General features: G+C 38.8%; 59 protein-coding genes and 3 pseudogenes (1 of these 62 cut by a window edge). 10 read left to right on the plus strand and 52 right to left on the minus strand.

Going from position 1 to position 57,226, the window contains the following annotated elements; all coding sequences use genetic code 11:
* Positions 1-155: 155 nt before the first annotated feature.
* From ezrA to HT709_RS04225, 7 genes are all read right to left on the minus strand, one after another.
* A complete protein-coding gene (gene ezrA, locus HT709_RS04195; protein WP_172925547.1) occupies positions 156-1,883 on the minus strand; it encodes a septation ring formation regulator EzrA in 1,728 nt (575 codons plus the stop codon).
* A gap of 81 nt (positions 1,884-1,964) precedes the next feature.
* Positions 1,965-3,911: a DNA topoisomerase (ATP-hydrolyzing) subunit B gene (gyrB, locus tag HT709_RS04200; RefSeq protein ID WP_000134037.1), complete on the minus strand. Its 1,947-nt coding sequence runs from the start codon at positions 3,909-3,911 to the stop codon at positions 1,965-1,967.
* Positions 3,912-3,925: 14 nt separating this feature from the next.
* Complete coding sequence (locus tag HT709_RS04205) at positions 3,926-4,489, minus strand: HAD family hydrolase (RefSeq protein WP_014017229.1); 564 nt, start codon at positions 4,487-4,489, stop codon at positions 3,926-3,928.
* A gap of 84 nt (positions 4,490-4,573) precedes the next feature.
* A complete protein-coding gene (locus HT709_RS04210) occupies positions 4,574-5,128 on the minus strand; it encodes a DJ-1 family glyoxalase III (protein ID WP_000241411.1) in 555 nt (184 codons plus the stop codon).
* A gap of 10 nt (positions 5,129-5,138) precedes the next feature.
* Positions 5,139-6,362 (minus strand): FtsW/RodA/SpoVE family cell cycle protein, encoded by a 1,224-nt coding sequence (locus tag HT709_RS04215; protein ID WP_000830665.1) that lies wholly within the window; start codon positions 6,360-6,362, stop codon positions 5,139-5,141.
* A gap of 36 nt (positions 6,363-6,398) precedes the next feature.
* Positions 6,399-8,849 carry a bifunctional DnaQ family exonuclease/ATP-dependent helicase gene (locus HT709_RS04220; RefSeq protein WP_000848728.1) on the minus strand — a complete coding sequence of 817 codons (2,451 nt, stop codon included), beginning with the start codon at positions 8,847-8,849 and terminating at the stop codon, positions 6,399-6,401.
* 198 nt (positions 8,850-9,047) lie between these two features.
* The gene (locus HT709_RS04225) at positions 9,048-9,977 is read right to left on the minus strand and encodes a peptidase U32 family protein (RefSeq protein WP_014017228.1); all 930 of its coding nucleotides are present in this window, start codon (positions 9,975-9,977) and stop codon (positions 9,048-9,050) included.
* 139 nt (positions 9,978-10,116) lie between these two features.
* Between HT709_RS04225 and HT709_RS04230 the strand changes: the two genes are divergently transcribed.
* Positions 10,117-10,404 (plus strand): DUF3270 domain-containing protein, encoded by a 288-nt coding sequence (locus HT709_RS04230; RefSeq protein WP_001111516.1) that lies wholly within the window; start codon positions 10,117-10,119, stop codon positions 10,402-10,404.
* Between the two features lie 169 nt (positions 10,405-10,573).
* Here the strand turns inward: HT709_RS04230 and ciaH are convergent, their stop codons facing one another.
* The 17 genes from ciaH to HT709_RS04315 form a co-directional block, all read right to left on the minus strand.
* Positions 10,574-11,908, minus strand: coding sequence for a two-component system sensor histidine kinase CiaH (gene ciaH, locus HT709_RS04235; protein ID WP_000491804.1), 1,335 nt, complete (start codon positions 11,906-11,908; stop codon positions 10,574-10,576).
* Complete coding sequence (gene ciaR / locus HT709_RS04240; RefSeq protein WP_000590626.1) at positions 11,898-12,572, minus strand: two-component system response regulator CiaR; 675 nt, start codon at positions 12,570-12,572, stop codon at positions 11,898-11,900. The genes ciaH and ciaR overlap by 11 nt, the downstream gene beginning before the upstream one ends.
* Positions 12,573-12,680: 108 nt before the next feature.
* Positions 12,681-15,227 (minus strand): M1 family metallopeptidase, encoded by a 2,547-nt coding sequence (locus tag HT709_RS04245; RefSeq protein WP_166735844.1) that lies wholly within the window; start codon positions 15,225-15,227, stop codon positions 12,681-12,683.
* Positions 15,228-15,349: 122 nt separating this feature from the next.
* The gene (locus tag HT709_RS04250; protein WP_016397589.1) at positions 15,350-15,790 is read right to left on the minus strand and encodes an ASCH domain-containing protein; all 441 of its coding nucleotides are present in this window, start codon (positions 15,788-15,790) and stop codon (positions 15,350-15,352) included.
* The gene (locus tag HT709_RS04255) at positions 15,765-16,634 is read right to left on the minus strand and encodes a putative PEP-binding protein (RefSeq protein WP_166735843.1); all 870 of its coding nucleotides are present in this window, start codon (positions 16,632-16,634) and stop codon (positions 15,765-15,767) included. Before HT709_RS04255 ends, HT709_RS04250 begins: the two co-directional genes overlap by 26 nt.
* Positions 16,635-16,675: 41 nt before the next feature.
* Positions 16,676-17,404, minus strand: a complete 729-nt coding sequence (locus tag HT709_RS04260) for a GNAT family N-acetyltransferase (RefSeq protein ID WP_023935842.1) — start codon at positions 17,402-17,404, stop codon at positions 16,676-16,678.
* Positions 17,405-17,411: 7 nt separating this feature from the next.
* A complete protein-coding gene (locus tag HT709_RS04265) occupies positions 17,412-17,891 on the minus strand; it encodes an NUDIX hydrolase (RefSeq protein ID WP_000453250.1) in 480 nt (159 codons plus the stop codon).
* Between the two features lie 9 nt (positions 17,892-17,900).
* Complete coding sequence (locus HT709_RS04270; RefSeq protein ID WP_000198454.1) at positions 17,901-18,599, minus strand: 3-oxoacyl-ACP reductase; 699 nt, start codon at positions 18,597-18,599, stop codon at positions 17,901-17,903.
* Entirely contained in the window at positions 18,592-18,828 is a 237-nt protein-coding gene (locus HT709_RS04275) for a DUF2829 domain-containing protein (protein WP_000141913.1), read from the minus strand. The genes HT709_RS04270 and HT709_RS04275 overlap by 8 nt, the downstream gene beginning before the upstream one ends.
* Positions 18,829-18,927: 99 nt before the next feature.
* On the minus strand, positions 18,928-19,854 hold the full coding sequence (locus HT709_RS04280) for an aldo/keto reductase family oxidoreductase (RefSeq protein ID WP_001269443.1): 927 nt from the start codon (positions 19,852-19,854) through the stop codon (positions 18,928-18,930).
* A gap of 72 nt (positions 19,855-19,926) precedes the next feature.
* Entirely contained in the window at positions 19,927-20,742 is an 816-nt protein-coding gene (locus HT709_RS04285; RefSeq protein WP_023935839.1) for a hypothetical protein, read from the minus strand.
* 3 nt (positions 20,743-20,745) lie between these two features.
* Complete coding sequence (locus tag HT709_RS04290) at positions 20,746-21,066, minus strand: PadR family transcriptional regulator (RefSeq protein ID WP_000665417.1); 321 nt, start codon at positions 21,064-21,066, stop codon at positions 20,746-20,748.
* Between the two features lie 121 nt (positions 21,067-21,187).
* Complete coding sequence (locus HT709_RS11740) at positions 21,188-21,391, minus strand: hypothetical protein (protein WP_240147744.1); 204 nt, start codon at positions 21,389-21,391, stop codon at positions 21,188-21,190.
* Positions 21,392-21,440: 49 nt separating this feature from the next.
* Positions 21,441-23,438, minus strand: coding sequence for a methionine--tRNA ligase (gene metG / locus HT709_RS04300; protein ID WP_001291352.1), 1,998 nt, complete (start codon positions 23,436-23,438; stop codon positions 21,441-21,443).
* A 123-nt stretch (positions 23,439-23,561) separates the two neighbouring features.
* Positions 23,562-24,821, minus strand: coding sequence for an ABC transporter permease (locus tag HT709_RS04305; RefSeq protein ID WP_001180416.1), 1,260 nt, complete (start codon positions 24,819-24,821; stop codon positions 23,562-23,564).
* Between the two features lies 1 nt (position 24,822).
* Complete coding sequence (locus tag HT709_RS04310) at positions 24,823-25,524, minus strand: ABC transporter ATP-binding protein (RefSeq protein ID WP_000811473.1); 702 nt, start codon at positions 25,522-25,524, stop codon at positions 24,823-24,825.
* Positions 25,508-26,701, minus strand: coding sequence for an efflux RND transporter periplasmic adaptor subunit (locus HT709_RS04315; protein WP_023935835.1), 1,194 nt, complete (start codon positions 26,699-26,701; stop codon positions 25,508-25,510). The genes HT709_RS04310 and HT709_RS04315 overlap by 17 nt, the downstream gene beginning before the upstream one ends.
* A 287-nt stretch (positions 26,702-26,988) precedes the next feature.
* On the opposite strand from HT709_RS04315, the gene gor reads away from it, so the two are divergent.
* Positions 26,989-28,335 (plus strand): glutathione-disulfide reductase, encoded by a 1,347-nt coding sequence (gene gor / locus HT709_RS04320; protein WP_172925548.1) that lies wholly within the window; start codon positions 26,989-26,991, stop codon positions 28,333-28,335.
* A gap of 165 nt (positions 28,336-28,500) precedes the next feature.
* Here the strand turns inward: gor and HT709_RS04325 are convergent, their stop codons facing one another.
* The 4 genes from HT709_RS04325 to HT709_RS12155 all read right to left on the minus strand — a co-directional run bounded on the left by HT709_RS04325 (position 28,501) and on the right by HT709_RS12155 (position 31,992).
* Positions 28,501-29,001 (minus strand): hypothetical protein, encoded by a 501-nt coding sequence (locus HT709_RS04325; protein ID WP_000727305.1) that lies wholly within the window; start codon positions 28,999-29,001, stop codon positions 28,501-28,503.
* Positions 28,998-29,621, minus strand: coding sequence for an ATP-binding cassette domain-containing protein (locus HT709_RS04330; RefSeq protein WP_000151031.1), 624 nt, complete (start codon positions 29,619-29,621; stop codon positions 28,998-29,000). The genes HT709_RS04325 and HT709_RS04330 overlap by 4 nt, the downstream gene beginning before the upstream one ends.
* Positions 29,618-31,600 carry a hypothetical protein gene (locus HT709_RS04335; protein WP_023940507.1) on the minus strand — a complete coding sequence of 661 codons (1,983 nt, stop codon included), beginning with the start codon at positions 31,598-31,600 and terminating at the stop codon, positions 29,618-29,620. The genes HT709_RS04330 and HT709_RS04335 overlap by 4 nt, the downstream gene beginning before the upstream one ends.
* A gap of 65 nt (positions 31,601-31,665) precedes the next feature.
* On the minus strand, positions 31,666-31,992 hold the full coding sequence (locus HT709_RS12155) for a hypothetical protein (RefSeq protein ID WP_078929959.1): 327 nt from the start codon (positions 31,990-31,992) through the stop codon (positions 31,666-31,668).
* Positions 31,993-32,430: 438 nt separating this feature from the next.
* Here HT709_RS12155 and HT709_RS04340 point away from each other — a divergent pair, with 438 nt between their 5' ends.
* Complete coding sequence (locus HT709_RS04340; protein ID WP_138702664.1) at positions 32,431-32,967, plus strand: biotin transporter BioY; 537 nt, start codon at positions 32,431-32,433, stop codon at positions 32,965-32,967.
* A gap of 53 nt (positions 32,968-33,020) precedes the next feature.
* Here HT709_RS04340 and HT709_RS04345 read toward each other — a convergent pair whose 3' ends face one another.
* Positions 33,021-33,236, minus strand: coding sequence for a YdbC family protein (locus HT709_RS04345; RefSeq protein ID WP_000807422.1), 216 nt, complete (start codon positions 33,234-33,236; stop codon positions 33,021-33,023).
* A 98-nt stretch (positions 33,237-33,334) separates the two neighbouring features.
* Between HT709_RS04345 and HT709_RS04350 the strand changes: the two genes are divergently transcribed.
* Positions 33,335-33,655: a hypothetical protein gene (locus HT709_RS04350; protein ID WP_054388178.1), complete on the plus strand. Its 321-nt coding sequence runs from the start codon at positions 33,335-33,337 to the stop codon at positions 33,653-33,655.
* 30 nt (positions 33,656-33,685) lie between these two features.
* Here HT709_RS04350 and HT709_RS04355 read toward each other — a convergent pair whose 3' ends face one another.
* From HT709_RS04355 to rpsP, 7 genes and pseudogenes are all read right to left on the minus strand, one after another.
* Positions 33,686-34,024, minus strand: coding sequence for an ATP cone domain-containing protein (locus tag HT709_RS04355; RefSeq protein ID WP_001196040.1), 339 nt, complete (start codon positions 34,022-34,024; stop codon positions 33,686-33,688).
* An 11-nt stretch (positions 34,025-34,035) separates the two neighbouring features.
* Positions 34,036-34,755 carry a tRNA (guanosine(37)-N1)-methyltransferase TrmD gene (gene trmD / locus HT709_RS04360; protein WP_023935827.1) on the minus strand — a complete coding sequence of 240 codons (720 nt, stop codon included), beginning with the start codon at positions 34,753-34,755 and terminating at the stop codon, positions 34,036-34,038.
* Positions 34,745-35,263: a ribosome maturation factor RimM gene (rimM, locus tag HT709_RS04365; protein WP_001105891.1), complete on the minus strand. Its 519-nt coding sequence runs from the start codon at positions 35,261-35,263 to the stop codon at positions 34,745-34,747. The genes trmD and rimM overlap by 11 nt, the downstream gene beginning before the upstream one ends.
* A 30-nt stretch (positions 35,264-35,293) precedes the next feature.
* Complete coding sequence (locus HT709_RS04370) at positions 35,294-36,082, minus strand: alpha/beta hydrolase (RefSeq protein WP_061761946.1); 789 nt, start codon at positions 36,080-36,082, stop codon at positions 35,294-35,296.
* Between the two features lie 142 nt (positions 36,083-36,224).
* A pseudogene (locus tag HT709_RS11745) lies at positions 36,225-36,474 on the minus strand (MazG nucleotide pyrophosphohydrolase domain-containing protein); the annotation flags it as partial.
* A gap of 184 nt (positions 36,475-36,658) precedes the next feature.
* Positions 36,659-36,898 (minus strand): RNA-binding protein KphA, encoded by a 240-nt coding sequence (gene kphA, locus HT709_RS04380; protein WP_000379620.1) that lies wholly within the window; start codon positions 36,896-36,898, stop codon positions 36,659-36,661.
* 19 nt (positions 36,899-36,917) lie between these two features.
* The gene (gene rpsP / locus HT709_RS04385; RefSeq protein ID WP_000268760.1) at positions 36,918-37,190 is read right to left on the minus strand and encodes a 30S ribosomal protein S16; all 273 of its coding nucleotides are present in this window, start codon (positions 37,188-37,190) and stop codon (positions 36,918-36,920) included.
* A 177-nt stretch (positions 37,191-37,367) separates the two neighbouring features.
* Here rpsP and HT709_RS04390 point away from each other — a divergent pair, with 177 nt between their 5' ends.
* Positions 37,368-37,568: a hypothetical protein gene (locus HT709_RS04390; RefSeq protein WP_001084631.1), complete on the plus strand. Its 201-nt coding sequence runs from the start codon at positions 37,368-37,370 to the stop codon at positions 37,566-37,568.
* Positions 37,569-38,314: 746 nt separating this feature from the next.
* On the opposite strand, the pseudogene HT709_RS04395 reads toward HT709_RS04390, so the two are convergent.
* From HT709_RS04395 to HT709_RS04405, 3 genes and pseudogenes are all read right to left on the minus strand, one after another.
* Positions 38,315-38,722: pseudogene (locus tag HT709_RS04395) on the minus strand (helix-turn-helix transcriptional regulator); the annotation flags it as partial.
* Positions 38,723-38,765: 43 nt separating this feature from the next.
* Complete coding sequence (gene cadX, locus HT709_RS04400; protein ID WP_000711082.1) at positions 38,766-39,104, minus strand: Cd(II)/Zn(II)-sensing metalloregulatory transcriptional regulator CadX; 339 nt, start codon at positions 39,102-39,104, stop codon at positions 38,766-38,768.
* 11 nt (positions 39,105-39,115) lie between these two features.
* Entirely contained in the window at positions 39,116-39,730 is a 615-nt protein-coding gene (locus HT709_RS04405) for a CadD family cadmium resistance transporter (protein ID WP_000615747.1), read from the minus strand.
* A gap of 28 nt (positions 39,731-39,758) precedes the next feature.
* Between HT709_RS04405 and HT709_RS11750 the strand changes: the two genes are divergently transcribed.
* The 5 genes from HT709_RS11750 to HT709_RS04425 all read left to right on the plus strand — a co-directional run bounded on the left by HT709_RS11750 (position 39,759) and on the right by HT709_RS04425 (position 42,553).
* Positions 39,759-39,932, plus strand: coding sequence for a FanG protein (locus HT709_RS11750; protein ID WP_078374329.1), 174 nt, complete (start codon positions 39,759-39,761; stop codon positions 39,930-39,932).
* Between the two features lie 414 nt (positions 39,933-40,346).
* Positions 40,347-40,925: a DUF3796 domain-containing protein gene (locus tag HT709_RS04410; RefSeq protein WP_166736508.1), complete on the plus strand. Its 579-nt coding sequence runs from the start codon at positions 40,347-40,349 to the stop codon at positions 40,923-40,925.
* A 2-nt stretch (positions 40,926-40,927) separates the two neighbouring features.
* Positions 40,928-41,152 carry a helix-turn-helix transcriptional regulator gene (locus tag HT709_RS04415; protein WP_023940487.1) on the plus strand — a complete coding sequence of 75 codons (225 nt, stop codon included), beginning with the start codon at positions 40,928-40,930 and terminating at the stop codon, positions 41,150-41,152.
* Between the two features lie 328 nt (positions 41,153-41,480).
* Positions 41,481-41,642, plus strand: a complete 162-nt coding sequence (locus HT709_RS04420) for a hypothetical protein (RefSeq protein ID WP_007284845.1) — start codon at positions 41,481-41,483, stop codon at positions 41,640-41,642.
* Between the two features lie 107 nt (positions 41,643-41,749).
* Positions 41,750-42,553: a peptidylprolyl isomerase gene (locus HT709_RS04425; protein ID WP_000731911.1), complete on the plus strand. Its 804-nt coding sequence runs from the start codon at positions 41,750-41,752 to the stop codon at positions 42,551-42,553.
* A gap of 54 nt (positions 42,554-42,607) precedes the next feature.
* Here the strand turns inward: HT709_RS04425 and HT709_RS04430 are convergent, their stop codons facing one another.
* From HT709_RS04430 to ftsX, 13 genes and pseudogenes are all read right to left on the minus strand, one after another.
* On the minus strand, positions 42,608-44,149 hold the full coding sequence (locus HT709_RS04430; protein WP_172925549.1) for an ABC-F family ATP-binding cassette domain-containing protein: 1,542 nt from the start codon (positions 44,147-44,149) through the stop codon (positions 42,608-42,610).
* Position 44,150: 1 nt separating this feature from the next.
* The gene (locus tag HT709_RS04435; RefSeq protein WP_000976713.1) at positions 44,151-44,633 is read right to left on the minus strand and encodes a VanZ family protein; all 483 of its coding nucleotides are present in this window, start codon (positions 44,631-44,633) and stop codon (positions 44,151-44,153) included.
* Positions 44,633-45,698: pseudogene (gene rlmN, locus HT709_RS04440) on the minus strand (23S rRNA (adenine(2503)-C(2))-methyltransferase RlmN). Before rlmN ends, HT709_RS04435 begins: the two are co-directional and overlap by 1 nt.
* 20 nt (positions 45,699-45,718) lie before the next feature.
* Positions 45,719-46,249 carry a YutD family protein gene (locus HT709_RS04445; RefSeq protein ID WP_023935811.1) on the minus strand — a complete coding sequence of 177 codons (531 nt, stop codon included), beginning with the start codon at positions 46,247-46,249 and terminating at the stop codon, positions 45,719-45,721.
* A gap of 156 nt (positions 46,250-46,405) precedes the next feature.
* Positions 46,406-47,011: a superoxide dismutase SodA gene (sodA, locus tag HT709_RS04450; protein WP_000974743.1), complete on the minus strand. Its 606-nt coding sequence runs from the start codon at positions 47,009-47,011 to the stop codon at positions 46,406-46,408.
* 124 nt (positions 47,012-47,135) lie between these two features.
* Positions 47,136-47,396, minus strand: coding sequence for a hypothetical protein (locus tag HT709_RS11755; protein ID WP_240156669.1), 261 nt, complete (start codon positions 47,394-47,396; stop codon positions 47,136-47,138).
* 75 nt (positions 47,397-47,471) lie between these two features.
* Positions 47,472-48,509: a DNA polymerase III subunit delta gene (gene holA, locus HT709_RS04460; RefSeq protein WP_101514407.1), complete on the minus strand. Its 1,038-nt coding sequence runs from the start codon at positions 48,507-48,509 to the stop codon at positions 47,472-47,474.
* 33 nt (positions 48,510-48,542) lie between these two features.
* On the minus strand, positions 48,543-49,478 hold the full coding sequence (locus tag HT709_RS04465) for a dihydroorotate oxidase (protein ID WP_172925550.1): 936 nt from the start codon (positions 49,476-49,478) through the stop codon (positions 48,543-48,545).
* Positions 49,479-49,925: 447 nt separating this feature from the next.
* Complete coding sequence (gene metK / locus HT709_RS04470; protein ID WP_138707778.1) at positions 49,926-51,116, minus strand: methionine adenosyltransferase; 1,191 nt, start codon at positions 51,114-51,116, stop codon at positions 49,926-49,928.
* A 213-nt stretch (positions 51,117-51,329) separates the two neighbouring features.
* Positions 51,330-52,673 (minus strand): DEAD/DEAH box helicase, encoded by a 1,344-nt coding sequence (locus HT709_RS04475; protein WP_050208023.1) that lies wholly within the window; start codon positions 52,671-52,673, stop codon positions 51,330-51,332.
* 246 nt (positions 52,674-52,919) lie between these two features.
* A complete protein-coding gene (locus tag HT709_RS04480) occupies positions 52,920-53,735 on the minus strand; it encodes an endonuclease/exonuclease/phosphatase family protein (RefSeq protein WP_000670821.1) in 816 nt (271 codons plus the stop codon).
* Positions 53,736-53,786: 51 nt separating this feature from the next.
* Entirely contained in the window at positions 53,787-55,967 is a 2,181-nt protein-coding gene (locus tag HT709_RS04485) for a PTS transporter subunit IIBC (RefSeq protein WP_000974058.1), read from the minus strand.
* A 406-nt stretch (positions 55,968-56,373) separates the two neighbouring features.
* Positions 56,374-57,226 carry the 3' portion of a permease-like cell division protein FtsX gene (gene ftsX, locus HT709_RS04490; protein WP_000625541.1) on the minus strand. Its footprint extends 74 nt past the window's final position, so the window shows 853 of its 927 coding nt (coding positions 75-927); its start codon lies off the right edge, out of view; the stop codon is at positions 56,374-56,376.

Raw genomic sequence — 57,226 nt, forward strand, 5'->3', positions numbered from 1 at the left:
CTCTTTTACTCCGTCCCATTTTAGCGTGACTACCACGCTTTGTTCTATCTTTCTTCATATTTAAATAATATCAAAACCAAGCATTAATTTCAATGATAAATAAGTAAACTCATGGCTTTTGAGTAAAGAAAAAAGCTTAGAATGAACTAAGCTTTTTAAAAACGAATCGTTTCACGTGTTTTCTCATATGAGGTAACAAAGCGATTGGTTACACCAGGCTCTGCCACTTCCAATGCTTGAGAAATCTTGTCAAATGAAGCGTGATAATCAAATTCTTTTTCAAAAATATCTAAAGCTTCGTTAAATACTTCTTGAATGCGTTCATCAAATGAGCGATAGCGGTTAGAATATTGCAAGAGTTGCTCTGTCAAAGTTGCATATTGTACAATATTATAAGTTTCCGTTTCTAAAGCTTCCATATCATTCGTTGCAATTTCAAGAACTCGGGTAACAGATTCAATGTTAATCATTTTTTGTTCTAACTCAACCATTAAATCCTCGGTATTATTGCTTGCCGTAAAGAATAACTTCAAGAAAGTTTGTGGAATACCTGGCAGATTGCGTTTTTCCATGTATCGCTTGATAGTATGGAGACGATTGACATAAACATTGGCCTTTTGACGTGCATTAATATCATCTTTCTCAATTTGTGTCAGGCGCTCACTAACTGAAATTTGCTCATCTTCAATATCTTTTAGTTGAGTTTGTAAATCCTCAAGATTTTCTTCAAGAACTGAATAAGCTTGGGTTGGCTCTTCTTGATTTGAAGTTACCTCAACAATAGCTGCCTCAAAATTCTCTAATTCTGTCTGAATACGACGAACATGGCTTGCAACTGTCTCAGGAAGTAAATAGGTCTTGTTCAAACGTGCAATATCTTCTCCCAATAAAGTATTATTCTCTTTCATATGTTGAAGGTAAGTTGGAAGAGTTGCAAGTAGATTTTCCACTACTTTCTGAGCAGCAATTTCTCGAGTAAAAATATTATACAAGGCATTGATTTCCTCTTGTGCCTGTCCATTCTCATATTCGGCATTATCCAATTCCAACTGACGAATATTCTCTTGGTTTTTCTTGAATGCTTCATAAAGCAAGTGGAAACGTGCTTCAATATCCGTTTCAACAAAATGATAATTAGCATCAATTAGTTTACGATAACCGGCTTCCAAATCCTGTAATTGATCTGGCAATTCTGTAGAAAGCGTCGTAACCAAGGCTGGAACACGATCCACAATATGACTTAAGGCCAAAATGTGATTTTCTGTATTATCCAAAATCACTGCGGCTTCCACAGGGTCACCCGATGAATTCAAGGTTACAAATTGTGAAAATTCAGATTGGATATTTTCTAATTGTTTTTCAATTTCATCCAAGGCTTGACCATACTGTTCTGAATTTTCAGCAACTCTATGCTGAAGTTCCTCAAATAAATCCAAAGCATGAAGAACACGACCACTATTTTTAGATTCTTGCTTCTCTAAGTCTGCCAAAGCATTGCGAATTTCAGCAATATCTTCTTCAATCAAAGTAATTTGACTCTCAATTTGGTCAATTTGATGACTGGCCTTGAGAAAACGAAATGAATGGTTATAGCCTTCTGCTTCAAAGAGATTATTTTCAATATCGGCAAAAGAGTTGAGAGATAAATCGACCCATTTTTGATTCCATTCACGGAAAGCCACTTGACTTTGTCCAATCAAGTGCATATTTTTTACAGCTTCTACTTCATCATTTACTGGAAGATTGTATAGTTCTTCTTTTCTTTCTTCTAGCGCCTCTAATCTCCCCTCGTTTCGCTTACGTAGAAAGATTGCCACTACATAAGCCAGAACTAAAATGACTGCAATTGCAACCATTAAATAAATTAGTTGTCCATTAGACATATCAAACTCCTTTTTTACTTGAAACAATCGTAACGATTATATCATATTTTTTAGACCAAGGGAACTACTTCTCCCTATTTTTTAGACATCAAGTGTACTATAGACAGCATTTTCTTCGATAAACTCACGACGAGGCTCTACTCGATCCCCCATCAACATATCAAAGATTTTATCTGCTTCTGCAGCATCATCTACAGAAACTCTAGCCATCAAGCGATGTTCGGGATCCATGGTTGTTTCCCACAGCTGATGATCGTCCATTTCACCTAGCCCCTTATAACGCTGAATAGTCGGTTTGGTACGACCTTCACTATAACGGGCTAAAGCTTCTTGGAGTTTGATTTCTTGATCTGCACCCGGCTGGATATATTCTTTAATCTCGCTTCCAACCTTGACACCATAGATTGGTGGTTGGGCGATATAAACATAACCAGCTTCTAGGATTGGTTTCATATAACGATAAATCAAGGTCAAAAGAAGGGTACGAATGTGGGCTCCATCGACATCGGCATCGGTCATCAAAACGAGTTTTTGGTAACGGGCTTTCGAAACATCAAATTCTGCGCCAAATCCTGTTCCCATCGCTGTAAATAGACTACGAATCTCTTCGTTAGCAAGAATCTTATCCATGCTAGCTTTTTCAACGTTCAAAATCTTACCGCGAATTGGAAGGATAGCCTGAAACTCACGGTTACGACCAGATTTGGCTGATCCACCAGCTGAGTCTCCTTCGACGATGAAGAGTTCTGTTTCAGCAGGATTGTTAGAAGAACAGTCTGCTAGTTTCCCTGGAAGGTTGGAAATTTCCAAACCAGATTTTTTACGAGTGACTTCACGCGCACGCTTGGCAGCCACACGAGCCTTGGCAGCCAAAATCCCTTTTTCCACGATACGCTTGGCAATCTGTGGATTTTCCATGAGGAAATCGGAGAAGGCTTCACTGAAGAGGCGATTGGTAATCTTGACCACTTCGCTATTTCCCAATTTGGTCTTGGTTTGTCCTTCAAACTGTGGATTTGGGTGTTTAACTGAGATAACTGCAGTTAATCCTTCGCGGACATCTTCCCCAGTTAAATTATCTTCATTGTCTTTCAGTAACTTATTCTTACGAGCATAATCGTTGATAACACGTGTCAAGGCTGTACGGAAACCTTGTTCATGCGTTCCACCTTCATGGGTATGAATATTATTGGCGAAACTCATGACATTTTCATGGTAACCAGTTGTGTACTGCATGGCTACCTCAACTGTGATATCATCCATCTCACCGTCTGTATAGATTGGTGTATCAAAGATTACATCCTTGTTCTCGTTGATATATTCAACGTAACTAGCAATCCCACCTTCATAATGATAATGCTTGGTTTGTTCCAAACCTTCACGCTTATCTGTAATTGAAATTTGAAGACCGCGATTTAGAAAGGCCAACTCTTGAATCCGTTTATTTAATTTATCAAAATCAAAGATTGTTGTTTCAGTGAAGATTTTTGGGTCCGGTGTGAAGTGAACAGTTGTTCCTGTTTTATCCGTATCTCCAACTATTTCAAGATCTGCGACAACATGACCACGACGGTATTCTTGGTAATGAATCTTACCGTTTTTGTGGACATGGACGTCTAATTGAGTGGAAAGAGCATTAACGACTGATGACCCTACTCCGTGAAGACCACCTGAAACCTTGTATCCGCCACCGCCGAACTTTCCTCCAGCGTGAAGGACTGTAAAGACGGTCTCAACAGCAGGACGGCCTGTTTTTTCCTGAATATCGACTGGGATACCACGCCCATCATCGACAACAGTAATCGAATCATCTGGCTCAATAAAAACTTGAATATGGCTGGCAAATCCTGCCAGGGCCTCATCAATTGAGTTATCAACAATTTCCCAGACTAGATGGTGAAGACCTTCTTTTGAAGTTGACCCGATATACATTCCTGGACGCATACGAACAGCCTCTAAGCCCTCTAAAACTTGAATTTGACTGGCATCATAATCCTGTGCCTGCAGATTTTTGATTTCTTCTGTCATCTTATTCCTTTTTCTTATATGTCTAATACTTGTCTTAAATTCACGATACTGGTAAACAAGTGGGTATCAAGTCCTGCAGCTTGACCTGCTTCGATATCAATCGGTCGATCACCAATGACAAGACCTGAGCTAATCTGATACTTTTTTCTTAAATAAAGCACGGACTCGGGATTTGGCTTTCTCTTAAAGCCTGAGCTAGAAGTCACCACTTCTGTAAAATAAGCTGCTATAGAGGTTTTTTCTAAAATTTCCAAAACCTGATTATTTCGATGAGAGACCAAAAAATGACGGCCACCTTGATTTGAAATGTCTTCCAATAGGTCAAAAACTCCTTCAAATAAAATCGGGTGTTCAAGCTCTCTGGCTTCATTTTCCTTGTACTTTTCTAAAAAATTCTCTAAATTGGGAGCGAATGTCTCAATCGCCAAATCAGTAGAAACCTTTAAAGCTTGATAGACACTGTCATGGTCTTGTATAATGCCATACAGTGCCAATGTTTCAACAAATGCAGCTGTTGAAATTTCATAATTATCCAGTAAAGTTCCACCTAAATCCCAGATATAATCGTGATATTTCATACCCTTCATTATAGCATTTTTTTATGAAAAAAGCGATGATTTCCCTGATTTTTCCACATAAAAAACGAGAGAATAACTCCCGTTTTACTGATTTTTACCAAAGACATCTCGATAGAGCATTCCTGTTCGTAAAGTCTCTGCGTCTCCTCCTAGTTGCTCTACCAACTCGTAGGCAAAGGCAAGGGCTGTCGAGGGACCTCGACTGGTTGTCAAGTGACCATCTACCACTACTGTTTCCTTGACGTAGTGACCATCAAGGATTTGCTCTTGAACACCATCATAACAAGTGTACTGCTTGTTTTTCAATAGCCCTGCTTGGTTGAGGGCAATTGGTGCCGCACAAATGGCTGCTAGTTTCTTCCCTTCTTGCTCGAATCTTTGCAACTCTTGAATCAAGGCCTGATTATCGCGCAAATGTGCAGAACCAGGCATACCGCCAGGAAGAACAATCATGTCATAGTCTGATAAATCTCCATCAAAGACATGATTTGCTCTTACTTGGATTGCATGCGAACCCGTTACTTGCTTTTCAAAACCAACCATATCACAAGTAATATTTGAACGACGCAAGACATCTACAACTGTCAAAGCTTCAATTTCTTCAAAGCCCTGAGCTAACATAACTGCTACTTTTACCATGATTTTCTCCTTATTTGATTTGTTTTAATACAACCTTTTTCCGCTTGAATCGGACTTTTCCACTCTTTTCTTCAGCTAGATTAGTCTGGTAACTCATCGATAAAAGCAAGCCAACACCAATTAAATTACTGATAATAGCTGATCCCCCTTGCGAAATGAAAGGCAGTGGAATCCCGGTCAAAGGAAGCAAGCCCGTTACAGCACCGATATTTTCAAAAATGTGGAAGAGCAACATCATAATCAAACCAGTGGAAATATAGGTGTAGAACTGGTTATTTGATTTGAGAGTAATCTTCAACATACGGTAAATCAACATGAGGTAAAGGACAATAACCAGGACAGAGCCAATAAAGCCAAAATCTTCTGCAATGACCGTGAAAATCATATCTGACTCACGAACTGGAATAAGCAGATTTGAAGTATTAAAACCTTGGCCGAATAAGCCACCACTCCCAATGGCAATCTGCCCTTGAGCCTGCTGATAAGTCGTTGTTTGGGCAAACTCAAAGGGATTGAGCCAAGCCAAAATCCGATTGATTTGGTAGGTCGGCATTCCAATCTGGTGAAGAAAAGCTCGTCCATCCTTGCTAAGAAAGATAACTAAGAAACCAGCAACTCCTGTTACAGCAGTCACAAATACTGGAATAATAATTTTCCAAGAAACCCCTGATAATAAAACGATTCCTGAGAAAATGGCTACAAAAACCAAAGCCGTCCCCAAGTCACTTTGAAGTGCCAAAAGAACTAGGACTGGAATGGTAAAGAGAATCATCCAGAAAATCAACAAGAAGTCCAGCGGAACTGTGCGTTTCCATTCCTTATGTTTTTTGGTAAACTGGACAATCACACGAGCCAACATGAGGATATAGGATATCTTCATAAATTCTGACGGCTGGAACAAGGTAACACCATTTACCGATACCCAGTTTTTGGCACCTGTTGATGCAACTAAGCTTGGATTATAAAAGACGATCGGTAAGACCATAAGTCCCAAGCCTAAAATATATAGAAAGGGGGTCACTTTCCAAAGAAATTCTGTATTAAAGAGCATGACCACAAAACCAATCACAAGCCCCAAGGCAATCCATGCGACCTGCTGCCCTAAAATGGGCAAAATATTATTTGGATAATCATGACTAACAGCTATATAGATAGCCACCACGCCAATAACCAGTAGAAAAAATACTGGCAATAGCAAACTATAATCGACTCTGGAGTCGAGAGAACGTTTCATATACACTAACCTTATACTTTCATACAATACTATTTATCAAAGTTCATTAAAAAATCTATCAATAGCCTCATCAACTTCGGATCGAGAGATGGTTTTAACAGTCGCTTCTTTTGCTAGAGATGCTACTATTTGTTTGCCATATCGCTTTCCGACAATTCTCCTATCCAAAATAAGAGTTAAGGAACGTTGGTGTTCGCGTCTCATACTTCTTCCCAAAGCCTGTTTTAAACGAATAATGGCCATTGGCAATTGATAATCATAAAAGGCATTTTTCCCTTCTTGAATTAGTTCCTGATTGATCTTTTTCGTCAAGGGCTCTTGGGGATTTTGGAAAGGAAGTCTTGGTACAACTTGAATCACAAAAGGATGACTTGAAAAATCAACTCCCTCCCAGAAACTTGCTGCACCAAGCAAGATTTGTTGTTCTCCTTTTTCAAAGCGCTTCTTTAGCTGATGAACATCTCCATTTTTATACTGGGCCAGATGGCTTACAGGAAGTATGTCTGAAACTGCTAGAAGCATATCTTTAGCGGTAAAGAGAACCAAAATCGGTTGCTGGAAAGCTTGAATTTCCACTAGTAAATCAGCTACCTCTTTGGCATAGACTTCTAAGGAAGTTTCTGTCACCAGAGGGAAATCTTTGACCAAGACCACTTCTTGGTCCTGTTTTCTACGAGCTTCAATCTTGACAAATTTGGCTTCAGGATAGCCTAAAAGGTCGGCCAAAGAAACTCTCTGACTAATCTCAAGAGTAGCCGATACTCCCAAGACTTGACAACTCTCAGGTATTAAAGAGGACAGAAGAATACGGCCAGATTTTGTAGAAGAAATTTGAATTTTCTTTTGACTCGTTTCAATTGCTTCAAGCCAGTAATCTCGGTCAGCTGTAAAATAGCGAACCAGTTCCTCAAAACCTTCTACTTCTAATTCTAAAAAATACTGATGGAGATTGGCTAGAGAATCTAAGATATTTTTCCTAGATTTACCAGACTGAAATTGTTCTATCAAGTAGAAGCACTCAAAGCGAATACTTTCTAGTATTCGTTGCTGGACCTTATTTTGCTCCTCCAGTAAGGCCTTATCAACTAAATCAATAATATACTGGATATCGTAGGTCTCTTGAAGCAGATTTTCTAAAGCCAACAAAACTTTTTGAACTTCATCGATAATCAGTAAACGGTCACTGACAAATTCAGGATTATCTTCAAGTCTGGTTACAAGATAGGCATGATTGGTCACTAAAAGCTTGCAGGTTTGTGCTCTTTCTTGACTACGTTTCCAAAAATCTTCCGTCACAAATAAGCTTTGAGATGATAAATTCCCGTCATGACGAAGATCTGTTAGAAAATGTTGGTAACGGTAGAGTTGACCAATTTCATCCAAATCTCCTGTCTCTGTCTCTGTCAGCCAGACCAAGACTTGCATTTTAAAGCGTCTAAATAAGCGATTTTCATCATTTTCCTGCAAGGAACGATAAAAGGCATCCAACTTCAAATAATTTTGAGGCCCCTTTAAACTATGAATATCTATATGGAACACTTCCTTGAGACGTTTACCTTCTTCTTCCATGATTTGATTTTGAAGAATCTTTGTCGGAACGCTAAGGACAATCTGATGCTCTTTGGCTTGAGATAAAGCGGGTAAGAGATAGCCATAAGTTTTCCCAATCCCAGTCGGCGCTTGAATTAATGATACAGGCTCATCTTTCAATAGCAAGCCAACCTCTTTAGCAAAATTTTCTTGCTCCTCCCTCACTTCAAGATTCAACAGAGAAATATTTTTAGAAAAATCTTGAGATAGTTTTCGTGACTCCATGGGATCTGCAGTTTTCTTGAAATACAGTCCTTGAACTTGGACCAAATCTGAAGAACTCAGAATAGATTGGCTGCGATAAATTTCTTCAATAACCAGGTAGGACTCATATAGGAGGGCGTCAGCCATTTCCAGCAAGCGTTCCAAGAGTCCTTTAGGAAGTTGTGCCATCTTTTCTCGTAAAAAAAGAAGTAATTCCGCTGTAGCTTGGGCATCTGAAAGGGCTGTGTGAGCGTGTTTTAGAGGAATTCCTAATTCCCGGCACAAAATAGGCAAGCTATATTTTTCCAGTTCAGGGAAAAAGACCTGGGACAATTCGACCGTATCAACACGAGGATTTCTTAGCTCATAACCTTCAAAAAATAAATTTTCCGCCAAAAGATTGGCATCAAACTGAACATTGTGGGCTACAAAAATCCCATCCTCCACCAAGTCAAAGATTTTTCTAGCAACTTGCGAAAAATCAGGTGCTTGCGCCAGACGTTGGTCTGTCAATCCTGTCAGTTCTTTGATATGAGCATCCAAGGGTTCATGTGGATTGATATCCGTCGTATAGTGATCGACGATTTTTCCGTCCTCAATCACGACAATTCCCACTTGAATAATTTTAGCCTTACTACCTGTGCTAGTTGCCTCTAAATCCACCACAACATAGCGATTACCAATCGTTTTCATTATAAAAAATTATACCAAAAAAAGGGCTATTTGGCACCTGCAAACATAGGATAATTTTCAAACTCAAAAAGGTTACTTGCCTGAAAAATCCCATCAAATAGAGCATCCTAGCCTGCTGATTTTTTTAAAATAGTGAAGAAATACAAAAAATTGAGAGAAGAAATTTTAAATCTTCCTTCTCTCAACGAATCATTTACTTTATTTAACCATGTCAGGATCGTAGTCATAAAATCCTGTATCAAGGAAACGGTTTTTAGGGTGAAGTTTACGCACTTCTTCATCCAGCAAGAAGGCTTGGTCATGGCTAAAGTTACCCTCTTGGATCAAGCTACGAGCTTGGATAAAGAGTTTTACAATCTCAACAAAGTTCTGACCAGGAGTGTAGAGCCCTTCTAGCTTCCAGTGAGTAAAACCATGCTCTACCAATTCTGTTAATTTGATCATCAAATCAAGGTCATTGTTGGCAAAGATGTGGGTCCTATGATTGTCTTCAAAAATGGAATAGTGACTCTCAGGATCACTTGGCTCAGACAAGAAAAAGTCACGCTTGCGAGTCTTTTCATCATCGATATGTGTAAAGTTATAGTAATTTTGCAAGAGCGGACGTTTAGAATGATGGATGACACTGGCACCGTAAACCAAAACTTCAGCAGGAATTTCCAAAATCTCTGGCATTTTGAAGAGTTCAGCCGATGGAATTTCACGCGCCAAAACAGCTTCAGATGCGCCAGCCTTTTGTCCCCAGAAGTTAATCTGACGACTGCTTGTCACCATAGTTGAAGCATCGTAGATAGTCTTAAAGGAGTAACCATCGCGGTTGACTACGTAAAAGACACCTGCATCCCCAATCGTAATGTAGTCTGTCTTAATTTCTTCCAAGAAATCAAGGAAAGGCTTGATACGGTCCATCATATCTTGGTGCATGAGAGCATTGACCGCAACGATCAATTCCTTACCAGCATCATGAACCAACTTAGCGATTTCACGTAATTGGTCATAACTAAAGGTCGTTGGCAGACGAAGGCCAAAATCTTTCTCACCGACATAGATACGGTCTACGCCAGCTTCGAGTAGTTGTTCGACTTGTTCAATACTTTCAGCAGTTGCTGTAATGACAATCTTTTCCATAAGAAAAATTATACCACATTTCTCCAAAATCAGCCATGCTTTGAAAATGAAAAGGGACTTTATTCTTTTTGTAACCTTTCTGTAATAATTCTCTGCTGAAAAAATGATAAAATAGGTATGTACTGTTAAGGAGAGAATCATGCCCGCAAGAAAATTACAATCCTATGAGGTAGACTATCAAGAAGAATTAAACCAACAACTTCCTCATTATCAAGCTTATACACCTGAAGCACAAGCTGATAGCAATCTCAAAGAAATTTTATTTTTTGTTAATATCGCTGTTTTTTGTATCTGTATTGCTATCTTTAGTTTTATCTTTTTAGCATTAAAATTATCAACTGCTCTTGCCTTTGCCGCAGCAATCGGATCCAGCTTACTTGTTTTAAAAGTTCAACGGTCTATTATCAAACGAAAACGTAGAAAATAAATCCAAAAGAGTCTGGGACAAAAGGATTTTGATTTTAGGAATTCTTTATTATAAGTTTTTAAAATCGATAGATTAGACAAAAAAGCGAACAAAACAGAATTCTGAGTGTCAGATAACTTGTTTTGTTCGCTTTTTATATTTAAGGTTAGACTTTTGCCCCAGACTCTTTTTATTTTTTCTTTTTCGATGGTGTGTGGATAGCAATCTTCACTTCAAAGATTGTTCCCTTGGGTTTATTATCTTTAACAGTAATGGTTCCTTTAAGCGCATCTACAATTTGCTTGGCCAGAGATAATCCTAAACCGAAACCACCTTTTTGACGAGTTCTAGCCTTGTCCACTCGATAAAAACGATCAAAAATTTTCTTTTTATCTTCTGTCGAAATACCGACTCCATTATCAGAAACCAGTAAATACAGATTACGATCGGTCGCCGAGATAAGAAAATCAATTTCACCATCCTCTTCAGTATACTTGACAGCATTATCAAATAGGATAGTCATCAACTGCTTCAAGAGAAGCTGGTCTGTGACAATCGGACGATGGATACGATTTTCAAAACGGAAGACACGATCATTTTCCGAAGCAATCATCTCATAGTTTGTGAAAGTCGTATTGAAAAAACTAGTTGGAACTTCTGCAAGCTCCGGCTTAATCCCATCATCTCTCCGAGCTAAGTTCAGCAAGTTTGTCGTCAAAAAACGCATATTTCGGACTTCTTCCAAACTCGATGCAATACTTTCGCTCACATCCATAATGGTAGCTTCTGGCTTACGGAAAAGGGTCTCTAAGCGATTTTGCAAAACTGCAAGTGGAGTCCGTAACTCATGACTGGCATTTTCCACAAAGGACTGCTGCTTCTGCATGCTCTCAAGCAGGGGTCGAACACTAACCCGAGCTAGATAAAGACTTGCAAGCAAAGACAAAATCCAGAAACTTACCATCACAACGACAATCAATTGCTCATGCTTTTGACTGGCCTGCTCCAACTGACTGGTATTTATCAAGACAGCAGCATACTTGATATTGGTTGAAACCGAACTGATATTGGTTTCCATCAAAATCATGCGATAGATTTCTTCCTGCCCATAGCTATTAAAAACCTGAATCTGGTAGATATGGCCTAGTTCTTTTTTCTCTAACCTAATCTTATCCAAGCCCAAAAATCGATTTCCAGAAAGAAGTTGAGTAAAGTCCTTATCAAAGAGAATGACTTCCGTATTGGAACTGACATTAGGTTTTATTTCTACTTTACTAGCGTCCGCCCTAGCATTTTCTAAATCTTTAATCTCTTCTGTTGCCCTATTCACTGCCAGTTGAATAACTGCTTGAGGATTTTCACTTAGTACGTGGAGCTTATCATCCACTGAAGTATAGAGACTCGAGTGCATGACCTGTAAAATAATCAGAGTCATGGTAGAGAAAATCAGAGTGAAGACACCAAAGTTGCGGATAAAATAACTAAAATCATCCGCATACCATGTTTTTTTTAGTTTACTGAACATCTTTTAAAATATACCCAACACTGCGCAAGGTTTGCAAATTATCTGCAAAAGTGGTTCCTTTTAATTTCTTACGGACTTTTGAAACATAAACTTCGACAACTGAAATCGTTGTGTCACTATCAAATCCCCATAGACGATCAAAAATCTGCGTCTTAGGCAAAATAACATTTTGATTTTGAAGGAAATAAACTAGTAAATCGAACTCTTTCCCCAGCAATTCGACTGGAGTATCTTCAACCTTAACGGTATTTGTTGATAAATTGATGAGAATATCTCCATAAGATAGCGTATTTTCATTAAACTTGCCTGAACGTTTGAGAAGGGCCTGAATCCGCATTTTGAGTTCTTCTAGGTAGAAAGGCTTGGTCAGATAATCATCCGCTCCCAGTTCAAATCCATGTCCCTTGTCATCCAAACTTTCCTTGGCGGTCATGATCAGAACTGGTGTCGTAATTCCCTTTTCACGCAATTCTTTTAAGACTTGGAAACCATTTTTTTCTGGCAACATCAAATCGAGCAAAATCAAGTCATAGACACCACTTTCAGCTTCGTAGAGACCTTCTTCACCATCAAATACCTGCATAACATCCGCAAAATCGTCTAAAAAGTCAAATACTGAATTTGACAGACCTAGGTCATCCTCAACCAATAAGATTTTTATCATGAGAAACTCCTCCTTATTAAAACCATTATACCAAATTTGCCTTAAAAAAAACTCAACTCTCTGCATTTTACATGAGATAGCTGAGTTTTCTTTTTATTTTAGGCTTATTTATGCATTTCCGTATTGAAGAACAACTGCTTCGACTGCAGCTTTTTCACGGTTAATCAAGTCAACACGCGCTGCAATTTCCTTGATTCCCATGCCGATGTTACGGCTAAGAGCAAGGTCAGAAAGTTGTGGCTCAAAGAATTCCTTGTACTCTGCCAAGCGTTGCTGAGTCTTAAATACATGAGCAGGAAGGATAACAAAGCTATCAAAGCTCATATCTCCACCAAGGGCTGCCTTAATCCAAGCCCAGTTTTCACGCGCCCAAGACCAAGCTGTTTTCTGAGTTGCTTGATGAGCTAGGAATTGGTAATACCAAGCAGACAAGTCCTGTGGTTTGACCACAAATTTGTCCTTCCAAGCAGCAATCAAGTTTTGGATATTATCCGCATCTGTACTGTATGCAAGAGCTGCTGCCAACTGGCGTTTAAAGACAGCATCTGTTGCGTGAGTATAAGTATCAAGATAAAGTGCTAACAAGTCTTTAGTCTCATGATGTTTCATCTCATTAATCAGAACTTGTGAGCGAATAGCTGCTGGGAGTCCTGCAAGATTCTCCTTGTGTGTTGCGAAGATTTGGCTAGCGACTTGACTAGCTTCTGCATCATTTGAGCGAATCATCATCGAAACAGCCAGCTGACGAACCAATTCATCCTCATCTGATTCTCCGTCTTTAGCTTCAAAACCAAGACGGTCATAGTTATGACGAGCCAATTTAGCAACCAGTCCTTTGAAGGCTGTTTCAGCATCCGTTCCTTCATCAATAAAGCGCTCAAGGGCTGAAATCACTTGAGAAACAGCTGAAACGACAAGGTAAGATTCTTCCTTAGCAAGTTTATCAAGAACTGGAAGCAAGTCTGCATAAGAAATGTGCCCTGCCTCAGCCAACAAACGACGTTCTTGAACAATTTGCAGTTTGCTTGTGTTATCAAGTGTCTCTAGCTCAGCAAGAACAGCTTCTAACAAGTCTCCTTGATAGTCGGTAATATAGTGGGCAGTATTTTCAGTGTTGAGACGAAGAGCTCCTTCATTTTCAGCAAGAAGAGCTGCGTAGCCAGGGATTTCGATACTTTCAGTTTCGAGTGTATCAGGCAAGCCTTTCCAGTTGCTATTGAGTGGCACCACCCAGAGACGGTTCTTGTCTTCGTTCTCACCGATGAAGAATTGTTTTTGTGAAATCTTCAAGACATCATTTTCAACTTTGACAGTAAGAACTGGGTAACCAGGCTGTTCCAACCAAGAATCCATGAAAGCTGCGACATCACGGCCAGATGCTTGACCAAGAGCATCCCAAAGGTCACGACCGATTGTATTGCTGTATTGATGTTTTTCAAAGTAGGCATGCAAACCTTTGGCAAAATCGGCATCACCTAGCCAACGACGAAGCATGTGCATGAGACGGCTTCCTTTGGCATAGACGATAGCGCCATCAAAGAGGGTATTGATTTCATCTGGGTGTTTGACTTCGACGTGAACAGACTGTACGCCATCAGTTGCGTCACGTTCAAGAGCGTGAGGCACTCCACCTGTTTGGAAATCTTCAAAGATATTCCAACTTGGCTCAATGGCATCCACACAGACGTACTCCATCATATTAGCAAAGCTTTCATTGAGCCAAAGGTCATCCCACCATTTCATAGTAACGAGGTTCCCAAACCATTGGTGAGCCAATTCATGGGCCACAACAAGGGCAACTTGTTGACGGCTGGCAAATGTTGAGTTCTCATCCACAACCAAGTAAACTTCACGGTAGGTCACAAGACCCCAGTTTTCCATGGCACCTGCTGAAAAGTCAGGAAGGGCAATATGGAGAGATTGAGGGATTGGGTACTTAACTCCGTAGTAATCTTCGTAAAACTCGATTGAGCGAACGGCAATGTCCAAAGAGAAATCAAGGTTAGAAAGTGGATGTGCTTTGGTCGAGTAGACACCTACAAGGGTACCGTTTTTAGTTTTAGCAGTCACACCTTGCAAATCACCCGCAACAAAGGCTAACAAGTAAGAAGACATGCGAGGTGTTGTCTCAAACTTCCAGATACCTGTTTCCTTACGGTTTTCAACATCGATTTCTGGCATGTTAGACAAGGCCAATTCACCTTCTACTTGGTCAAAACGTAGAGAGAGGTCAAAAGTTGCTTTGGCTTCTGGCTCATCCACACATGGAAAGGCTTCGCGCGCAAAATGGCTCTCAAATTGAGTAGACAATACTTCCTTCTTCACTCCATCAACTGTGTAATAAGAAGGGTAAATCCCTGTCATGTTGTCTGTAATTTTTCCTGAGAAAGCGATAGCCACTTCAACTTGACCAGCCTCAGCTAATTCAATATGAAGAGCTTCATTGTCATGGTCAACTGTAAATGGACGAGCTTGACCTGCAACTTCTACAGAAGCGATTTCCAAGTCTTTTTGATGAAGGGAAATGCGGTCACTCTGTGCTTGACCAGTGATGGTCACCTTCCCTGAAAACGTCTTGGTCTCACGACTCAAATCTAAAAATAAATCATAATGTTCAGGAACAAATTGCTTAATAAAATGTTCAACTGCTTGCATAGTTTTCTCCTATTCTAAGTTTAAGAGCTGCTGCTCTTCTTCAAACAAACTTATTATATCATATTTTGCTTGAGAAAAAAGGATTGGACAGCGATTTCCAAAACTTTCTTCCTTCTAATAGTCTACAGTGGGTAGACCTTGCGAAATTCTTCTAAAACAACCTTGCTTTCAGGTGTAAAAGTCAATCCTGCTTCACCCAAGCAGTCTCTGAAAAAATCCTCATGAACCTGGCGCCAATAGGCAAGTGATTTGTCTCCCTCACCTTCCTTAAAGGCATGTTGCGCAGAAACTTGATTGAAGAGTTCAACAGAAACCTTTGTAATTTCGACAATGCAGACAGACTGATTTTGACTATCTAAAATGATATCGAAGGTCCCTACTTGGGGAAGTGGTTCGTCTTCTAGTACATAGAGGTCATAGGCTGATGCTGTTGCTGTCTTTTCTCCTTTAAACACCAAATCCGCTAAAAGATCTGGTTCAACTCCAAAAGCCCAAGCATCGATTTCATCTCCGATCAAAGGATTGATTTGCTTGTATTTATTCCACATTTCTTGCGGTATCATGGGTACTCCTTTGTAATTTTTTACTTTCTTCTTTTATGTGTTTAAGATGATCTGGATGGTCAATCTCTAAATCAAAAATCTCTGGAATAGAACTGTAGTGGATAATGCACTTGATCCCCAACTGATTCATTTTTTGTATGAAAGAAGTATTCAGATAGCCTGCTACAGCAAAATCAATCTTGTTCTTTCTTGCTTTATCCTGCATATCTCTTAGCATATCTAACATTATTGGACTTTCCATATCATGCCATTGACTGTTTCTCATAGTCGCAAAAACAAAGGAAGTCAAATCATTCATTCCAACTACAATCTTTGAAATGCCCGTTTCCAGTATACTAGATAAGTCAAAATACGCTGACGGTAATTCAATCATCGTTCCGACTTTCCCAGTAAAGCCATACTGACGCAATACTGTAATAGCTTGTTTTAATTGGTCGGCATCATTGACAAAAGGAAAGATAAGAGATAGATTGGAGTTGGTTTGATAAACTTCTGTAACGACATGTGCTTCAGCCTGAAATTCATCCAAACACGCCAGTAAACGCCTAGTTCCTCTATAGCCAAACAAGGGATGCCCTTCGTCAAAAAACTCTTTAGTCCCCACTAAACAATTGGCTTCTGTATTCGTTAATTCAGTAAAACGATACCAAACTTCTTCATCTGAGTACAGGGAGCAGATAGTCTCTAGATAATCTTTTACAAATTGCTGACAATTTGCTAATAGGATGTTTTGATTAAGCTCTCTCAATAAGTATTCCCCACGAATCATGCCGACGTGGTGAAATAGTTGAGGATAAATTTTTTCAAGAATTTTTTCGCCACTAAGGGCAAGTTGATTTTTCATAGCCATTCACCTCGTCTTAAAAGATACAACATCATATATAATTATATCAAAATTTCCTCTAGTTCAAAAGCTTCATAAGGTTCAGCTAACTCATATCCTAAAAATTCTGCTACTTTTTTGGAAGCCTCATTATGAGCATCCCAAAGTGGAAACATATCCCTATTTAAACTCTCTAGAATCATTGCAGCACCAAGCTTTTTAGCAAATCCATTTCCTTGTTCGTTTGGTCTAGTTGCAACTTCCACTTCAACTGCTTCACGGTAAACTAACCCTGAGGAAATTCCAGCAATCAGTTCATTATTTTTAAGAATCACAAAGCCAAATCCACCTTTTAAAACAAAATCCTGATAGGACTCAAAATCCCCCTGTAAATCCTGTGACCATTCTTCCGTAGAAAAGCAGTTATAAATATGATTATCAATAGGCACAATATTGTAACCTTCCTCTAAATGAGTAACTAGATTATTTAAAAATTCAACTTGAAAATTTGCCTTATCTTTAAAAGAATAGCGAGTAAAAGAATTTAGCCCCACTTTTCGATGCAGAAAATCTTGCCAATTAGTATTTTCTGAAATAATAATCTTATAATCTAAACCATATTTTCTAACAAAATCTTCCCAAAATCTGGAATCCAACTCCCCTGCTAGGTATAGAAAATTCCCAACATCATAAAAGCTTGTTGTCCTATCATTGTTTCGGTAGACAGTTCCAATTTGAGATTTAAGACCATAGAGAACCATATTTTTCTTCCATGTTTTAAATAGTTCCATTATCCTCCTACTTCACCTTCCAATTCATGTAAGAAGTCTTGTCCAGTTCTGGAAGTCCTAATAATTCAGACTTAACCTTCAAGACTAATGGCGATACATTTTCTTCTGTAATCTCTTGAATATCCATCCAAATATATCCAAGTGAATCATTCGCACCATCAGACACAGCTTCCGAAGTCGTAACTTGAGGTGCACTCTCATTCATTTCTACATCATACAAGGCCATGACATGGTGAACCATAAAATTTGTTAACTCTTCTCTGACGAAAACATCGTAGATTCGAGGATTAGAGTAGCTTCTAACAGTAAATCCCGTCTCTTCCATAACTTCTCTAGTCAGCGTTTCCGTCAGTCCTTCACCAAGTTGCTGACTGCCTCCAGGTAGATCATACCGATTTTGATAAGGGCCTCTCGTTTTTTCAATGCAGAGTAACTTCCCATTTTCTAAGCAAACAGCGTAGACTCCAAAGTGTCTTTTGACTTCCATCAGATCCTCCTACTTCAAAGACCAGCCGCCATCTATTGTCAAGATTTGTCCTTGCATGGCGCTTGCTTTTCCACTAGCTAAGCAAAGGCTAAGCTCTGCTATTTCCTCTGGTTCAATCCAGCGCTTGATTGGTGTTTCACTAGCCACCCAGTCAGCTAAGCCTCCTGGCTCAAAATCCGCAGCGGTCATAGCCGTCTTGACTGCTCCTGGAGCGATACCAAAGACCTGAATCCCAGCTTCTGCATAATCTAGAGCCAACTGCTTGGTAAATCCAGCCAAGGCATGCTTAGAGGAAGTATAGGCGTGACCACCTCCACCTGCTAGGCTAGAAGCAATGGAGCACATATTGATAATGATTCCTTTTTTATTCTCTAGCATTTGTGTCAAATAATACCGAGTCAACTCTACTGGAGTAACGTAGTTGATTTCAAAAATCTCCTGAATTTCCTGCACTGATTGTTCCAACAGTGGTTTGTAATCATCCAAAACTCCAGCAGTATTGCACAAAACCTCAACCTGAGGACACCAGTCAAAAATAGGTTCCAAGTCCAAGGTCAAATCTCTCTGTAAAAAGTGAAAATCACCCTCTAAGAGTAGATTTTCACCTTGGTCAACTCCATAAACTTGATAGCCCTTCTCTAAAAAGAGTCGAGCCTGAGCCAGACCAATCCCTGAACTTACTCCCGTAATCAATACGCGTCTAGTCATGTACTTCTACCCAATCCGTCGCCAAAACATCACAAGGTGTCGGACTCCACATGGAAAAACCTTCTCCTTCGCCAGAAACGTTGATTAGGAAGTAGGGCGTCACTTCAAGTGCAACCCCATTTTGCTCGATAGTGTCAAAAAGTTGGACATAGTTTTCAGCACCTCCCCAACCAGTTCGTACATATTTTTTCTTAGCCTTTAACCCAGGCAGGATTTCTTCAAAAGTCATGTTATTCTCCTTTAAAATCAATAATTCTTCCCTTCATTATAACAAAAAAACCGCTTTGCAACGGCTTTTTGACTGTGATTTATTTACATCTGCTTCTACTTACGGCAAATTATTCCCTGCTGCAAGATAAATTTCATACCATTCTTTTCTTGTTAAGCTAAAGTTTGCCGCTTGGCTAACTTCTCTCAAGTGATTAGGATTTGTGGTACCTACGACTGCCTGCATTTTTGCTGGATAACGCAATATCCAAGAAATGGCAATAGTTGAAGGGGTTACTCCATATTTAATAGCTAAACGATCAAGTACTTGATTTAAAGCTTGAAATTTCTCATTTCCAACAAAATTCCCTTTAAAATACCCGAATTGTAAGACAGACCAGGCTTGAATGACCACATCGTGTAATTGGCAATATTCAAAAATACTGCCATCTCGCATAGCTGCTTGACTATCTTCCATATTAACATGAAAACCTGATTCAAATCCTGGAGTAAAAGCCGCACTCAATTGCAGCTGATTAACAGCTAACGGCTGCTTGACATCTTTTTTAAGTAACTCCATCATCATAGGATTTTGATTAGAAACTCCAAAATCTCGAACCTTACCTTGTTTATAAAGGAGATCAAAGGCTTCTGCTACTTGGTCAGATTCCATCAAAGCATCTGGTCGATGAAGAAGCAAGCTATCTAGATGATCAATCTTCAATCTTTGCAAAATACCGTCAACTGATTTTATAATATAGTCCTTAGAAAAATCAAAATAGGTAAATTCTTCAATGCGAATGCCACATTTGGACTGAATCCACATCTTTTCTCTTAAATCTGGACGATTTTTTAGGACAAGACCTAGCAGTTCTTCACAACGACCACGACCATAAATATCAGCCAAGTCGAAAGCATTGATTCCAACAGAAAGTGCTGTTTCTACAAGCTCTTCAACTTCTTTTACAGACTTATCTTCTATTCTCATCATTCCGAGAACAATTTCTGATAATTCTTTGTCATCTTGACCAAGAGTTATGTATCTCATCAAATTTTTCTCCTTTAATTCTACATTCTTCATTTAATTATAACAAAAAACCGCTTTGCAACGGCTTTTTGACTATATTTCACTCCATTTTATCTTCTTAAACCCACGGAACAAGACAAAGATTCCAATAAAGAGGACAGCTAAAGGAATAATCTTTGTGAGGAAAACATTTGAAATGCCCATCCACTCATAATAACGGAGCAGAGAACCCACCACAAGATGGGCAACAATCATACTGACAAAGGGACGAAAGACCGCTTCTTTCCAATTCCAAATACTGATGACTAGAGAAAGCGTAAAGACAAGGAAACTGTCCCAGGGAGCAGGAAGATAAAAGGCTCCTTCTTGTACAAAACTTCCTATTCCTACATATCCCAGAACAACTAGCAGAACAAGAATCCCAACGACAATATAGGTGCCAATTTTCATTTTAGAAGAATCTTGGACTAAGCTCCAACGTAAGATTGTAGCCACAAGCCCAAAGCCAACTAGAAAAAGAAGAAGTTGCCCTAAAAACGTGAGCAAATTGACTGTTAAGAGAGGACCTTTAGAAAAATCGCCTAGTAGTTGATAGTAATGTAATACCGCCAGGACAAGAATTGGTGTTAAAAAGGACTCTTTGACCGAACTACGTGGTGCTTCCTTGAGCATCTCTTTCATTAATTTTTTAGGATTCTTACCTAAATAATCCTCTGCACTCATGCCATCTCGTTCTGCTTCTGAAAAATCTAACATCATCAAATAAATCTGCTCTCTGAGATAGTCTTCATCATAGAGAAATCCAGCAAGATTAAAACTATCCCACAGTTCCTCAAAATACTGCTGATTGTCCTCAGAAAACTCATGCAACAAATTGTTTGTTTCTTCATAATACTTCATTTTCTTCATGGTTTAACCCCCATTCTTAATCCCTTCTACTTTTTGACTCAAATCGTCCCATTGTTGCCAAAAGACCGAGACACGCTCTTCTCCTTCTTTGGTTAACGAAAAATACTTCCGATCTGGACCATCTGGCGACGGGCGCATGTCGCCTCTTATCCATTGATTTTTTTCTAACTTTTGCAACAAAGGATAAATAGTTCCTGGAACGATAGTATCAAATTCAGCCTCTCGCAAAGTCTGAACCAACTCATAACCATACCGCTCTTTTTGACCAATCATATCCAAGACACAACCTTCAAGAACACCTTTTAACAGTTGAGTTTCTTTCATCCCTTCTCCCTTCTAATCTATTTTGTAATACCTACTAGTAGCTTCAGCTATAGTATACCACTTCCACACTAGTTTGTAAAGCATAATAGTTAATACTCTTCGAAAATCTCTTCAAACCACGTCAGCGTCGCCTTAGGGTATATATGTGACTGACTTCGTCAGTCTTATCTACAACCTCAAAACAGTGTTTTGAGCTGACTTCGTCAGTTCTATCTACAACCTCAAAGCAGTGTTTTGAGCTGACTTCGTCAGTTCTATCTACAACCTCAAAGCAGTGTTTTGAGCAACCTGCGGCTAGTTTCCTAGTTTGCTCTTTGATTTTCATTGAGTATAAATAAAAAAACAGAACTAGCCTGAACTAGTCCTGTCTATTGTTACCCAATCACACTTCCGTTTGGTACAGCTGGATCAACTGTAAGAAGGGTTAATTGTCCATCATGTTCAGCTGAGAGAATCATCCCTTGGCTGACATATTTTTTCATCATTTTACGTGGTTTGAGATTGGCAACAATTTGAACTTTCTTGCCGACCAATTCTTGTTCATTTGGATAGTATTTTGCAATTCCAGAAAGAATTTGACGATCTTCTCCATCACCAGCATCCAAGCGGAATTGAAGCAACTTATCAGAACTTTCCACTTTAGACACCTCTTTAACTTCGGCAACACGGATTTCGACCTTGTCAAAGTCTTCAAACTTGATTTCTTCCTTGTTGAGTTTGAGTTCGACTTCGTCTGGATTCCATTCTTTTTCGACAGCTGGCTTGTTACCTTCCATTTGTTCCTTGATATAGGCGATTTCTTCTTCCATATCCAAACGTGGGAAGATTGGTGTTCCTTTGGCAACTACAGTCTCATCTGCCGGGAAGTCAGCCAAGCTCAAGTTTTCAAGGCTCGCTACTTCTTCCAAGCCAAGTTGAGTCAAGACTGCACGACTGGTTTCCATCATAAATGGCTCAATCAAGTGAGCTACAACACGAAGGCTGGCTGCCAAGTGGCTCATAACACTTGCCAATTGATCGCGGAGTGCTTCATCCTTAGCCAAGACCCATGGAGCTGTCTCGTCGATGTATTTGTTAGTACGAGAGATAAGGATCCAGACTGCTTCAAGTGCACGTGGATAGTCAACTGCTTCCATGTGTGTATGGTAGTCGGCGATTGATTGCTCTGCAACCTCAGCAAGAGCATTGTCAAACTCTGTTACACCCTCTACATAGGCTGGAATTTGCCCATCAAAGTACTTGTTAATCATAGAGACCGTACGGTTAAGGAGGTTCCCAAGGTCATTGGCCAATTCATAGTTGATACGGCCGACATAGTCTTCAGGAGTGAAGGTTCCGTCTGAACCAACTGGAAGGCTACGCATGAGGTAGTAACGAAGTGGGTCAAGCCCATAACGCTCTACCAACATTTCAGGGTAAACGACATTTCCTTTAGACTTAGACATTTTTCCGTCTTTCATGACAAACCAACCATGGGCAATCAAACGATCAGGTAATTTAACATCCAACATCATAAGAAGGATTGGCCAGTAGATAGAGTGGAAGCGAAGGATGTCTTTTCCTACCATATGGAAGACTGTTCCATTCCAGAACTTGTCAAAGTTACCATGTTCGTCTTGACCGTAGCCAAGAGCTGTCGCATAGTTAAGAAGGGCATCAATCCAAACATAGACAACGTGCTTAGGATTTGATGGGACTGGGACACCCCAGGTAAAGGTTGTACGAGAAACTGCCAAATCCTCTAAACCTGGCTCGATGAAGTTGCGAAGCATTTCATTCAGACGACCATCTGGAGTGATAAATTCAGGATGGGACTTGAAAAATTCGACCAAACGATCTTGGTATTTGCTAAGGCGAAGGAAGTATGATTCTTCGGATACCCATTCAACCTCGTGACATGATGGAGCAATACCACCAGTCACATTTCCAGCTTCATCACGGAAAACTTCTGCCAGTTGGCTTTCTGTAAAGAATTCTTCGTCTGATACTGAATACCAACCAGAGTATTCACCCAAGTAGATATCATCTTGAGCAAGTAAGCGTTCAAAGACCTGTGCGACAACTTTTTCATGGTAGTCATCAGTTGTACGGATAAATTTATCGTATGAGATATCTAGTAATTTCCAGAGTTCTTTGACTCCAACTGCCATCCCATCAACATAGGCTTGTGGTGTAATGCCAGCTTCTTCAGCTTTCTGCTGGATCTTCTGACCATGTTCATCAAGACCTGTCAAATAAAAGACATCGTAGCCCATCAGGCGTTTGTAACGTGCTAGGACATCACAAGCAATGGTTGTGTAGGCAGAACCGATATGCAGTTTTCCAGATGGATAGTAAATCGGCGTTGTAATATAAAAATTCTTTTCAGACATAATTTTTCCTTTCCAGGCAAATGAAACCTGTTTTTCTAACACTTCATTATATCACATTTTTAAGGATTTTCGATAGGGAAATCCATACAAAAACAAGATAGACGAGTGTCCATCTTGTTGATCTTATTCATAACGAAGGGCTTCAATTGGATCAAGTTTCGATGCCTTGTTGGCTGGCAAGACCCCAAAAATCATACCCACACTAGCCGAAACTGCAAGACTAAATAGGGCAACTGGGATTGATACTCCAACTTCTATACCTTCTATTAAACCTTGCAATAATAAACCTGCTAAGGCAGTTAAACCACTTGCAATTGTCAAGCCAATTAAGCCACCTAACAAGGTCAAAATCATGGATTCAATCAAAAACTGAATTAAAATATTGGCACGTGTTGCGCCCAAAGCCTTACGAAGACCAATCTCACGAGTGCGCTCTGTCACCGAAACCAGCATGATGTTCATGACACCAGTTCCTCCAACAAAGAGAGAAATCCCTGCGATGGAACTAATAATCGTCGTCATAAAACTAAACGATTGTTGAATTTCTGCAAATACAACGGACTCATCTGCCACCTGGTATTCTCCCTGTTGTAAGCCTGCAAGCTCTGTCATTTTTCGTGCCAGTTCTGGACCCAGAGTTGGGGTTAAACTGGTATCATTCACTCGAAAAACAATACTAGCTATTTCATCTACATTAAAATTCGCAGCAAGGGAGATATTGGTAGTAATAGGCAAGCCACCAAACCCATATATTTTTGACTTTTTAGCCTCCGGACTAGTATAAACCCCAATGACCCGGTAACTAAATCCATTGACTTCTACAACCTTGTTAATAGCCTCTTGAGGAGATTCAAATAAACTAATGGACAATTCCTCATCTAGCAAAATGACACTTGCAAACTCTTTGAAATCTTGCTCTCTCAGACTACGACCTGCAATAATTTCATTCTTAACAGCGTCCATGTAAGTTCTGTTTCCACCTGTCAAATTAGCATTCTCAACCTTTTTATCTTGATAGGTCAAGATGGCATTCGTTGAATTGGTTACATAGTAACTATCCACTCCCTTGAGTTTGGCTGCCTCTTGGACCCAGGATTCTTGCGGTTTTGGCGGTTCAACAGGAATTTCCTCTTCCTTTCCAGAAACCGTAAAAGCTGATTGTTTCTGAGTAAAAGACCCATCTTTACTTTTTTTAGGAGAGAAGAAGACGCTAATATTTTTCTGAGATTTGGTCATATCTTTATTAACTTGACGAGATAGGGAATCTCCCAAAGCCATAATCACAACAACTGATGAAACACCGATAATAATCCCAATCATGGTAAGCAAAGAACGCATCTTGTGAGCCATGATAGATGAAAAGGCAAATTTCAGATTCTGCATCTTAGTTTTCCTCCTTTCCTAACTGAGCACTGTCAGATGAAATGACTCCATCTCGAATGATAATCTGACGTTTAGCATAGGCAGCAATCTCAGGCTCATGCGTTACCATGATAATGGTTTTTCCTTCTTTGTTCAAGTCAACCAATAGTTGCATAATTTGATTCCCTGTTTTGGTATCCAAGGCTCCTGTCGGTTCGTCCGCTAGGATAATAGAAGGATTGTTTACCAAGGCACGAGCAATAGCCACACGTTGCTTTTGACCACCAGATAATTCCGAAGGCAAATGGTGACTACGTTCTGTCAATTCAACCTTGTCTAAATACTCCTCAGCCAACTTGCGCCGTTTTGAAGACGAAACTCCTGCGTAAATCAAGGGCAATTCTACATTTTGCAGAGCATTGAGCTTCGATAGAAGAAAGAACTGCTGAAAGACAAAACCGATTTGTTGGTTACGAACCTTGGCTAATTGTTTTTCACCCAGTCCAGCCACTTCTTGGCCTTCAAGATAATACTCTCCACTGGTTGGTGTATCCAACATGCCAATCGTATTCATCAGAGTGGACTTCCCAGAACCAGATGGTCCCATGATGGCAACAAATTCACCCTCATTCACTTCTAGATTGATGTTTTTGAGAACCTGCAGTTCTTGGTCACCATTGCGATAGCTTCTGCAGATATTTTTTAGACTAATTAGTTGCTTCATCAGCCTTCACCTCTTTTCCTTCTTCCAAGGAAGATGTTGGATTACTGATGACCTTAGCGCCATTTGTCAAACCAGAAGTGATTTCTTGATTTTCTGCGTCAGCATTTCCCAATGAAACCTCAACTTTTTTAGCCTTTTGTTGTTCATCCACAATCCAGACATAATTTTTACTATCATCCATTACTAGACTGCTGACAGGAACAAGAATAGCCTTGGTTTTGCTTTTAACCTCAATGTTGACAGAAAAACCTTGTTTCAAATCACCAACTTCGCCTGTCACATCAATAGTATAAGGGTATTTAGAACCTGTATTAGCCCCAGCTGCTGGACTAGCTGCTTCACCATTGTTTTTAGGATAGTCAGAAATATAGCTTAATTTCCCAGTCCATTTTTTATCAGGATATACTTTAGAAGTAAAGCTTACTTCTTGACCTACAGAAAGGTTGGCTAGATTGTACTCAGACAATTCTCCCTTGACTTGTAAATTTTCATTGCTGACAATATGAACCATAACTTGACTCGCCCCTGTTGGAGATTTAGAAACATTGCTATTGACTTCGACTACAGTTCCCTCTAGGGTACTGAGAACAGTTGTTGCATCCAATTGACTTTGAGCCTTGCTTAATTGCGCTGCAGCATCTGCACGCGCATCACGGGCATCACCCAATTGAGCGTCAATAGAAGCAACAGAATTTCCAGCAACTGGAGTTGGACTTTGCACCGTTACATCTTCTCCTCCTGCTGGTGCAGGTAACTGGGGAGCTGAAGCAGCTTCATTTCGTGCTTGGTTGAGTTCGTTGATATGACGGTCTGCCTTCGCAACTGCTCGACTCGCTGAATCATAGGCCGCCTGGGCTTCTGAACTACTGTACTTGACTAAAGCCTGCCCTTCGCTGACCTTATCCCCCACAGAAACAAGGATTTCGTCTAAATCTCCCTTGCTAGCATCAAAATAAACGTATTGTTCATTTTTTGCCGTTACTGTTCCTGATAATAAAACAGAGGATGCCACGCTTCCTTCCTTGGCAACAACAAGATGAGTAGGTTCATCTTTTACAGCGGTTTGCGAGGGTTGTCTAAAGAGTAAAATCCCCCCGGCACCCAATACAACTACACTGGCAGCACCGATGGCTGCATACAGTTGCCACTTTTTAGCTTTACCATTCTTTTTCTTCATAATGAAACTCCTTTTCTTTTTTACAATACTTTGCTATTATACCAAATTTCCCTCCAGCAAACAATGCAGTTCAGATGGAAATAATGACAGTTCAGGATTAAACAATCGTTCGGAAATCCTCCTTTTCTATTGTACTAGTTATATGATACACTATCTTGACTTATTTGGCAAGCTTTTTTGCAATTTTTTGTGCGTAGCAGATTTTTGCAATCAAATCAAAAAAAAGATAGAATATGACTATCAAAAAATGACACTCGACTATTTAAAAGAGTACAAAGGAGTTTTCAATGAGAGAATACGATATCATCGCTATCGGTGGAGGTAGCGGAGGAATTGCCACCATGAACCGTGCTGGTGAACATGGAGCCAAAGCGGCCGTTATTGAAGAAAAGAAACTAGGTGGAACTTGCGTCAACGTCGGTTGTGTTCCTAAAAAAATCATGTGGTACGGGGCGCAAATCGCTGAGACTTTCCATCAATTTGGAGAAGACTACGGCTTTAAGACTACTGATCTTAACTTTTACTTTGCAACCCTACGTCGCAATCGTGAAGCCTACATCGATCGCGCTCGTTCTTCTTATGATGGCAGTTTTAAACGCAACGGTGTAGACTTGATTGAAGGTCATGCTGAATTTGTAGATTCTCATACTGTCAGCGTAAATGGTGAACTGATTCGTGCTAAACATATTGTGATTGCTACTGGTGCCCATCCAAGTATTCCTAATATTCCTGGTGCTGAGCTAGGTGGCTCTTCTGATGATGTATTTGCCTGGGAAGAATTGCCAGAGTCAGTTGCTATTCTAGGCGCGGGTTATATTGCCGTTGAATTGGCTGGCGTACTCCACACTTTTGGTGTCAAGACAGACCTCTTTGTTCGCCGCGATCGTCCTTTACGTGGTTTTGATTCCTACATCGTTGAAGGTTTGGTCAAGGAAATGGAAAGAACAAACTTACCACTTCATACTCACAAAGTCCCTGCCAAGTTAGAAAAAACTGCTGACGGCATTACCATTCATTTCGAAGATGGTACTAGTCACACAGCTAGCCAAGTTATCTGGGCTACAGGCCGCCGTCCAAACGTTAAGGGATTGCAACTTGAAAAAGCTGGAGTCACTCTGAACGAACGTGGCTTTATCCAAGTGGATGAATACCAAAATACTGTTGTTGAGGGACTCTATGCTCTAGGTGATGTAACGGGCGAGAAAGAACTGACTCCAGTTGCAATCAAGGCCGGACGTACCCTATCTGAACGTCTCTTTAACGGAAAAACTACTGCAAAAATGGATTACTCAACTATTCCAACTGTTGTCTTTTCACACCCTGCTATCGGAACTGTCGGATTGACAGAAGAGCAAGCTATCAAAGAATATGGTCAAGACCAAATCAAGGTTTATAAATCAAGCTTTGCATCTATGTACTCTGCTTGCACTCGCAACCGTCAAGAATCCCGTTTCAAACTCATAACAGCTGGTTCAGAAGAAAAAGTTGTCGGACTTCATGGAATTGGCTACGGCGTTGATGAAATGATTCAGGGATTTGCCGTTGCTATCAAAATGGGAGCAACCAAGGCTGACTTTGATGCAACTGTGGCAATTCACCCAACTGCATCTGAAGAATTTGTAACCATGCGTTAATCGAAACAAAAGAAGCAAAGCAAAAAACACTTCTAAATATCAAAAAGCGAGTATTTCCGTAGTTTGAGATACTCGTTTTCTTATGTTTTATTTTATAGTATGTTGAAGTAAGATATGCAAAAATCAATTAACAAACCATAGCAAAATACAAGGATTATAATACAATCATTTATTCTTTTCTTTAAAAGATTCATATATTTTTTTATATAATTCTTTTATATCTTTTTTCTGAGAATTCAACTCTTCTTTACCGTAGTCAAAGTTTGCTACCACAAATCCCGCGCCATCATCAGAAAAAGTAAAAAATTCTATTTCAATTAGTTTATTATGCTTAGAGTCCTCTATGGTGTCTCCTAAACCATTATTGAATTTCTTCACTTCTTCTTCACGAACTCCGAACCCCGTAGCAGCTCCATTTGCAATGATGTTTGAAAATACTTCTTCTGAAGATGATACTTCTTTCACAGTTATGAAGTATATAGCTTCTTCCGTTTCTACTTGTCTCACTTTATTCCATTTTTCTGTGTCACTAGAAGAAAGCGTATAGATTGTTAACTCTACCGTTGGCTTATTGATATTTTCTTTTGTAATCATTTGTTTTCCAAAAAAGAAAATGGCAAGTGCCCCAGTTACAAAGATCAAAGCAATATAAATTTTCTTTTTCATAACTTATACCCTATATCTTTCATGTCAATTATCACATCAACTTCGTTATAGACAGCTGGATCATGCGTCGCTATAATGACATATTTATCTTCAGCTATTTCATTCAATAATAAGCGAATGATTTCTTTTCCAATCTCACCATCTAAAGCTCCTGTGGGCTCATCTGCTAAGATAATTTTACGTGGCTTCGTTAACATTCTGGCAATAGCTACACGTTGAGCCTGCCCTCCAGACAATTCATATATTTTTTGATGTAAATAGTCACTTGACAGTCCTACTTTTTCAAGTACGTCAGTTATTGTTTTTTTGTCTTTAGTGATAAGGCTCAGATTATCATATACTGTTTTGTTATCTATTAAAGAATAATTCTGAAATACATATCCAACAGTATTTTTAAAAAAAGTTCTTTCTTTTATCTTCCAAATATCTTGTTTATCAACTAAAACATTCCCACTGTCAATTTTTTCTAATCTTCCTATAATATTAAGAAGGGTACTTTTACCGGAGCCAGAACCTCCAATCAATGCATAGCTTTTTCCAGATTCAAATATTAAATTTAAGTCTGTAAAGATCTTCTTTGAGCCGAAACTTTTTGAAACGTTCAAAAGGTCAATTGTCATGATTCATCTCCTTTTAAAATTTTAGTGTAGCTTTCAGATAATTTTCTAAAACTCATTATGATCGACAACATCAAAACTAGCAGAGAAGCCGCTCCAATATATAGCAACTCTATTTGTCCTGTCATCAGAAATGTAAATAGAATAACCATTGTAATAGTCATCATAAAATATTTGAGACTTGAAATTGCTATATATGTTTTTGACAGACCCAAAATGATTTTTTTCACATATTCATTCTGTTTTAGAGTAATAAAAAGTTGGACATATTGATAAATGAGTATAAAGATAATACTGTAAATTATCTTCTGCAAGATTTGTGAAAGTAAAATTTGGTGCTCTAAGGATTGAATCTTTAATTTCACAATTTGGTAAACATCTACTGGATTCATTGAGAAATTCAACGGGACAGTCATCTCATTTATTTTTTTTACCGCTTCAGGACTAAAAAGAGATTTATATAGTATGTTACTAGCCAAAGAAAACTTATTATTTTCCATCATTTTGTCCGTATCTAACACAACAACTATATTATCTTTGCTATCTGCTAGACTTGCCATTGGTAAAATATCTTTATTTTTATGATCGATATCAGCATCCTCATTGAAATAAAAAATTTTATTACCATCAGGAATTATTTGTACTGCAAGCTGTTCTTTTGTATAGTTTGTTCCAATAAATTGTTCTGCTACAACTGTATTCTCAATAGATTTCTGGTTTTCTTTCCACTTCTCAGGAATATAAATGGTTGCTATCTTATTATCTAAAAGATGATAGTTTGTTCCATTCACTTTATTTTGTAGGTTAGCACCTGTTTGATTAATATAAATCAACTCTTTATTTATTTCTGGATTCGTTATTCCGTCATTTTCTAATTGTTTAGAAAAGTCTTCTAAAACATGAGATGTTTTCATAAAATCTGGAACATATGCCGAAGATCGTTCAATATATAAGAAATCTAAGTTTTTTAAGGCAGCAACTATCTGTAGATACTGACCATCTGAATCACTAACTTCTCCATTTTTAGCAGAGTTACTTTCAATTCCAAGGAACTCAATCCTTCTCCAGTCTTTTACTGTGTCCCACGGTACTAAATTCTGTATTTGTATGTTCATACTAGATTGACTACTCTTTGTTTCTTGTAAAAAAACTCCTGAGACAAGGATAATAATCGAAATAATAGCAAGCCATACGACAAAAATAAGCTTGTTTTTTGCCTTGTTTTTGATAATTTCAATGGGCTTTTCAATCTGAATCGTCGACCAAAATAAAACAAAGGTGATGAGATCAATGATTTGAAATAGTATAAAATTCGTTAAAAGCAGAGAGAAAAATAACTTAGAACTATAAGTGAAGAAACCATTTCCCAAAAAAGAACTGTAAGAAATCATCAATAAAGCCATCATAATCAGTTCAAAAATAAGAGAAATCACATACTCTCTTCTAAGATCGTATACAGGCAAGCCCAAAGAACGTCGTATCACTCCTTCTTTGATCTGCCTCGTCCTAACAACAAATAAAACAACTAATAAAGTTAAGTAAATGGAACCCATTAACAGTATTCTTAAAGTTCCAGTGAATTGTAATATTCCTCCTATATACCAAGGATAAGCCATATAGACTGTTTGCAGCCCCGTCATCGTAAGTGGTTTCAAACTATCTACATCCATTTTCCCAAGGGTATAATACATCCCTATTATTGGTGCTGACTTTAATTGTTCATTATTTACATCATCAAAATTTACATACTTCAACTGACCCGAACTCTGAACGATTGGCTTGTAAATGGTAACCTTTTCCGTTTTTGATAAGTCACGAACCATTTCATATATTTCGTTATTAGAAAGATTACTTTTCCCTTGAATAGAGAAAGCACCATCAATTGGTAAAGGTATGGGGATTTCGGTATCACTAATAGTGACCAGACCAATTGTAGCAATCAAACAAAAGAAGAATCCAATGATACATAATTTTAATTTCATAAGCAATTACCATATTACAAAAGACCCTATTTTATAATTGGGTCTCCTGTTTTCATAAATTATTTTTAAAATCTATAATAATCCCAATATGCATTTAAGCGAACATCGTTCCAAGATTTTGTTGCACTTGAATATGCCCATCCATAATCTTTTTTATCCTGAGCTTTAACTGTTCCCCAAAAATTCGTTACTGAAGATTTTGAACCAATATTATCTGGAGACTTAACAAAGTAATTCGAATAACCATAGTTATCATTTACACCATATTCCCATACATCAATAATCGGATATGGAGCAGGGTGTGCTGTAGTTGCACTAACAACACTAGCTGCAGTAGCAAAGCTAAAACTGAAAACACTTGCAGCTAGAAAAACAGATGCTTTCTTATTAATTCTTTTTTTTCATTTTACTTCTCCTTGAATTTAAATATTTGATGAAGATTAAATAATAGTCTCTTTTTAGTCCCTCCATATTACTTTAATATGAATTGATTATATTTAGGTTTTTAATCACCGTTATGGTATCTAGAGTCGTTAAAATATCTCATAACTACCCCTCCTTTTAAAATTGAACACATCTAAATGCATCCGTTTACATTTTTAATATAACACTTATTTTTTACTTTGTCAAGTATTTACTAGTATATTTTTTATTAATAAAATAGGATTATCTATACAGACAATTTTCGAATCAACAAAAAAATTATCCAACTTAACCAATAAGCAAAATCGGCCGTTACAGTTTTTGTTACCTTGTTTTAAAAAATTGGTTGACAATGATTCCTCTATGAGTATAATAGTTACTATACATCAGAAAAGAGGTTAACTATTTTGAAAAAAGCTCACATTTATGCTATCCCTGCTATTGGGGCTGCTCTCATTGCTGTTTTGGCACAAATCAGTCTTCCAGTTGGACCTGTTCCCTTCACTCTGCAAAACTTTGCAATCGGCTTGATTGCTACTGTCTTTAGACCGAGAGAGGCTGTACTTTCTGCTGGACTCTATCTTCTTCTAGGTGCTATCGGTCTTCCTGTGTTTGCAGGAGGTGGAGCTGGTTTTCAGGCTTTAGTTGGCCCTACTGCAGGCTATCTTTGGTTTTATCTCGTTTACTCTGGACTTACTTCCTCTCTAACCAACAGCAAGAGCGGAATTGTCAATATTTTTCTTGCAAATCTCTTGGGTGATGCCCTTGTCTTTGTCGGAGGGATTCTCAGCTTGCATTTTCTAGCTGGAATGGCATTTGAAAAAGCTCTTGTTGTGGGGGTCATTCCCTTTATCATTCCAGACCTTGGTAAACTTCTAGCTATTAGTTTGATTAGTCGTCCTCTACTTCAACGCCTTAAAAATCAGGCTTACTTTGCTAACTAAAAAAGGATATCGAGTTGTCATAACTCAGTATCCTTTTCTTTTATTTTGAAAACTTAGTTTCCTTTAAAAGCATCCACCATTGTTTGAAATTCTTCATTGGAAAGAGTAATTCCTTTGCCCATCTTCGTATGGTCTGGACTCCAAGCACGAATATCAAACTTTGCAGGGGCACCATTAAAGCTCACACGGTTGATTTCCTTAGTCCAACCTTTTTCGTTTTCAGAAAGAGTCAACAAGTGCTCTTCGATTTCAAATGTAAATTCTGCCATTTTCTTCTCCTTTTTTAACTTTCATCTGATTATTCGTAAAATCTTGTAGATTTTAGGAAAATTTTATATAATATTGATATAAAAGAAGGGAGGCCAATATGAGACATAAATTCCAGCAAGTTCTAGGTAAAATACATGACTTTTTAAATGGACATGAAGAACCAGATCAGACTGAAAGCAACTCCCTTACACCCACTATTGAAGAGGCTATCCAGAAACAAACCGCTGTTCACCTTATCTTGTCTGAGGCAAGCTTTACAGGTGACATCATCAAATACGATCAGCAAAGCCAGCAAATTATCGTGAAAAATTTTGCCAAAAATGTGACCCGTATTATCCGCATAAGCGATATTCAACGCCTGCGATTTGTCCCGTCAACTGTCCAAACAGCCCAAAAAAATAGATTTAAGAAAGAGTGAGATGTAGTTGCTTCATCCCACTCTTTTTTCTTAGCGAATTTGTTCAAAATGTAAATGAACTGCGATATGATCTCCATAACCACTTCTTTCCAAGTCACGTTGTAGACGATAGGAAATGTAGTGTTCTGCAATAGTAATGTAACCTGCACCCAATAAACGATGTTCAACCATAGATTGAATCATACTGATAGTCGCACGTTCCACCTTGGCCTCTTCCAAATCCAAAACCACTTTCTTAGTGACTTGTGCAAGGTTTTGACGCAAATCATCTGTCAATACATAGACAGTCTGGGCTGCCTTTAAGATGGCTTGGTAAATCTTATCTGGATTAAATTCAGCAATTTCTCCATCACGTTTGATTACTTGCATAGGTTTCTCCTTTATTCTTTGTTTTCTTTAATTTCTGCCAGCATTTTTTCTTCTTCTGCTGTCAGTTGATAATCTTCAAGCAAATCCGGTCTGCGCTCGTAGGTTTTCTTTAAACTCTCATACAGACGCCACTGACGAATCTTCTCATGGTGCCCGCTCATCAGTACATCTGGCACGACCATCCCTCGATAATCATAAGGACGTGTGTATTGAGGATATTCGAGAAGGCCTGAAGAAAAACTATCATCTTGGTGGCTAGACTCCTTGCCAATCACTTCTGGAATCAGGCGTACCGTAGCATCAATCATAGTCATGGCCGCCAATTCTCCTCCAGTCAAGACATAGTCTCCCAGGGAGATCTCATCTGTCACCAAGGTCTTAATGCGCTCGTCATAGCCCTCATAGTGACCGCAGATAAAGATCAGTTCCTCTTCTTTGGCCAAATCCTCTGCATAGGCTTGATCAAACTGCTTTCCAGCTGGATCAAGGAGAATCACGCGCGGATTCTTTTTTTCAATAGTATCAAAAGCATCAAAAATAGGTTGGGCTCGGAGCAGCATCCCCTGACCGCCTCCATATGGTTCATCATCGACGTGACGGGCCTTTTCAGCCTTTTCTCGAAAATTATGATACTGGATATCCAAGAGCCCTTTTTCTCGAGCCTTTCCAACGATTGAGTGCTCCAGTGGAGAAAACATCTCTGGAAAGAGGGTTAAAATATCAATCTTCATCGTCTAACCCTTCTAAGATTTCCACGTTGACCCGTTTATTTGGAATATCAACATTGAGAACCACTGGTGGGATATAAGGCAAGAGCAAGTCACGCTTGCCTTTTCGCTTGACCACCCAGACATCGTTAGCACCTGGTTGCAGGATTTCCTTGATGGTTCCAATCAAATTATCACCCTCATAGACTTCCAAACCGATAATCTCGTGATAATAAAATTCACCATCGTCTAAATCGTTTAAATCTTCCTCAGCGACCTTGAGACTGTATCCCTTGTACTTTTCGATAGCGTTGATATGGTACATATCTTTGAATTTAATAATGTCAAAGTTCTTCTGTTTACGGTGGCTAGCAATGGTCACTGTTTGAACAAACTGATCTTTTTCATCAAACAAAGCTAGCTCAGCCCCTTTTTTAAACCGTTCTTCTGCAAAATCCGTCACAGACAAGACTCGCATCTCACCCTGCAACCCTTGCGTATTGACGATTTTCCCAACATTAAAGTAGTTCATCTTGTCTCCTGTAGTCTCCTTCTTTCCATCTTATTCTGACAATTCTCGAATAATAGTCGCAATTTTTTCGGATTCAGACCACTGTAAATAATGGTGATTCCCTCCTAAAATGAGTCTAGCATTGGAAGTCCAATATTCTGATTCTCTGTACTCTTTTTCTCTGTAAGGCTGACAAAAAACAAATACAGGGATACAATCTGGTATTGATACATCCTCAAAATCTTCCTCAGTAATCTCTCCAGATATCTGAAATCCTGAATTTTGCTTTTCTAACTCTAAGCCTTTTTCTTGCATTATTTCCCAGATTTCTTTATTCGCTTCAGTACTAAATGTTGCTTGAGTTAAGTTCTTAAAATAAAGTTCAGGACCATACTCGTCAATCAGCCTCATCTGCTCTTCCATTTCTGGATAAGGATTTTCTGAAAAATCAGCAAACATGACTTTTTTAGTTGTCGGTTCCATTGCTAGTAAAGCCTGACACTTAATTGGTTTCTTGAGCAATTTGCAAGCTAAAATTCCACTCAAACTATGTGCACAAAGTATATATTCAGAAATTCCTAATTCTTCAAGTACTTCATAAACCGCATCTGCAAGATTATCTAGATTTTTTCCAGCTTGGTCATGAATCGGACTTCTACCTGTGTTTGGAAAATCAATTGTCAAATAACCAATTGTGGACGGAAGTTTTTCGAGTATAAGTGAAAAATTTTCATAACTTGGTAGCAAACCTGCTCCGTTTAGACAAATTAGCACTTTCTTTTGCTTTTGATAAGTAACAGAGAGACTACCAATTTCTGTAGATACTTCAAACCTCTTCATAAAGAAATCCACTCATTCTATATAATGAATTATTAAAAGTCCTTATCCTTTATTTTATCATGTTTCAAGGATTTTCTCAAGTTGGAGGAAGAGGACATCAATTCTCCTTCACCTTCAAAAATCCTTCCAAATCACGTTCATGTTAGTACTTAATGGCTGCAGTCTTATCTTTCTCAAAGATAGTCTTGGTAAGGTCAATATGGTTGATGGCGACGATTGCGACGGTGTAGTGAATGATATCAGTCAGTTCTCTGGCAAGTTCCTCGTTCGAATCCTATCCCTTCTTTTCGACCAGAGCGCCTATTCAAAACCTCGGCTACTTCTCCGACTTCCTCCACTAGCTTGATAAAAAGACCTTCCTCAGTTCGAGACTACTGGTAATGTTCGAGTAATACTCTTCGAAAATCTCTTCAAACTACGTCAGCTTCACCTTGCCGTACTCCAGTACAGCCTGCGGCTAGCTTCCTAGTTTGCTCTTTGATTTTCATTGAGTATAACTAGTCTTGTAATTGTCTAAACGTTAAATATTTCATCTTCTATTCCTCGCAAAAAAGCGAGACATTTGTCCCGCTCTTCTTATTTTTCGTCAATAACGATTCTTACTTTTTTGTCTTCAGTTGGGACAGAGTAGACAATCGTTCTTATCGCAGAAATAGTGCGACCCTTACGACCGATTACACGACCCACATCGCTTTGATCAAGATTCAAATGATATTCCAAAAATTCTGGTGTATCTTCAATCTTGATAGTTAAGGCATCTGGTTGTGAAATCAAGGGTTTCACAATCGCAATAATGAGATTTTCAATCGTATCCATCTATCAACCTACTTTAAACTTATTTTGAGAATTTAGAATCGTGGAATTTTTTCAATACGCCTTCTTTTGAAAGGATGTTGCGAACTGTATCTGAAGGTTGAGCTCCATCAGCCAACCATGCAAGAACGCGGTCTTCTTTCAAAGTTACTTGGTTTTCAGCAACAAGTGGATTGTAAGTTCCAACTGTTTCGATGAAACGTCCGTCACGTGGTGAACGTGAATCTGCTACGTTGATACGGTAGAAAGGTTTTTTCTTAGAACCCATACGAGTCAAACGGATTTTAACTGCCATTTTTAAAGTCTCTTTTCTTATTTTTTATTTCGGTGAAATAGCTGAGCTATTTAGCACATGTTCTATTATAGCAGATTTCTAACAGGTGTCAAGAAAAAAACTTGACAGACTATAAAATTTTTAAACCATTTAGAAATTTGTTAGAAGTAGGAAATAAATGTTTGAAAGAGGCTATCCGTGAATAGTATTTTAGAAATATTTTATAAAGAACACCAAGTCAAACCCTTCATCTCTCCTGAACGTGATTTGGATGCTTGGCTCCTAAATCCTAAGCCCGTTCCCAAACGAAATATGGACTTATTGGCAGATGATTCGCTGGCAGGTGATATCATTCTACTATGGAGAATACAGTTTGGAACTTTTACCACCGAAACATGATTTTAAAAACTCCCATTCGAATATGATTCAAAATTCGCTTAAAATCAATGTTTTCCCACTTTTTCAGAAAACAAATTTTCATCTAATTTAAATAACTTTCAATTAAATGGTATGAATTTTGCTTAAAATCATCAAAAAACACCCCATGGTGTGAACCATAATACTCTTTGAAAATCTCTTCAAACCACGTCAACGTCGTCTTGCCGTAGGTATGGTTACTTACTTCGTCAGTCTTATCTACANNTGCGGCTAGCTTCCTAGTTTGCTCTTTGATTTTCATTGAGTATAAAGTGTTGTAAATACTGTATTGTAGCTAGTTCTTAACCTTTAGAGAACTGGCTAGCTTTACGAGCTTTCTTAAGATCTGGTTTGGAAAGTATAGATTTCAATTAGACTAAAAACAGCGAAATATCAAGGATTTTAAAAAAGATATCTACTAATTAATTTATAAAATATGAATTAATAGATTCTAAATAGGGGAATAGTTTAGGTCTGTAAAAGATTAAATAATTTCTATTTTAGCTGTTAGAAACGTTGGTACATCAATGTTTTTAGAATGCTACATAATAAAAGGTAGAGTAAATAGTAGAGTAGTTATTGCGTTAGTTCAGCAATCTTATCGATATAAAGATTAACAGATTCTAACTTTCTTTGCGGTGCTAACTCGGCGTATGTGTCCATTGTTGTTGAAATTGATTTATCTTTTTTGATTTTTTAATGACCTTTTTGCCATTATGGATAATTTTTTCAGTTTCATCAGAAATCAAAAATTTTTTTCTTTGAATATTGAAATTTGCGAATGTCTTGGAAAGTCTAAGACAGCTAGATTGTATAGAAATTAAGTCATCATCCGACAAAGAATTCATTCTTTTATTTACAGTTTCCAAATCTCTAAATAAAATAGAGCCGAAGCAGTGGTAAAACATATTTTCAACAAGCTTGGCAATATCTCCAAAAATAATTTCTTTATAGTCTAAGTCGGTTTGAGTATTCAAATAAAGCAATATTGAAGTGGTAACTTGTTGCTTTTCCTTTTCAACTTGACTAACTTGACCTGCATTGCTTAGTTCGCTTTGTGTAATATTGTGTTTTTTTCTTAAATTTTTGATACGAGTAGGTAGTTCATGTGAATAATTTTCTTCAAAAAATTTCATATACAATCCCCCTATAATCATGGAAAAGTAGTAAAAATAGTTGTTATCCTAGTTGATTAAAAAAATCTCTGATTTCCTCATCTTTTATAAAATAATATATAATTTTCCCATCTCTTCTAGTGTCCAAGATGTTTTGATTGGCTAGTTTACGAAGATGGTGGGAGGCAGATGCCATACTGAGATTTAGTAAACAGGCTATATCACAGACACAGAGTTCTTCAACAGCAAGGAGATAAAAGATGATATTTATCTGTTTATTATCGGTAAACTTTGATAAAATACGAAGTGATTTTTGGACTTTTTCCTTTTCAAGGTAGTTCGTCGCGGTTGTAACATTTTGTTGATTTATAATATTCACTTGGCAAATACTATCTTTTTTCATATTTTTTTCTCCTAGCCGAACACAGTCCTTAGCATGTCAAAGCTGTTGTTTTCAATCAGAATATACATCCCCAATCCTAAATAGACAACGGCAATAAACCATCTGCTATATTTTTCCAAAGTTTCTCCAACAGAAGGGACTTGTGCCAATTTTTGGGCAGAAAAAACCAAGAAATAAATCATGACTAGAAAAGTAAGTAAAGTCACTATCAAATTCGCTAAATTTAAGGTGGTAAAATATGGGACAAAGACACCAATATTGTCAGCGCCACAACTTGCAAAAGTAATCATAGCGACTAGAAAAATCAGGTTTTTATTGTCTTTTCGCAAACCATCTTTTGCAATAGCTTCTCCATCAGAATCTCCTAAAAGCAAAACTTTGAGGCCTAGGAAAATTGGAATCAAACCGAGTAAACCTAAAATCTCTTTACTAGGAATATAATTTAAGACAAATGCAAAAAGCAAACTTAGCAATATTAGACTAACAGAGCCTAGAAATTGTCCTAAATAGATGTTAATGATGTCTTTTCTGCTTTTTCTTTTGGCAAAAAATAACATTAGGATAATAAGTAAGTCTACGGCTGTCCCAGAATACAGGATTATTGAAGTAACAACATTTTGAATCATAAAACACCTCATTCAAATATATTTTTGAATGTATTCTAACATTAAACTTTGTAGATGTCAACTTAAAATCCACCAAAATATAGATAAGAAGTTAGTGTACCAAATATTAAAAAGCCCTGCCATCGAAATGATAGCAGGGCTTAACTTCAATATCCAGATGATATATTTATCTAAAAAAGGTAGAGTTTTTATTGATTTGTAGTGCGATATAATGAGTTTCCAAAAATCAAAAATCGCTTAAAATCAGTATTTTGACATCTATTGACGTGTACTGAAATCCTTACTTAACCTCTGTAAAAATTAACTTCTACACCTACAAAGCTTATTCTGACAGACTTTATACATTCTAAGAAAAAAAGTAGAGATTCATACAGTATCTAGATTTTTCAAAAATTCTTTATCATCAAATATTATTAACGAAACTATCCAAACCAAATCCGATGCATTACTTCAAAGAATTCTTTAGTTATTTGACTATCAAGGGCTTTTATTAAAAAATTTTTTCAAATAATTGCCACCTTGACACATAAATTCTTGCTTTCTAAATTTAAATGTGATATATTTATAACATGAAATTTAAGTGTTATATATTTATAACATAAAAAAGGAGTCTATCATGAAAAAAAGTCAAAAAATGCGTGGCCTCATTGCAATGATTGCCGTAGCTCTCTTTATTGATTTTATTGTTTTATTTGGTTCTAATCTTAGTTGGGGACCCAAGTTAGTTATTACTGGTATTTCAGTGTCAGGTCAAATTGTAGCTATTTGTAGCTGGCTACATAAGAGTCAGAAAGGTAAGGGAAAGATTATTTTTAACTTGTCTGCTAAGCTTTACACGATACTTGTGTCTGCAGCAAGCATTTTTTATACAGTAGGGATTTGGGTTGCGACCCCAAGCGTAAGTTCTGGTATTAAAGAATGGATTTTGGGAATTGGTCTCGTTATTGAAGTGATTATATTTGTTTTTTTCTCTTTAAAAAATGTCAAGGAAACTCCGGACGAACGCTTTTATGCTAATTTAGCAAAGGCAGCTAGCTTGATGTTTGTTTTTATACTAGGCGCACTGATGATCCTATCAGTTATCATTGGGTATATGGGGGTTCTCACTCTTTACATGGGTCAGATATTTATTAGCATAGCTGCCTTGATTTGCATTTTTGCGGTTGTCTATTTTATCTTGGAACGTAGAGGATAAGCATGGCCAAAGAAAGCAATATTATTACTAATCTCAAATCTGTTCGTGAGTCCACAGGCATGACCCAGCAGGAGTTAGCCGACCGCATCGGCATTCGACGCGAGACAATTCTGCACTTGGAAAATAACCGTTACAATCCTTCGCTGGAAATGGCTCTTAAAATTGCTCAAGTTTTTAATCTAAAAGTAGAAGACCTCTTTGAACTCAGACAGAAAGAGGAAACATAATTCTTTTCGAGACCTACTATTAAGTTCATTGATTAATTAGGAATTGAAGCCAAAAGAAAAAATCCTTTGAAAATATGCTCTTTTAAAATATAGTAATTCTTTCGAATTAACCTTTACTAATTGTGATGCTTTACGAGCTTTCTTAAGATCTGGTTTCCTAAATACTTCGAGTACACTTATGGTATTGATGCTCCTAAGCATCTCAAAACTCTGGTAGAAAAAGGTTATGCTGTCCATTGAAACTGCTTTTTACTCACTTGACCATCTAATACGCTACCATAAAAAAAGAATATCCTAAAGAAGAAGGGAGTTACTGGACTTTCTAAAAATGAAGGCTACAAATTTGGACCAAGCCCTTCATGAGCATTTTTCAGAAGAAGAATTAGCTTGTCACTTTTCGATTCGTGGCTACAAATTGACTCCAAAGGGAGAGGAAATACTGGAACAGTACCAGGACATTGTCGACCGTCATCCAAAGAAGAATCTCTAATCAAGTGATTTTTGGTTGGCTTCCTCTTAAACTGTCTTGTCACTAACATTTGAAATCCACTTCCTTTTAGGGTACAATGGTAGAAATGAATTTTTGAGAGGATCAGAATGAAAAAACTAGCAACCCTTCTTTTACTGTCCACTGTAGCCCTAGCTGGGTGTAGCAGCATCCAACGCAGTCTACGTGGTGATGACTATGTAGATTCTAGCTTGGCCGCTGAGGAAAGCTCCAAAGCAGCTGCCCAATCTGCCAAGGAGTTAAACGATGCTTTAACAAACGAGAATGCCAATTTCCCGCAACTTTCTAAGGAAGTTGCTGAAGATGAAGCCGAAGTGATTCTCCACACAAGCCAAGGTGATATCCGCATTAAGCTCTTCCCTAAACTCGCTCCTCTAGCGGTTGAAAACTTCCTCACTCATGCCAAAGAAGGCTACTATAACGGCATTACCTTCCACCGTGTCATCGATGGCTTCATGGTCCAAACTGGAGATCCAAAAGGGGACGGTACAGGTGGTCAGTCCATCTGGCATGACAAGGATAAGACTAAAGACAAGGGAACTGGTTTCAAAAACGAGATTACTCCTTATCTCTATAACATCCGTGGTGCTCTTGCTATGGCTAATACTGGTCAACCAAACACCAATGGAAGCCAGTTCTTCATCAACCAAAACTCTACAGATACCTCTGCTAAACTCCCTACAAGCAAGTATCCAAAGAAAATCATCGAAGCCTATAAAGAAGGGGGAAACCCTAGCCTTGATGGCAAACACCCAGTCTTTGGACAAGTGATTGACGGTATGGATGTTGTAGATAAGATTGCCAAAGCCGAAAAAGATGAAAAAGACAAGCCAACTACTGCTATCACAATCGACAGCATCGAAGTGGTGAAAGACTACGATTTTAAATCTTAAAAACCAAAAAATACAGTATCCACATTCGGTACTGTATTTCTTTTATCCTCATTTTTAAGTTAGATTATTAAAATCCCAGATTTGGTCCATCCAGCCTTCATAGAAGTCTGGCTCGTGGCAGACCATAAGGATAGATCCCTTATATTCTTTGAGAGCACGTTTGAGTTCATCCTTGGCATCCACATCCAAGTGGTTGGTCGGCTCGTCCAGCACTAAAACATTGTTTTCACGATTCATCAAGAGACAGAAACGAACCTTGGCTTGCTCTCCCCCTGATAATACTTGAATCTGACTTTCAATATGTTTGGTTGTCAAACCACAACGGGCAAGGGCTGCACGAACTTCTGCTTGGTTGAGAGCTGGAAAGGCATTCCAGACAGCTTCAAGTGGTGTTTGACGATTGCCACCTTCTACTTCCTGCTCAAAGTAGCCAAGTTCTAGGTAGTCACCGCGTTCCACTTCCCCAGAGATTGGTGGAATAATACCTAAGAGAGACTTCAATAGAGTTGTTTTCCCAATACCATTTGCCCCGATAATCGCAACCTTTTGATTGCGTTCAAAGGTAAGATTTAAAGGATTAGTAAGAGGTCGGTCGTAACCAATTTGCAAGTTCTTGGCTTGGAAGATAAAGCGCCCTGGTGTACGAGCTGGTTTGAAATCAAAGGATGGTTTTGGTTTCTCACTTTGGAGTTCGATAATATCCATCTTATCCAATTTCTTCTGACGAGACATAGCCATATTTCGTGTTGCAACACGTGCTTTGTTTCGAGCCACGAAGTCCTTGAGGTCCGCAATCTCTTTCTGCTGACGTTCGTAGGCTGCCTCTAGCTGAGATTTCTTCATAGCATAGACTTCTTGGAACTGGTAGTAGTCACCAGAGTAACGCGTCAGCTGTTGATTCTCCACATGGTAGACAATATTAATCACATCGTTCAGGAATGGAATATCGTGCGAAATGAGAACAAAGGCATTCTCATAGTTTTGGAGATAGCGCTTGAGCCAATCAATATGCTCAGCATCCAAGTAGTTGGTCGGCTCGTCCAACAGCAAAATATCAGGCTTTTCAAGGAGAAGTTTTGCCAAAAGCACCTTGGTTCTTTGCCCACCTGACAAAGAAGTTACATCCGTATCCATGCCAAAGTCCATAATACCAAGAGCACGCGCTACTTCGTCAATCTTAGCATCCAAGGTATAGAAATCACGACTCTCCAGACGGTCTTGAAGTTCTCCCACTTCTTCCATGAGAGCATCAACATCCGCTCCATCTTCAGCCATTTCCATATAGAGGTCATTGATACGAGCTTCTGCTTTAAACAGCTCATCAAAAGCTGTACGTAGAACATCACGTACCGACTGCCCTTCAGCAAGGACAGAGTGTTGATCCAAGTAACCAGCCGTCACATATTTGGACCACTCAACCTTTCCTTCATCTGGCAGCATTTTACCAGTCACGATACTCATAAAGGTTGATTTTCCTTCACCATTGGCACCGACCAGGCCGATATGTTCTCCCTTGAGGAGACGGAAGGACACATCTTCAAAAATTGCACGGTCACCAAAACCGTGACTCAGATTTTTAACTTCTAAAATACTCATTTTAATTCCTTATCTTGTTTTTATGTAATCGTTTATAAAGGAGCCAAGCCAGATAGCCACCCAAAGTGTTGGTCCACAAATCATCAATCTCAAAGACGCGATTGAAATCAAAGAAAAAGTCCAAGATTAATTGCGTACACTCGATTCCAAGACTCACAAGAAAACTAAAAAGAAGGACCTTTTTTATTTTCCGCAAGTTTGGAAGGAGATAAAGGAGTTGGAACATCAGAGGAAAAAGTAAGAACATATTAAGGATATTTTGTAAAAAAATCCAGCATAATTGTCCCATATCACTCACCTCACCCAGATTCCAGAGGGAGTTTAAAGGAGTCAAAAGAAAAACCAGGCTTCCAAGATGCTGAATACCTGGAGTTTCTACCCCCACGGGAGATTGTTCTTGAGGAGTAAAGCAAAAATAGACAATGCAAATGCTATAGAAAATGACTCCCCAGACCAAAATATGATTATAAGTCTTCTTCATCATTAAGGATTTACCGCTGCGACTGCCTTCTGGCGGTCACGTTTCATTGTGTTAGAGCGCAATTGTCCACAAGCTGCGTCACTATCTGTACCATGCTCTTGACGAACCACACAGTTGACCCCTTTTCTCTTAAGCGTATCATAGAAAGCCAACACGCGCTCTTTGGGACTACGGCTATATTGGTCATGCTCACTAACTGGGTTATAAGAAATCAAGTTTACATAAGACAATTTCTTGATGTTCTTGAGCAATTCAGCTAATTCCAAAGCTTGTTCTACACCTTCGTTTACTTCATTAAGCATGATATACTCAAAGGTCACACGACGATTAGTTGTCTCAATGTAGTACTCAATAGCTGCAAAGAGCTTTTCAATCGGAAAGGCACGGTTAATCTTCATGGTACTTGAGCGCAGTTCATTGTTGGGTGCGTGAAGAGACACGGCAAGATTGACCTGACCCCCTTCATCAGCAAAGTCACGAATTTTATGGGCCAAACCTGAGGTTGAAACCGTGATGTGACGAGCACCGATAGCCATTCCTTTATCATCATTGATAGTACAAACGAAATTCAAAACATTGTTGTAATTATCAAAGGGCTCACTGATTCCCATGACAACGATATGGCTGACACGTTCATCCTAACCACGCTCATCAAAGTATTTCTGAACCAGCATGATTTGCGCTACGATTTCACCGTTATTGAGGTCACGTTGCTTCTTAATCAAACCAGAGGCACAGAAGGTACAACCGATATTACAGCCGACCTGAGTGGTCACACAGACAGATAAAACGTAGTGTTGACGTATGAGTACTGTCTCAATCAGCATTCCATCTGGCAATTCAAAAAGATATTTAACTGTCCCATCAGCAGACTCTTGCACAATACCTTGTTTCAAGGGATTGACCACAAACTGGTCATTAAGCTTAGCAATCAAATCCTTGAAAAGGTTGGTCATTTCTTCAATAGAGCCATTCCCAGATTTGATCTGCACGGAATTTCTTTTCTCCCTGCTCCAATACCCATTCCTGCATGGTTTGACGTGTTAAACTATAAATTAACGGTTTCATTTCTACTCCTTATTCTCTACTCACTTCTGACGAATGACAAAATGACGTTGTCCCTTGTTCTCTTTCTGAGAATGCTGGTCTTTCTGACGACGTCTATTTTTCTTATCTGCATTCGGTTTTCGTTTGGTTTGAGTCGGCTTCTTTCCTTTTTTAGAAGGAGGTTCTTCTTCCTTCTTACGAATTTTCTTGTCAAATGATGCGCGCTTAGGGGCTTCATTTTCTAAGACAAAATAGGCACAACCATAACTACAATACTCTAAAAGGTAGTCTTGTAAACGACTGATTTTTTCAAGTTTTTCTTCTGTTCGATCATCCTTATAAAAACCTCGTAGACGAAGCTGTTCGTTGCTCCAGTCTCCCACGATATAATCAAACTTGGTTAAGACTTCTGAAAAACGCTGATTAAAAGCCGTCACATCAAAGGCATCCTTGATATTTTCCACCAAGGAAAAAGCGATCCCTTCCGTTTCAACCTTGTCCCCGTGTAAATGAAACTCAGGGCCAGGAAACTTGTTATAGTTGTATAATTCAGGTGCAATTTCTTTTCGCATAGATATCCTTTTTTCACGATTACTTAATACTTTATTCTACCATAATTTCTAGCAGTTAGCACGTTTCTCATAAAAATGAAAAAAGTCTGACGATTTTGTCAGACCAGAATCTTATATCCTAAAAAAGAGCAGAACAATTCTTCCCTCCAACTATCATTATTTAGCAGCTGCGTACAATTCATCTACTTTATTCCAGTTGATTACTGAAAAGAAAGCTTTGATGTAGTCAGGACGCACGTTGCGGTATTTCACGTAGTAAGCATGTTCCCAAACGTCCAAGCCCAAGATTGGTTTTTTACCTTCTGAGATTGGTGTGTCTTGGTTTGCTGTTGAAGTCACTTCAAGTTTCCCTTCTTTGTTGACAACCAACCATGCCCAACCTGAACCAAAACGAGTTGTTGCTGCTGCAGTGAAGGCTGCTTGGAATTCTTCAAATGAACCAAATGTTGCATCGATTGCTGCTGCCAGTTCTGCTGAAGGAGCTGTTTTCTCGAGAGTCATCAATTCCCAGAAAAGAGCGTGGTTCAAGTGTCCGCCACCATTGTTGATAAGTGCTTGACGGATATCAGCTGGGATAGATTCTACATCAGCAAGCAAGGCTTCAAGGTCTTCACCGATTTCAGGGTGTTTTTCTAAAGCTGCATTGGCATTGTTGACATAAGTTTGATGGTGTTTGTCATGGTGCAAATGCATTGTTTCCGCATCGATGTATGGTTCCAAAGCGTCGTATGCATATGGAAGTTCTGGTAAGATAATAGCCATCTGTAATACCTCTTTTTCTTTCTATATGAAAATGATAACGCAAACATTCACTTTTTTCAAGTTTTTTGCTTATAGATGAGGAAATCACTGAGATACTTTCGAATAATACTCTTCGAAAATCTCTTCAAACCGCGTCAACGTCGCCTTGCCGTAGGTATATGTTACTGACTTCGTCAGTTCTATCTGCAACCTCAAAACGGTGTTTTGAGCTGACTTCGTCAGTTCTATCTGCAACCTCAAAACGGTGTTTTGAGCTGACTTCGTCAGTTCTATCTGCAACCTCAAAACAGTGTTTTGAGCTGACTTCGTCAGTTCTATCTGCAACCTCAAAGCAGTGCTTTGAGCAACCTGCGGCTAGTTTCCTAGTTTGCTCTTTGATTTTCATTGAGTATAAAATAAGCAAATCAGTAAGAAACCCACGACAAGATAATCCTGACGCGGGTTGTAGTTTCAACAAATGTCAATTGACCTGACTAGCAATCTGTAAGAGTGCCTTTTCAAAAAGGAAACCTTTTTCATAGAGTCCTGTCTTAATCTGATAGTCTGTCTCAATCAAGTAGGAAATTACTTGCTTCAAAAAGCTCAAAGAAAGTCCTCTTGAATCTCTCAGCGCAAACTTGATTTGATAGGGATTAGGATTGCGTCCGAGAAAACTTCCTAGACTACTTGCAGTCTGAGATTCTGTTTGCCCAGACTCCGCCAAAATCTTCACCTGAGTAAAAGTCCGAAATTGTCCTAGCATGACTGCAATCAGTTTGATTTCATCTTCACCTTGCAAGGTCAAATCTCTAACCAAATCGCGCGCCTGATCCATCTTTTTAGTCAGAATAAACTGAGTTAAATCAAAAATATTGTCCTGTAAGGTCTTGGGAATTGCGTTAACAATATCCTCTTCCTCGATAACAGAGTCTTCCTTATAGGACTGTAAAAAGAGGAGATTTTTCTGGATTTCGCTAAATTGAAAACCCGACTTGACGAGAAGATTTTCAAAAGAATTATTGGTAAACTGCAGACCTTCTTTCTGGCTCCACTTTTGGAAATACTGGCGTAATTCTTGTTCTTTGGCTTCTACTGCATCAAAGACCTTGGCATCACGCTTAAGTAATTTTACCAGCCGTCTTTTGCTATCCAGCTTTCCTTCCGCAAAGATCAACAACTTGGTTGTTGGTGAAGGGTTATCAAGGTATTCCTCAAACGACTTGAGTTCATCATCTGTTAAAAAGCGTTTCTTGGCTGTTGTGATATCTACAAAATGGTCTAATATCACGATTTTCTCATCCGCAAAGAAAGGAAGGCTGACTAACTCCAGTTCCACATCCTTGTAGACCACTTCTTTCATATCAAAGTAGGCAAAGTTGAGATCAGCAGAATCATAGCCAATCTGTTTCAATACTTGACTCTTCATCACTTCAAACTGACCCTGATCTGTCCCTGTAAAAAGGCTCAGGCTAGGTAAATTTGATAAAGTCAACTTCTGACTCTCTTCAATGGCTAGCATCTTCTCTCCTTTCTTCTGATTTTTCGATTTAATTTAGTCAATATAGCGCAATTTCCCACGGAAATCTTCTAAGCTCTCGTATACTTTTTCCGCCATGATTGCTTTTAGTTCATTGGTAATGCGGTCAAAGGCACCGACGCCTTCTTTGTGAAGGGTGGTTCCCACCTGCACCATACTCGCTCCACAGAGAATATGTTCAAAGGCATCACGACCAGTCAACACGCCACCTGTTCCAATGATTTGGATCTGGGGATTTAAGCGTTGATAAAAGGCGTGAACATTAGCTAAAGCAGTTGGTTTGATGTATTCTCCACCAATTCCACCAAAACCATTCTTAGGCCGAATAACGACAGATTCGTCTTCTATATAGAGGCCGTTTCCGATAGAGTTAACGCAGTTGACAAACTTGAGCGGATATTTGTTGAAAATAGCTGCCGCTTGGTCAAAGTGAACAATATCAAAATATGGTGGCAATTTAATTCCAAGAGGTTTGGTGAAGTAGGCAAATACTTCTGTCAAAATCCGGTCTGTTGTCTCAAAATCATAGGCAATCTGAGGTTTTTCTGGAACATTTGGACAGGAGAGGTTTAGCTCAGTCAGACCACGAAAATCACTCTCTTGGACTTTTTTCAAGATAGTATGGGTTTCCTCTGGAGACATACCGACTAGAGATAAGAAGAAAGTTCGGTTTGGCTCTTTTTCCTGTAAATCCAAAAGATAATCCAAATAGTAGTCTAAGCCCTTATTTGGCAAGCCCATAGAATTGATAGAACCAAGTGGGACATCTTGATAGCGTGGCTCAGGATTTCCCTGACGAAAGTCCAAGGTTGCTGTCTTAGTAACAAAGGTTCCTGCCGCTGAGTTTTTGACCTCTTCTAACTCCTCTATCGTCATACAAGCCACACCTGCTGCATTCATCAAGCAATTGTCAAACTCAAAACCAGCAATTTGTGTTTTCGTTGATACCATGATTCTAATCCTCCAGATTCTTTTTATTGCTAATATTATACCATAATTTTAATTCTAGGTTTACTAGATTCTGTGGTTCTATCTATTTATTCGGAAAAGAAAGTCTAGTGCAGAAGTCATGTTATGGAAACAGCTAGTGTATTGGAAGTTTGAACAAGACTTGGGTCACAGACTTTTGAATGAAATCCAAGCAACAAGGAGAAATCTCAACCATGAGTCCATTCCATGACTCTGTTGCTCTAGAAAACCTTGCAATAGTCAAGTGATAACGAATAAAACTTTGGATTGAAATATCTCCATGATTATCTATTACGAGGAGAAATCTCAACCTTTGGCATTTTTAAAGAAATACATGTAAATCTCTACTTTCGCAAAATGGATTTTCAGAACAGTATCCCAGTATAGTTAAAAACTATAAAAAAGAGAGGAAGTCCCCCTCTTAAGATTTTATTTGACTGCTTCTTTTAAAGCGTCTACCTTGTCCAAACGTTCCCATGGAAGGTCAATATCTGTACGTCCCATGTGTCCATAAGCTGCTGTTTGACGGTAAATTGGACGCTTGAGGTCCAGCATTTGGATAATTCCTGCAGGGCGAAGGTCAAAGATTTGACGGGCTGCTTTTTCAAGCTTGCTTTCAGCTACTGTTCCTGTACCGAAAGTATCGATACGAACAGAAACAGGTTGGGCAACACCGATAGCGTAGGCCAATTGAACTTCTGCCTTCTTAGCAAGACCGGCTGCAACGAAGTTCTTGGCAATATAGCGAGCTGCATATGAGGCAGAACGGTCCACCTTAGTCGCATCCTTACCAGAGAAGGCACCACCACCATGACGAGAGTAGCCACCATAAGTATCTACAATAATCTTACGACCAGTCAAACCTGAGTCCCCTTGAGGACCACCGACTACAAAACGACCTGTCGGATTGATAAAGAATTTTGTCTTATCATCGAGATAAGAAGATGGAATAACTTCTTTGATGACCTTGTCAATCACATCTTGATGGATTTGTTCATTAGTAGCCTCTGGATCATGCTGAGTAGAAATAACGACTGTATCTACACGTACCGGACGGTCATTTTCATCGTACTCAACTGTAACTTGTGATTTTGCATCTGGACGGAGATAGCTAATTTCTCCAGATTTACGAAGTTCTGCCAGACGACGAACCAATTTATGACTGAGTGAGATTGGCAATGGCATGAGCTCTTCTGTCTCATCCACTGCAAAGCCAAACATGAGCCCTTGGTCTCCAGCACCGATCAAATCAAGTGGATCTTGGTCTGCATTTCCACGAACCTCCAAGGCTTCGTTAACACCTTGGGCAATATCTGGTGACTGCTCAACAAGTGACGGATGAACTCCCACTGTCTCAGCAGAAAAACCATATTCTGTATTGGTATAACCAATCTCTGCAATGGTATCACGAACCACACGGTTAATATCCACATAGGCATTTGTAGAAATTTCACCAAAAACGTGGACGGAACCAGTATAGACAGCTGTCTCAGCAGCAACGTGCGCCTCTGGATCCTCTGCTAAAATAGCATCCAAAATCGCATCTGAAATTTGGTCTGCAATCTTATCTGGATGCCCCTCAGATACAGATTCAGACGTGAATAATTTACGTTCTGACATAAAAATGTCCCCCCTTAAAAATAGTGTTATAGAGTTACAAAGTACTGGTAGGAAAACTCTTAGTGATAAATGCCTACCATCTTATCGGGACTATATAACTTTATCATTATACCATTTTTTAGCGCAATTTGCAGTCTTTAATGTGATATTTCGGTTTAGATAGTTCGTTCTCATAAAGCAAAAAGTTGGAGTTCAGTACTCCAACAATTTCTATTAAAATGTTTGGCGTTTCGCTTTACGCTCTGCACGACCGCGAGCGCGATTTTCAGCACGCTTGGTTTTGCGGCGCTTTTCATCAACCGCCCATTGAATTTTCTTCTTATAACCCGGTTTGACTTTTTTCTTTTTCTTTTTGACCAGACCAATCATTTCAATATCAAGCTTATCTTGCTTCTTCTCACGATTAGCACGACGATCACGGTCATAGGTATCTTGGAATTCTCCATCTTTGACCATCTTAGGAGTAAACTTGATTCCCAATTTCTCCAACTCACGGATATCCGAGTCATCACTTGGCTGATAAAGGGTAATGGCTGTGCCTGGTAGGCCATTTCTTCCAGTACGACCAACTCGATGAACAAAGAAGGACAAATCTTGCGGAATGGCATCATTGATGACATGGCTGACACCTTCAATGTCAATCCCACGCGCTGCCAAGTCTGTTGCGACAATGTACTCAAAATCCAGATTTTTCACCTGATTCATGATACGCTTGCGCTCACGAGGGGCAATATCCCCATGAATTTTTGCCACCTTCAAGCCTTGAGCAGTCAGGTAAGAATGCAATTCATCAGCACGCGTTTTAGTGTTAACAAAAATCATTGCCAAATACGGTTGCATCAACTGAGTCAACTGGTAAATTTGAGCATTCTTATCACGTCCCTTAGTAGAAATCAACCAATTATCAATGGTATCAGAAATGATCGTTTTGGTCTTGATTTTCTCCATAACTGGATTTGATAAGTATTTTTTCAAGAATGGTTGCAGTTTTTGCGGAATAGTCGCTGAGAAGACCATGAATTGCAAGTCTTTTGAAAGACTGCCAGCAATCTTATCAACAGTTTCCAAGAATCCCATATCCAAGGTCATGTCTGCTTCATCAACAACAAAGGTCTTGGCCTTGTGAATAGCCAAATCACCGGATTTAACCAAGTCGTAAATACGGCCTGGTGTTCCAATAACAATATGAGGCTGATTGCTTGCCAATTTCTCAATCTGACGAGCCTTATCCGTACCACCCACATAATTAACCACACGAACTTCCACGTCTGAGTGGGCAGCAATCTGACGGGCTGCTTGGTAAATTTGAGTAGCCAACTCACGACTCGGTGCAGTAATCACTGCCTGTACACTATCGCTAGCTTCATCTAATTGCTGGAAAATCGGTAACAAGAAAGTGTGAGTCTTACCTGAACCTGTTTTTGATTCTCCAACCAAATCTCTACCTGCCAAAACAATAGGAATCAATTTGTCTTGCACCTCTGTTGGAGCTGTAAATTTTAACTCCTCCAAGGCCTCTCTAATATAGTTTTTAAATTGAAATTTCGTAAATGACATAATATCCTCTATTCTATCTATCTTATCAATTATACCATATTTTATTCCATTACAGTAGTCTCACTTATTTAGGCTATTTCCAGTAGCTTCTCTAATAATAAAAAGGCTAGAATTTCATGGTTCCAACCTCTTTTCATACTCAATGAAAATCAAAGATCAAACTAGGAAACTAGCCGCAGGCTGTACTTGAGTACGGCAAGGCGACGTTGACGTGGTTTGAATTTGATTTTCGAAGAGTATCAGTTATTATTTCCAGTTTAAAATAGCACTCAAGCCATAGTGATCACTGACTTGTGGACTCTTGTTACCATCAAATACGACATGTAAATTTTCCACCGCTAACTCTTTGGTAGTAAAGACATAATCGATTCGAAGGGGTTCAGTGTTCCCTTTCCAGCCATCAATTTCTGGTGGAACGGTATAGCTACCGCTTTTCTCTTGAGCAACTTCAAAAGCGTCTTGTAAGCCTAATGGACTAGCCAAAATAGCTTGGTAGCCTTCCTGTCCAGCTGGGTTGTTGAAATCTCCAGCTAGTAAAAGTGGCTTGTTCAATTCTTTCAAGACATTCTCAAATCGTGCCCATTCTTCTTGGAAACCTTTATCCCACCAAGAAAGGTGGACACTTGCAACTGCAAGCTCCTTACCATCAACTACAGTTTCAGCCAAAGCAACACGACGAGTATGATAGTCTGTTGGATCATCCACATCTGAAACCAAAATTTCTCTGGCTTCAATAGGTTTTTTAGACAAGATAGCTACACCTTCATGGTAGCGATCATAACCGATATGGTTATAGGCCCAAGTCCAGTAGTAATTTTTCCCTTGCTCAGACAACTTTTCAACCAAGAGTCTAACATAGTGATCTTGGTGAATAGGCTCAGCTGCTGGCAAAGCTTGATAAAGGTCATTAACCTCCACCTCTGGCGAAGTGATCTCCTGATTGATTTCTTGGAAACAAATCAAATCATAGTCTTTTTCAAGAATATCCTCAAGCAAAATCTGGAATTTTTCCTCAGCTTCTTTTTCCATCCAACTATGAGTATTGAGTGTTAAAAATTTCATTCTTTTCTCCCAAAATAAGAGGTTGGAATACAGCTTCCAACCTCAAGTATATTACAATTCTACTTTAGCAACTGCTGTTTTAGCTGCAAGAGAACCTGTTTTTTCTAATTTAACTGATTTAATTGCATCACCATTTGTGAAGACAACTACTGTTGAAGTTTCACGTCCTGCTGCACGGATAGCATCCAAGTCAGCTGTGACAAGGAGATCTCCTGCTGCAACTTTTTGTCCTTCAGCAACATGAACTGTAAATGGTTTACCTTCAAGACTTACTGTGTCCAAACCAATGTGAACCAATACTTCAAGACCTGATTCAGTCACAATACCAAGAGCATGTTTTGTTGGGAAGATGCTTGATACAGTACCTGAAACTGGAGATACAATGTTTCCATTTGCAGGTTCTACTGCAAATCCATCACCCATCATTTTTTGAGCAAATACTGGATCTTTTACTTGTTCCAAAGCAACAACTTGACCGTCTGCTACTGAGTAAACTTCCTCAGTAAGACCTTTGAAGTGAACAGTGTTTTGTTGTGCTTCAGTCATTTGGCTTGGAAGAGTTTCAGGAATGATTTCACCTGAATCAAGGATATCTTGGATATCAGATTTCAATACGTCAGCTTTTGGTCCGTAGATAGCTTGAACCCCTTGTCCTTTCATGACAAGACCCATAGCTCCTTCTGCTTTCCATTGCTCTGCATTTCCTACTTTATCTGCATCTTTAACAGTTACACGAAGACGAGTCATACATGCGTCAACATCAACGATATTTGCACGTCCACCAAGAAGGTTGATGATGTTTACAGCTTGAGAGCCTGCTGCAACTTTCACTTCGCTACTAGATTCTTCTGAACCTTCAGCAGTTTCGTAGTTTCCGTTACGCCCTGAAGTTGCGTAGTTGAATTTTTGAATCATGAAGTTTGCGATAAAATACATGATTACGGCAAAGAGAACAGTTACCCAAACGAAGTTAATGATATCCATACCGATACCAGCACTGATTGCAATAGGTGTACGAGTCAAGAACTCGATTGAACCGAATGAGTGCATACGTAGGTTTACAACGTCAGCCATAGCGAAGGCAGCACCTTGAACAAGTGAGTAAACAAGATACATAGGTGTTGCAACGAACATGAACATGTATTCGATTGGTTCAGTAACCCCTGTCAAGAATGTTGCAAGAGCTGTCGCAATCATCATACCTTTATATTTGTGTTTCTTGTCAGCATCGACATTACGGTAGATAGCCACGATCACACCCATCAAGATACCGAATGAACCGATCATTTGTCCAACTTTAAAACGAGCTGGGTGAACAGTATCTAACAATTGTTGGTAGTGACTTGCATCTGTACCTTTGAGGTTTACAAGGTCTGTTACCCATGCAAGCCATAGTGGGTCTTGACCGAATACTTGAGTACCTTTAGCTGCACCAGTTAAAATGTCATAAGTACCACCAAGAGCTGTGTAGTTCATTGGGATAGTCAACATATGGTGAAGACCAAATGGCAAGAGCAAACGTTCCAAAGTACCATACAAGAATGGTGCAAGGATTGGTGCAGTTTCTTGTGAGTTGGCAATCCAAATACCAAAGCTATTGATACCAGTTTGCACAAGTGGCCAGAAAGCTGAAAGTAGAATTGCAGCAATTACTGAACGAAGAATAACTACAAATGGTACAAAACGTTTTCCGTTAAAGAATGAAAGTGCATCAGGAAGCTTACGGAAGTTATAGTATTTATTGTAAGCAGTTGCTCCAATAAAACCAGAAATAATCCCTACGAATACACCCATGTTAAGTGCTGGAGCTTCCATAACACTAATGAAGTAATCAGCAACTTTGATTGATCCACCAAAGAGAGTTGTTACCATAGCTTCTGGATTCTTCAACATGTCTCCTGATACACCAAAGATTGTACCAGTGATACGGTTGATTAGGATAAAGGCAAGACCTGCCGCAAACGCACCACCAGCACGTTCCTTAGCCCAGCTTCCTCCAATAGCGAGGGCAAACAAGATATGAAGGTTAACGATAACCCCCCAACCGATTTGCTCTAGGACACCACCAGTAATAACGAGTGGAGCAAAGTTAGGGTTAATCATCACGATAGACTTACCGATTGAAATCATCAAACCAGCAGCCGGCATAACCGCGATAACCACCATCAAAGCCTTACCGAATTTTTGCCAAAATTCGAAAGACAAGACATTTTTGAATGTATCTTTCATCATTCAAATCTCCTTTATTTTTATTTAGGCAAACGTTTTACGAAAACGTTTGCACCTTTTATGATTTAATTATACCACTTTAATTTTTTTTGTAAAGGCTTTTATTCAAAAAAATCCTCTTTTTTCAAAAATTTTCTAGGTGCTAAATTTCAAGTTCAAATTAGCCATCAAGAATCTTCTCTGAGCAACTTCTTTATACTCTTCGAAAATCTCTTCAAACCACGTCAGCGTCGTCTTACCGTATATATGTGACTGACTTTCTACAACCTCAAATCAGTATTTTGAGCATCCTGTGGCGAGCTACCTAGTTTGCTCTTTGATTTTCATTGAGTATTAGAAGTCCCTTTTCTAAAATTTTTGTAGCAAAAAAGGAGATTTTACAACCTCCTCATAAAAGTAATTATTTTACCTAAATTTTCAAGAATCGACGCATGGATATTCCTGATCCCAGTGAACCAATAAAAATTCCAATCACAAATAGTAGGGCAATCATCAACGGACTAAATAAATCTGGACTAATCATAGATAGATTTTGTCCTACCAACGATTTGTTAACAGATTGGTAAACCATTTGATAAACAATAAAGACCAAAACAGATGGTGCGATAGCTCCCAATAAACCGATAAAGGCTCCTTCTAACAAGAACGGTCCACGAATATAACTGTTTTTAGCTCCGACCAAGCGCATGATTTGAATTTCGCGACTGCGGGAAATAATAGTAATACGAATGGTATTTGAAATCAAGAAAACTGCGACAAAAATTAACAAGGCAGCAATCCCTAGTCCCCAAACACGGATAAATGAAGCTAACTTGAAGAGTCTTTCTGTATTGGCACCGCCATCTTGAACCTCAGAGACACCTTCAATTTTTTTAGCATCTTCGGCTATAGTTTTTACATCATTTGGAGTATTTGCCTCTACAATATAGGCATCATAGAGAGGATTGGCATCTCCTTCAAAGATTTTCCAGTTATCTCCCATTGTCTCGGTTAACTTTTCATATTGTTCTTCTTTACTTGAAAAGGTAACACTCTTAACCGTAGACATGTTCTTCAAAGAATCATATACCTTGTGGTAGTCATTATTTGTAACAGTTTGACCTTCTTTTTCAATTGTCTGACTGTTATCTTCCACATCCTTTCGGATATAAACTACTACACGGACATTATTTTCAATATCTGTAGCTAGTTTCGCTGTATTAAAAATAACAGATGCAAATATTGCCACCAAGGTCAAAGTAATCATGACTGAACTGACAGCA

Source organism: Streptococcus sp. 1343, from assembly GCF_013277355.1.
GTDB classification, from domain to species: Bacteria; Bacillota; Bacilli; order Lactobacillales; family Streptococcaceae; genus Streptococcus; species Streptococcus pseudopneumoniae.

What these genes read in the sequence shown, in the direction of transcription:
- ezrA (WP_172925547.1), bottom strand. Translation starts at nt 1,883, where the DNA reads ATGTCTAATGGACAACTAATTTATTTAATGGTTGCAATTGCAGTCATT.
- gyrB (WP_000134037.1), bottom strand. Translation starts at nt 3,911, where the DNA reads ATGACAGAAGAAATCAAAAATCTGCAGGCACAGGATTATGATGCCAGT.
- HT709_RS04205 (WP_014017229.1), bottom strand. Translation starts at nt 4,489, where the DNA reads ATGAAATATCACGATTATATCTGGGATTTAGGTGGAACTTTACTGGAT.
- HT709_RS04210 (WP_000241411.1), bottom strand. Translation starts at nt 5,128, where the DNA reads ATGGTAAAAGTAGCAGTTATGTTAGCTCAGGGCTTTGAAGAAATTGAA.
- HT709_RS04215 (WP_000830665.1), bottom strand. Translation starts at nt 6,362, where the DNA reads ATGAAACGTTCTCTCGACTCCAGAGTCGATTATAGTTTGCTATTGCCA.
- HT709_RS04220 (WP_000848728.1), bottom strand. Translation starts at nt 8,849, where the DNA reads ATGAAAACGATTGGTAATCGCTATGTTGTGGTGGATTTAGAGGCAACT.
- HT709_RS04225 (WP_014017228.1), bottom strand. Translation starts at nt 9,977, where the DNA reads ATGGAAAAGATTGTCATTACAGCAACTGCTGAAAGTATTGAACAAGTC.
- HT709_RS04230 (WP_001111516.1), top strand. Translation starts at nt 10,117, where the DNA reads ATGCCCGCAAGAAAATTACAATCCTATGAGGTAGACTATCAAGAAGAA.
- ciaH (WP_000491804.1), bottom strand. Translation starts at nt 11,908, where the DNA reads ATGTTCAGTAAACTAAAAAAAACATGGTATGCGGATGATTTTAGTTAT.
- ciaR (WP_000590626.1), bottom strand. Translation starts at nt 12,572, where the DNA reads ATGATAAAAATCTTATTGGTTGAGGATGACCTAGGTCTGTCAAATTCA.
- HT709_RS04245 (WP_166735844.1), bottom strand. Translation starts at nt 15,227, where the DNA reads ATGCAAGCAGTTGAACATTTTATTAAGCAATTTGTTCCTGAACATTAT.
- HT709_RS04250 (WP_016397589.1), bottom strand. Translation starts at nt 15,790, where the DNA reads ATGATACCGCAAGAAATGTGGAATAAATACAAGCAAATCAATCCTTTG.
- HT709_RS04255 (WP_166735843.1), bottom strand. Translation starts at nt 16,634, where the DNA reads ATGAAAAATCAACTTGCCCTTAGTGGCGAAAAAATTCTTGAAAAAATT.
- HT709_RS04260 (WP_023935842.1), bottom strand. Translation starts at nt 17,404, where the DNA reads ATGGAACTATTTAAAACATGGAAGAAAAATATGGTTCTCTATGGTCTT.
- HT709_RS04265 (WP_000453250.1), bottom strand. Translation starts at nt 17,891, where the DNA reads ATGGAAGTCAAAAGACACTTTGGAGTCTACGCTGTTTGCTTAGAAAAT.
- HT709_RS04270 (WP_000198454.1), bottom strand. Translation starts at nt 18,599, where the DNA reads ATGACTAGACGCGTATTGATTACGGGAGTAAGTTCAGGGATTGGTCTG.
- HT709_RS04275 (WP_000141913.1), bottom strand. Translation starts at nt 18,828, where the DNA reads ATGACTTTTGAAGAAATCCTGCCTGGGTTAAAGGCTAAGAAAAAATAT.
- HT709_RS04280 (WP_001269443.1), bottom strand. Translation starts at nt 19,854, where the DNA reads ATGAGATACATAACTCTTGGTCAAGATGACAAAGAATTATCAGAAATT.
- HT709_RS04285 (WP_023935839.1), bottom strand. Translation starts at nt 20,742, where the DNA reads ATGAAGAAAATGAAGTATTATGAAGAAACAAACAATTTGTTGCATGAG.
- HT709_RS04290 (WP_000665417.1), bottom strand. Translation starts at nt 21,066, where the DNA reads ATGAAAGAAACTCAACTGTTAAAAGGTGTTCTTGAAGGTTGTGTCTTG.
- HT709_RS11740 (WP_240147744.1), bottom strand. Translation starts at nt 21,391, where the DNA reads ATGAAAATCAAAGAGCAAACTAGGAAACTAGCCGCAGGTTGCTCAAAA.
- metG (WP_001291352.1), bottom strand. Translation starts at nt 23,438, where the DNA reads ATGTCTGAAAAGAATTTTTATATTACAACGCCGATTTACTATCCATCT.
- HT709_RS04305 (WP_001180416.1), bottom strand. Translation starts at nt 24,821, where the DNA reads ATGCAGAATCTGAAATTTGCCTTTTCATCTATCATGGCTCACAAGATG.
- HT709_RS04310 (WP_000811473.1), bottom strand. Translation starts at nt 25,524, where the DNA reads ATGAAGCAACTAATTAGTCTAAAAAATATCTGCAGAAGCTATCGCAAT.
- HT709_RS04315 (WP_023935835.1), bottom strand. Translation starts at nt 26,701, where the DNA reads ATGAAGAAAAAGAATGGTAAAGCTAAAAAGTGGCAACTGTATGCAGCC.
- gor (WP_172925548.1), top strand. Translation starts at nt 26,989, where the DNA reads ATGAGAGAATACGATATCATCGCTATCGGTGGAGGTAGCGGAGGAATT.
- HT709_RS04325 (WP_000727305.1), bottom strand. Translation starts at nt 29,001, where the DNA reads ATGAAAAAGAAAATTTATATTGCTTTGATCTTTGTAACTGGGGCACTT.
- HT709_RS04330 (WP_000151031.1), bottom strand. Translation starts at nt 29,621, where the DNA reads ATGACAATTGACCTTTTGAACGTTTCAAAAAGTTTCGGCTCAAAGAAG.
- HT709_RS04335 (WP_023940507.1), bottom strand. Translation starts at nt 31,600, where the DNA reads ATGAAATTAAAATTATGTATCATTGGATTCTTCTTTTGTTTGATTGCT.
- HT709_RS04345 (WP_000807422.1), bottom strand. Translation starts at nt 33,236, where the DNA reads ATGGCAGAATTTACATTTGAAATCGAAGAGCACTTGTTGACTCTTTCT.
- HT709_RS04350 (WP_054388178.1), top strand. Translation starts at nt 33,335, where the DNA reads ATGAGACATAAATTCCAGCAAGTTCTAGGTAAAATACATGACTTTTTA.
- HT709_RS04355 (WP_001196040.1), bottom strand. Translation starts at nt 34,024, where the DNA reads ATGCAAGTAATCAAACGTGATGGAGAAATTGCTGAATTTAATCCAGAT.
- trmD (WP_023935827.1), bottom strand. Translation starts at nt 34,755, where the DNA reads ATGAAGATTGATATTTTAACCCTCTTTCCAGAGATGTTTTCTCCACTG.
- rimM (WP_001105891.1), bottom strand. Translation starts at nt 35,263, where the DNA reads ATGAACTACTTTAATGTTGGGAAAATCGTCAATACGCAAGGGTTGCAG.
- HT709_RS04370 (WP_061761946.1), bottom strand. Translation starts at nt 36,082, where the DNA reads ATGAAGAGGTTTGAAGTATCTACAGAAATTGGTAGTCTCTCTGTTACT.
- kphA (WP_000379620.1), bottom strand. Translation starts at nt 36,898, where the DNA reads ATGGATACGATTGAAAATCTCATTATTGCGATTGTGAAACCCTTGATT.
- rpsP (WP_000268760.1), bottom strand. Translation starts at nt 37,190, where the DNA reads ATGGCAGTTAAAATCCGTTTGACTCGTATGGGTTCTAAGAAAAAACCT.
- cadX (WP_000711082.1), bottom strand. Translation starts at nt 39,104, where the DNA reads ATGAAAAAAGATAGTATTTGCCAAGTGAATATTATAAATCAACAAAAT.
- HT709_RS04405 (WP_000615747.1), bottom strand. Translation starts at nt 39,730, where the DNA reads ATGATTCAAAATGTTGTTACTTCAATAATCCTGTATTCTGGGACAGCC.
- HT709_RS11750 (WP_078374329.1), top strand. Translation starts at nt 39,759, where the DNA reads ATGTATTCTAACATTAAACTTTGTAGATGTCAACTTAAAATCCACCAA.
- HT709_RS04410 (WP_166736508.1), top strand. Translation starts at nt 40,347, where the DNA reads ATGAAAAAAAGTCAAAAAATGCGTGGCCTCATTGCAATGATTGCCGTA.
- HT709_RS04415 (WP_023940487.1), top strand. Translation starts at nt 40,928, where the DNA reads ATGGCCAAAGAAAGCAATATTATTACTAATCTCAAATCTGTTCGTGAG.
- HT709_RS04420 (WP_007284845.1), top strand. Translation starts at nt 41,481, where the DNA reads ATGAAGGCTACAAATTTGGACCAAGCCCTTCATGAGCATTTTTCAGAA.
- HT709_RS04425 (WP_000731911.1), top strand. Translation starts at nt 41,750, where the DNA reads ATGAAAAAACTAGCAACCCTTCTTTTACTGTCCACTGTAGCCCTAGCT.
- HT709_RS04430 (WP_172925549.1), bottom strand. Translation starts at nt 44,149, where the DNA reads ATGAGTATTTTAGAAGTTAAAAATCTGAGTCACGGTTTTGGTGACCGT.
- HT709_RS04435 (WP_000976713.1), bottom strand. Translation starts at nt 44,633, where the DNA reads ATGATGAAGAAGACTTATAATCATATTTTGGTCTGGGGAGTCATTTTC.
- HT709_RS04445 (WP_023935811.1), bottom strand. Translation starts at nt 46,249, where the DNA reads ATGCGAAAAGAAATTGCACCTGAATTATACAACTATAACAAGTTTCCT.
- sodA (WP_000974743.1), bottom strand. Translation starts at nt 47,011, where the DNA reads ATGGCTATTATCTTACCAGAACTTCCATATGCATACGACGCTTTGGAA.
- HT709_RS11755 (WP_240156669.1), bottom strand. Translation starts at nt 47,396, where the DNA reads ATGAAAATCAAAGAGCAAACTAGGAAACTAGCCGCAGGTTGCTCAAAG.
- holA (WP_101514407.1), bottom strand. Translation starts at nt 48,509, where the DNA reads ATGCTAGCCATTGAAGAGAGTCAGAAGTTGACTTTATCAAATTTACCT.
- HT709_RS04465 (WP_172925550.1), bottom strand. Translation starts at nt 49,478, where the DNA reads ATGGTATCAACGAAAACACAAATTGCTGGTTTTGAGTTTGACAATTGC.
- metK (WP_138707778.1), bottom strand. Translation starts at nt 51,116, where the DNA reads ATGTCAGAACGTAAATTATTCACGTCTGAATCTGTATCTGAGGGGCAT.
- HT709_RS04475 (WP_050208023.1), bottom strand. Translation starts at nt 52,673, where the DNA reads ATGTCATTTACGAAATTTCAATTTAAAAACTATATTAGAGAGGCCTTG.
- HT709_RS04480 (WP_000670821.1), bottom strand. Translation starts at nt 53,735, where the DNA reads ATGAAATTTTTAACACTCAATACTCATAGTTGGATGGAAAAAGAAGCT.
- HT709_RS04485 (WP_000974058.1), bottom strand. Translation starts at nt 55,967, where the DNA reads ATGATGAAAGATACATTCAAAAATGTCTTGTCTTTCGAATTTTGGCAA.